Source organism: Segatella copri, assembly GCF_019249795.2.
Taxonomy (GTDB): domain Bacteria; phylum Bacteroidota; class Bacteroidia; order Bacteroidales; family Bacteroidaceae; genus Prevotella; species Prevotella copri_B.
In genome coordinates this window covers 1,008,357-1,066,027 of sequence record NZ_CP156891.1, presented here as the reverse complement: position 1 = coordinate 1,066,027, position 57,671 = coordinate 1,008,357, and the positions used below count along the sequence as shown (strand labels likewise).

General features: G+C 46.2%; 52 protein-coding genes (2 of these 52 cut by a window edge). 19 read left to right on the top strand and 33 right to left on the bottom strand.

Going from position 1 to position 57,671, the window contains the following annotated elements:
• From KUA48_RS04900 to KUA48_RS04890, 3 genes are all read right to left on the bottom strand, one after another.
• Positions 1 to 316, bottom strand: the 5' portion of a protein-coding gene (locus tag KUA48_RS04900) for an IS66 family transposase (RefSeq protein WP_369503212.1). Its footprint begins 1,274 nt before the window's first position; 316 of the gene's 1,590 nt are visible here — the first part of the coding sequence; the start codon lies at positions 314 to 316; the stop codon falls past the left edge of the window.
• A gap of 100 nt (positions 317 to 416) precedes the next feature.
• Positions 417 to 764, bottom strand: a complete 348-nt coding sequence (tnpB, locus tag KUA48_RS04895; RefSeq protein WP_117588063.1) for an IS66 family insertion sequence element accessory protein TnpB — start codon at positions 762 to 764, stop codon at positions 417 to 419.
• Positions 752 to 1,162, bottom strand: a complete 411-nt coding sequence (locus KUA48_RS04890; protein ID WP_144021577.1) for a hypothetical protein — start codon at positions 1,160 to 1,162, stop codon at positions 752 to 754. The genes tnpB and KUA48_RS04890 overlap by 13 nt, the downstream gene beginning before the upstream one ends.
• Before the next feature lie 102 nt (positions 1,163 to 1,264).
• On the opposite strand from KUA48_RS04890, the gene KUA48_RS04885 reads away from it, so the two are divergent.
• The 5 genes from KUA48_RS04885 to KUA48_RS04865 all read left to right on the top strand — a co-directional run bounded on the left by KUA48_RS04885 (position 1,265) and on the right by KUA48_RS04865 (position 5,882).
• The gene (locus KUA48_RS04885; protein ID WP_218433456.1) at positions 1,265 to 3,589 is read left to right on the top strand and encodes a hypothetical protein; all 2,325 of its coding nucleotides are present in this window, start codon (positions 1,265 to 1,267) and stop codon (positions 3,587 to 3,589) included.
• An 18-nt stretch (positions 3,590 to 3,607) separates the two neighbouring features.
• Positions 3,608 to 4,576 (top strand): hypothetical protein, encoded by a 969-nt coding sequence (locus KUA48_RS04880; RefSeq protein WP_218433455.1) that lies wholly within the window; start codon positions 3,608 to 3,610, stop codon positions 4,574 to 4,576.
• Between the two features lie 40 nt (positions 4,577 to 4,616).
• Positions 4,617 to 4,814, top strand: coding sequence for a hypothetical protein (locus KUA48_RS04875; protein WP_153080733.1), 198 nt, complete (start codon positions 4,617 to 4,619; stop codon positions 4,812 to 4,814).
• A gap of 242 nt (positions 4,815 to 5,056) precedes the next feature.
• A complete protein-coding gene (locus KUA48_RS04870; RefSeq protein WP_153080841.1) occupies positions 5,057 to 5,533 on the top strand; it encodes a Panacea domain-containing protein in 477 nt (158 codons plus the stop codon).
• The gene (locus KUA48_RS04865) at positions 5,526 to 5,882 is read left to right on the top strand and encodes a hypothetical protein (RefSeq protein WP_153080840.1); all 357 of its coding nucleotides are present in this window, start codon (positions 5,526 to 5,528) and stop codon (positions 5,880 to 5,882) included. Before KUA48_RS04870 ends, KUA48_RS04865 begins: the two co-directional genes overlap by 8 nt.
• A gap of 93 nt (positions 5,883 to 5,975) precedes the next feature.
• Here the strand turns inward: KUA48_RS04865 and KUA48_RS04860 are convergent, their stop codons facing one another.
• Both KUA48_RS04860 and KUA48_RS04855 read right to left on the bottom strand, forming a co-directional pair.
• A complete protein-coding gene (locus KUA48_RS04860; protein ID WP_153080839.1) occupies positions 5,976 to 6,233 on the bottom strand; it encodes a hypothetical protein in 258 nt (85 codons plus the stop codon).
• Between the two features lie 36 nt (positions 6,234 to 6,269).
• On the bottom strand, positions 6,270 to 6,563 hold the full coding sequence (locus tag KUA48_RS04855; protein ID WP_153080838.1) for a hypothetical protein: 294 nt from the start codon (positions 6,561 to 6,563) through the stop codon (positions 6,270 to 6,272).
• 159 nt (positions 6,564 to 6,722) lie between these two features.
• Between KUA48_RS04855 and KUA48_RS04850 the strand changes: the two genes are divergently transcribed.
• Complete coding sequence (locus tag KUA48_RS04850) at positions 6,723 to 8,498, top strand: S24 family peptidase (RefSeq protein WP_218433453.1); 1,776 nt, start codon at positions 6,723 to 6,725, stop codon at positions 8,496 to 8,498.
• A gap of 166 nt (positions 8,499 to 8,664) precedes the next feature.
• Here the strand turns inward: KUA48_RS04850 and KUA48_RS04845 are convergent, their stop codons facing one another.
• The gene (locus KUA48_RS04845) at positions 8,665 to 10,431 is read right to left on the bottom strand and encodes an ATP-binding protein (protein ID WP_218433451.1); all 1,767 of its coding nucleotides are present in this window, start codon (positions 10,429 to 10,431) and stop codon (positions 8,665 to 8,667) included.
• Between the two features lie 143 nt (positions 10,432 to 10,574).
• On the opposite strand from KUA48_RS04845, the gene KUA48_RS04840 reads away from it, so the two are divergent.
• Positions 10,575 to 11,399: an MBL fold metallo-hydrolase gene (locus tag KUA48_RS04840; protein WP_118255416.1), complete on the top strand. Its 825-nt coding sequence runs from the start codon at positions 10,575 to 10,577 to the stop codon at positions 11,397 to 11,399.
• A 29-nt stretch (positions 11,400 to 11,428) separates the two neighbouring features.
• Here the strand turns inward: KUA48_RS04840 and KUA48_RS04835 are convergent, their stop codons facing one another.
• The 5 genes from KUA48_RS04835 to KUA48_RS04815 form a co-directional block, all read right to left on the bottom strand.
• Positions 11,429 to 12,037, bottom strand: coding sequence for an aminotransferase class IV family protein (locus KUA48_RS04835; protein WP_118255415.1), 609 nt, complete (start codon positions 12,035 to 12,037; stop codon positions 11,429 to 11,431).
• Between the two features lie 35 nt (positions 12,038 to 12,072).
• A complete protein-coding gene (locus tag KUA48_RS04830; protein ID WP_218433449.1) occupies positions 12,073 to 13,266 on the bottom strand; it encodes an aminodeoxychorismate synthase component I in 1,194 nt (397 codons plus the stop codon).
• Positions 13,267 to 13,396: 130 nt separating this feature from the next.
• On the bottom strand, positions 13,397 to 14,533 hold the full coding sequence (gene cydB, locus KUA48_RS04825; RefSeq protein WP_218433447.1) for a cytochrome d ubiquinol oxidase subunit II: 1,137 nt from the start codon (positions 14,531 to 14,533) through the stop codon (positions 13,397 to 13,399).
• A 53-nt stretch (positions 14,534 to 14,586) separates the two neighbouring features.
• Positions 14,587 to 16,122, bottom strand: a complete 1,536-nt coding sequence (locus tag KUA48_RS04820) for a cytochrome ubiquinol oxidase subunit I (protein ID WP_118255430.1) — start codon at positions 16,120 to 16,122, stop codon at positions 14,587 to 14,589.
• An 81-nt stretch (positions 16,123 to 16,203) separates the two neighbouring features.
• Entirely contained in the window at positions 16,204 to 16,464 is a 261-nt protein-coding gene (locus tag KUA48_RS04815; protein ID WP_228112315.1) for a DUF4492 domain-containing protein, read from the bottom strand.
• Between the two features lie 229 nt (positions 16,465 to 16,693).
• Between KUA48_RS04815 and KUA48_RS04810 the strand changes: the two genes are divergently transcribed.
• Both KUA48_RS04810 and KUA48_RS04805 read left to right on the top strand, forming a co-directional pair.
• Positions 16,694 to 17,062, top strand: a complete 369-nt coding sequence (locus KUA48_RS04810) for an MmcQ/YjbR family DNA-binding protein (RefSeq protein WP_118255553.1) — start codon at positions 16,694 to 16,696, stop codon at positions 17,060 to 17,062.
• 96 nt (positions 17,063 to 17,158) lie between these two features.
• Positions 17,159 to 18,949 (top strand): 1-deoxy-D-xylulose-5-phosphate synthase, encoded by a 1,791-nt coding sequence (locus KUA48_RS04805; RefSeq protein ID WP_218433446.1) that lies wholly within the window; start codon positions 17,159 to 17,161, stop codon positions 18,947 to 18,949.
• A gap of 137 nt (positions 18,950 to 19,086) precedes the next feature.
• On the opposite strand, the gene KUA48_RS04800 is transcribed toward KUA48_RS04805, so the two are convergent.
• The gene (locus tag KUA48_RS04800) at positions 19,087 to 19,641 is read right to left on the bottom strand and encodes a hypothetical protein (RefSeq protein WP_218433445.1); all 555 of its coding nucleotides are present in this window, start codon (positions 19,639 to 19,641) and stop codon (positions 19,087 to 19,089) included.
• 299 nt (positions 19,642 to 19,940) lie between these two features.
• On the opposite strand from KUA48_RS04800, the gene KUA48_RS04795 reads away from it, so the two are divergent.
• The 3 genes from KUA48_RS04795 to KUA48_RS04785 are packed head-to-tail and all read left to right on the top strand — an operon-like array spanning position 19,941 to position 25,287.
• Entirely contained in the window at positions 19,941 to 21,014 is a 1,074-nt protein-coding gene (locus tag KUA48_RS04795) for a metallophosphoesterase (RefSeq protein WP_117586003.1), read from the top strand.
• Between the two features lie 51 nt (positions 21,015 to 21,065).
• Entirely contained in the window at positions 21,066 to 23,867 is a 2,802-nt protein-coding gene (locus KUA48_RS04790; RefSeq protein ID WP_218433444.1) for a TonB-dependent receptor, read from the top strand.
• A gap of 25 nt (positions 23,868 to 23,892) precedes the next feature.
• Positions 23,893 to 25,287 (top strand): hypothetical protein, encoded by a 1,395-nt coding sequence (locus KUA48_RS04785; protein ID WP_218433443.1) that lies wholly within the window; start codon positions 23,893 to 23,895, stop codon positions 25,285 to 25,287.
• A 461-nt stretch (positions 25,288 to 25,748) separates the two neighbouring features.
• On the opposite strand, the gene KUA48_RS04780 is transcribed toward KUA48_RS04785, so the two are convergent.
• The 7 genes from KUA48_RS04780 to lysS form a co-directional block, all read right to left on the bottom strand.
• Positions 25,749 to 26,951 (bottom strand): uracil-xanthine permease family protein, encoded by a 1,203-nt coding sequence (locus KUA48_RS04780; RefSeq protein WP_217755475.1) that lies wholly within the window; start codon positions 26,949 to 26,951, stop codon positions 25,749 to 25,751.
• 15 nt (positions 26,952 to 26,966) lie between these two features.
• Complete coding sequence (locus KUA48_RS04775; protein ID WP_118085489.1) at positions 26,967 to 28,175, bottom strand: GDP-L-fucose synthase; 1,209 nt, start codon at positions 28,173 to 28,175, stop codon at positions 26,967 to 26,969.
• A 27-nt stretch (positions 28,176 to 28,202) separates the two neighbouring features.
• Entirely contained in the window at positions 28,203 to 29,312 is a 1,110-nt protein-coding gene (gmd, locus tag KUA48_RS04770; protein WP_022121697.1) for a GDP-mannose 4,6-dehydratase, read from the bottom strand.
• Between the two features lie 65 nt (positions 29,313 to 29,377).
• Positions 29,378 to 30,103: an HAD family phosphatase gene (locus tag KUA48_RS04765; protein WP_217755476.1), complete on the bottom strand. Its 726-nt coding sequence runs from the start codon at positions 30,101 to 30,103 to the stop codon at positions 29,378 to 29,380.
• 84 nt (positions 30,104 to 30,187) lie between these two features.
• Positions 30,188 to 31,543: a glucose-6-phosphate isomerase gene (locus KUA48_RS04760; protein WP_118255544.1), complete on the bottom strand. Its 1,356-nt coding sequence runs from the start codon at positions 31,541 to 31,543 to the stop codon at positions 30,188 to 30,190.
• An 83-nt stretch (positions 31,544 to 31,626) separates the two neighbouring features.
• The gene (locus tag KUA48_RS04755) at positions 31,627 to 32,625 is read right to left on the bottom strand and encodes an NAD(P)H-dependent glycerol-3-phosphate dehydrogenase (protein WP_118255543.1); all 999 of its coding nucleotides are present in this window, start codon (positions 32,623 to 32,625) and stop codon (positions 31,627 to 31,629) included.
• A gap of 35 nt (positions 32,626 to 32,660) precedes the next feature.
• Positions 32,661 to 34,391, bottom strand: a complete 1,731-nt coding sequence (lysS, locus tag KUA48_RS04750; RefSeq protein WP_118255542.1) for a lysine--tRNA ligase — start codon at positions 34,389 to 34,391, stop codon at positions 32,661 to 32,663.
• Between the two features lie 272 nt (positions 34,392 to 34,663).
• Between lysS and KUA48_RS04745 the strand changes: the two genes are divergently transcribed.
• The 4 genes from KUA48_RS04745 (at position 34,664) to menB (ending at position 39,102) form a co-directional block, all read left to right on the top strand.
• Positions 34,664 to 35,110, top strand: coding sequence for a PaaI family thioesterase (locus tag KUA48_RS04745; RefSeq protein WP_118255541.1), 447 nt, complete (start codon positions 34,664 to 34,666; stop codon positions 35,108 to 35,110).
• Positions 35,107 to 36,285, top strand: coding sequence for a chorismate-binding protein (locus tag KUA48_RS04740; RefSeq protein ID WP_153072721.1), 1,179 nt, complete (start codon positions 35,107 to 35,109; stop codon positions 36,283 to 36,285). Before KUA48_RS04745 ends, KUA48_RS04740 begins: the two co-directional genes overlap by 4 nt.
• A gap of 108 nt (positions 36,286 to 36,393) precedes the next feature.
• Positions 36,394 to 38,202: a 2-succinyl-5-enolpyruvyl-6-hydroxy-3-cyclohexene-1-carboxylic-acid synthase gene (gene menD, locus KUA48_RS04735; RefSeq protein ID WP_218433442.1), complete on the top strand. Its 1,809-nt coding sequence runs from the start codon at positions 36,394 to 36,396 to the stop codon at positions 38,200 to 38,202.
• A gap of 78 nt (positions 38,203 to 38,280) precedes the next feature.
• Positions 38,281 to 39,102, top strand: a complete 822-nt coding sequence (gene menB / locus KUA48_RS04730) for a 1,4-dihydroxy-2-naphthoyl-CoA synthase (protein WP_022121706.1) — start codon at positions 38,281 to 38,283, stop codon at positions 39,100 to 39,102.
• A 75-nt stretch (positions 39,103 to 39,177) separates the two neighbouring features.
• On the opposite strand, the gene queF is transcribed toward menB, so the two are convergent.
• The 3 genes from queF to KUA48_RS04715 form a co-directional block, all read right to left on the bottom strand.
• A complete protein-coding gene (queF, locus tag KUA48_RS04725; protein ID WP_006847219.1) occupies positions 39,178 to 39,633 on the bottom strand; it encodes a preQ(1) synthase in 456 nt (151 codons plus the stop codon).
• Positions 39,634 to 39,673: 40 nt separating this feature from the next.
• Positions 39,674 to 40,366 carry a queuosine precursor transporter gene (locus KUA48_RS04720; protein WP_118151086.1) on the bottom strand — a complete coding sequence of 231 codons (693 nt, stop codon included), beginning with the start codon at positions 40,364 to 40,366 and terminating at the stop codon, positions 39,674 to 39,676.
• Positions 40,367 to 40,704: 338 nt separating this feature from the next.
• Entirely contained in the window at positions 40,705 to 42,951 is a 2,247-nt protein-coding gene (locus KUA48_RS04715; RefSeq protein WP_153072723.1) for an inorganic phosphate transporter, read from the bottom strand.
• A gap of 355 nt (positions 42,952 to 43,306) precedes the next feature.
• Between KUA48_RS04715 and KUA48_RS04710 the strand changes: the two genes are divergently transcribed.
• Both KUA48_RS04710 and KUA48_RS04705 read left to right on the top strand, forming a co-directional pair.
• A complete protein-coding gene (locus KUA48_RS04710) occupies positions 43,307 to 44,530 on the top strand; it encodes a transposase (RefSeq protein ID WP_264958551.1) in 1,224 nt (407 codons plus the stop codon).
• 67 nt (positions 44,531 to 44,597) lie between these two features.
• On the top strand, positions 44,598 to 45,308 hold the full coding sequence (locus tag KUA48_RS04705) for an HAD family hydrolase (RefSeq protein ID WP_371833701.1): 711 nt from the start codon (positions 44,598 to 44,600) through the stop codon (positions 45,306 to 45,308).
• A gap of 168 nt (positions 45,309 to 45,476) precedes the next feature.
• Here KUA48_RS04705 and miaA read toward each other — a convergent pair whose 3' ends face one another.
• The 11 genes from miaA to KUA48_RS04650 all read right to left on the bottom strand — a co-directional run bounded on the left by miaA (position 45,477) and on the right by KUA48_RS04650 (position 56,818).
• The gene (gene miaA, locus KUA48_RS04700; RefSeq protein WP_218433467.1) at positions 45,477 to 46,379 is read right to left on the bottom strand and encodes a tRNA (adenosine(37)-N6)-dimethylallyltransferase MiaA; all 903 of its coding nucleotides are present in this window, start codon (positions 46,377 to 46,379) and stop codon (positions 45,477 to 45,479) included.
• Between the two features lie 91 nt (positions 46,380 to 46,470).
• Positions 46,471 to 47,241, bottom strand: coding sequence for an acyl-ACP--UDP-N-acetylglucosamine O-acyltransferase (gene lpxA / locus KUA48_RS04695; protein WP_118253928.1), 771 nt, complete (start codon positions 47,239 to 47,241; stop codon positions 46,471 to 46,473).
• A 15-nt stretch (positions 47,242 to 47,256) separates the two neighbouring features.
• Entirely contained in the window at positions 47,257 to 48,639 is a 1,383-nt protein-coding gene (locus KUA48_RS04690) for a bifunctional UDP-3-O-[3-hydroxymyristoyl] N-acetylglucosamine deacetylase/3-hydroxyacyl-ACP dehydratase (RefSeq protein WP_006847230.1), read from the bottom strand.
• A gap of 113 nt (positions 48,640 to 48,752) precedes the next feature.
• Positions 48,753 to 49,787: a UDP-3-O-(3-hydroxymyristoyl)glucosamine N-acyltransferase gene (gene lpxD, locus KUA48_RS04685; protein WP_153074007.1), complete on the bottom strand. Its 1,035-nt coding sequence runs from the start codon at positions 49,785 to 49,787 to the stop codon at positions 48,753 to 48,755.
• Between the two features lie 202 nt (positions 49,788 to 49,989).
• Entirely contained in the window at positions 49,990 to 50,832 is an 843-nt protein-coding gene (gene pyrF / locus KUA48_RS04680) for an orotidine-5'-phosphate decarboxylase (protein ID WP_118151068.1), read from the bottom strand.
• Between the two features lie 55 nt (positions 50,833 to 50,887).
• Positions 50,888 to 51,997 (bottom strand): peptide chain release factor 1, encoded by a 1,110-nt coding sequence (prfA, locus tag KUA48_RS04675; protein WP_006847233.1) that lies wholly within the window; start codon positions 51,995 to 51,997, stop codon positions 50,888 to 50,890.
• Positions 51,998 to 52,014: 17 nt separating this feature from the next.
• Positions 52,015 to 53,163, bottom strand: coding sequence for an AIR synthase-related protein (locus KUA48_RS04670; protein ID WP_006847235.1), 1,149 nt, complete (start codon positions 53,161 to 53,163; stop codon positions 52,015 to 52,017).
• 59 nt (positions 53,164 to 53,222) lie between these two features.
• Positions 53,223 to 53,969, bottom strand: a complete 747-nt coding sequence (locus tag KUA48_RS04665) for a shikimate dehydrogenase (RefSeq protein WP_153094753.1) — start codon at positions 53,967 to 53,969, stop codon at positions 53,223 to 53,225.
• A gap of 12 nt (positions 53,970 to 53,981) precedes the next feature.
• Positions 53,982 to 54,716: a bifunctional demethylmenaquinone methyltransferase/2-methoxy-6-polyprenyl-1,4-benzoquinol methylase UbiE gene (ubiE, locus tag KUA48_RS04660; RefSeq protein ID WP_006847237.1), complete on the bottom strand. Its 735-nt coding sequence runs from the start codon at positions 54,714 to 54,716 to the stop codon at positions 53,982 to 53,984.
• Positions 54,717 to 54,814: 98 nt separating this feature from the next.
• Complete coding sequence (locus KUA48_RS04655) at positions 54,815 to 55,765, bottom strand: phosphoribosylaminoimidazolesuccinocarboxamide synthase (RefSeq protein ID WP_006847238.1); 951 nt, start codon at positions 55,763 to 55,765, stop codon at positions 54,815 to 54,817.
• An 84-nt stretch (positions 55,766 to 55,849) separates the two neighbouring features.
• A complete protein-coding gene (locus tag KUA48_RS04650) occupies positions 55,850 to 56,818 on the bottom strand; it encodes a PhoH family protein (protein ID WP_117587646.1) in 969 nt (322 codons plus the stop codon).
• 232 nt (positions 56,819 to 57,050) lie between these two features.
• Between KUA48_RS04650 and KUA48_RS04645 the strand changes: the two genes are divergently transcribed.
• On the top strand, positions 57,051 to 57,671 hold the 5' portion of the coding sequence (locus tag KUA48_RS04645; protein WP_215651530.1) for a DUF5715 family protein. 255 nt of this gene lie beyond the right edge of the window; 621 of the gene's 876 nt are visible here — the first part of the coding sequence; the start codon lies at positions 57,051 to 57,053; the stop codon falls past the right edge of the window.

Here is a 57,671-nt window from a genome sequence, read left to right as displayed (position 1 = left end):
TGCGTGCCTTTCTCTTTTCGGCCTGCTCTGTTTTCTTCTTGTCAAATTCCTCCTGGGTCATCGAGTCTTGTGGATTCTTTTCCTGACGTTCGGACTTCTTGCCTGAAACGAGCTTGCCGAGTGCCTTGTTCTGACGATTCGCTTTGTCAATGGCGATTCCTTTCTGGACGAGTAATTCTTCTAATGACTTTATACGTTCAATGAGTTCGTTGACCTGTGTAGTCAATGAACTCACCGTAGCATTAGCTTGCTGAAGCTGTTCGTTTGCAAGCTGAAGCTGTTTCTTTAAAAGTACTATAATTTCGTCCTTTTTCATAGTGCAAAGGTACGAAAAAATATCGAGATATGCAAGGATTTTTAGATATTTATTTTTCTATCTTGTTGATACACAGTTCATTAAATATAATCTTATGCGCCTATAGATTAAGCCGTTTCCTATATCTCATACTTTTCAGGCAAATTCCGCTCATGATGGCAGATAGCGTCTTGTACGGCATTTTGCATTGTTTGCTTTGGGGATCAAAGAATGGTAATTCAAAGGTTCCTCGCTCCAGTCGCTTCTGATACAGCAAGAAACCGTCGCCATCCCATTTTAGCATTTTTACCTGCTGGCGGTTCTTGGAGAAGAAGATGAAGACGGCACCACCGAGTGGCGGCAGCTCCATCTCCGTCCTCACAATCTGGTACAGGCCATTTATGCCCATGTTCATTCGGACATATCGCTGGCAGACGTAATACTGGGTGTTTTCGTTTAATCCAAACATAGCAAGTCCTCCTTCTCGTAAAGTTTCATCAGATGCATGACTGATTTGGCACTACCTTTCTTGATGGTGACTATCGTTCCATTGGGAAAGGTTAAGGTTATGCCGAAAAGATAATTTTCCGGGCAGACGGAATCGGATGGCATTTCCATGGGAAGGAACATCATCCCAGTGTCCTTGGCTGTTGCTTCGGAACATTCCTTACGGGCTTCGGCCTGAAGCAGACGAATCTGTTGTTTGGCTAACCTAACAGAATAACCTTTCTCTGACATCCATCTATGCATCGAGCGATGGTTTACATGCCGTTCCTTTAAAAAAGGAATCAAACTGGCTTTTGGATTATGATTCAAATGAATCTGGAAGGCATTCCATGCCCTCTCATAACGTTCTGTTGCTCTCATAATTTCGTTGCTTTTAAAATTATGGTGCAAAGGTAAGAACTTTTACGATAAAGGGCAAGGTATAAACGCAGAGCCGCTTACATCGAAAATGAGGAGTTTATCATGGCTGTTGTAGATTCAGAGAATAGACTTCTCTTTGGTATCTACAGAGCAACTGGAAAGCCATATTTTCCTCTCAATGAAATGTATCACGTTGAGCAGAATGAAGAGTTCTTCGCTGTTTGGCTTGATGCTGCTAACCATGTACTCTTTGGTATCAGAAGAGACGGAGAAATCATTGGTGAAATCCATGCTGTCAATGCCTTGAAGCAAGTTATCTCTCAGCTTCAATATGACTTTGCATCATTGCAGGAGAAGGTAGGCACAATAGATTCCAACCTCAAAGAACTCCTTGATGTCTTCTCTTTGCAGGAAAATACTGAGTATCTTGCAGTTGAGCAAGATGCAGAAGGAAAGGTTCTTTCTGCAACAAATCCCGATGGTAGTCACTATATTCATAAGGTAAAGTCCGAGACTATCCTGGCACAAATAGAAGAAAAAACAGACATAGAGAATAGGCTAGAGATGACATTGGACGAAGAAGAACATATTCTTAGCTACAGAGACAAGAATGGCGTAAAACATGAAACTGCTCTAGGTGTAGAACATCTAGATGTAGAACATTTTAGTATGAAAGGCGAATCTATTGATTTTTCCAATTATGCAACACAAGACGATGTTAATGGCATTGAACTTAAAAACATCGATGGGGTTTACGACAACTCAAAGCCTAATTTGTATCTTACATCACAAAAGACATACACAACGGCTGATGGAAAGCAATCTTTCACTCCTCCAAATGCAGGTGCAGAAATGAGTAACAAAATACCTTGTAAGCCAGGAGAATGGTTCACTAGGACTGGCACAGCTACAGGTATGGTTGTTGTTTCAGACAAAAATGACAATAACGCAAAAAGATTGATGCCAAACGGAAGTCTGCCTAAGGCAAGTGTTCAAGTTCCAGAATATTGGGATTGGGCTGCATACATACGTTTTGCCGTGGCTACTTACGAAAATAATGTTACCATAAACCGAGGTAAGTATGCTGTAAGTGAATCTAGTGATTCTGTTTCTATTCCAAAACTTAAATTGAATGTTGCCAATTTCACGAAGGAAACCAAATATCTAAAATCTCCAAATGGTACTTTCTTTGAGCTTTCTGTAAGTGATAAAGGGGTATTGTCTGTAAAGGAGATAGACAAAGACCTTGTGGCACCTTTCGATGTACCATCAGATTTAAAGTTCACTATATCCAACCCTTCTGGAGGTGCTGCTGTTTTTTGCGGAAATGCCAATCGGGTATTGCTGCATAACGAGAAATATCTGTATGAGGTCAAGGAAACTGGATTGACAAAGTTTCTTTCCATCGCTGACAGCTCTGCTTATTTCTACAATGTCGAGCATCAGGTAAACAGCAGTGGTAAGTCAAGAATTGTTGCATTGCTAAAGGTTGACCCATTCAAAGGCCTTTGCGTGTTTGATGAGAACTTCATCCTAATCGACCAATTAGCAAGTCCAAATTATGATACTCATGACTTCATCTACATAGATGATTTCCATTACATCGTGTATTATCATAGCAACGTACTAACAATAGATGGACACATGACTTATTCTGATACTTTGGTAGAGTGGAAGAATGGCAAGAAGATTGGTTCATACACCCTCAATGACCAAGATGTTTTAAGAGATATTCTGTTTGATGCAGATGTGCATTCTACTGCACCTATAGCAGAAACCCATACAAATACTATTGGTTTTGATAGGACTGAAGACAGAATAATTGTAAATCCAAGAAACTGTTGCTCTTGGATAATTCTCAAAAGAACTGTTAGCAGTGAAGACAAGGTTACATTTGGTCCAGTACTGGAACAAGTTGGTGGCTTGCCATCGTTTAGTAATTATGGTGCTGTTGCAAGGAGAATCAAGACAGACTCATTGGCTCAGTGGTTCTTGTGTCATGATGTGAAGTATTGGGGAATGAAAGAGATTAGTGGTGTGAGTTATCCTACATATACACTGTTCGATAACAACTTCTTAATGAAAGAGAACCTTCGAAACAATCCTACTTCAAATCCTACTGGCGCAACAGATAATGCAGCTACTTGCTCAAGAATCGTGCAACTAAGCATTGATTGGAGTAAAAGGAAGATTGTAGAGTACAAGGTGTATGTCGTTCCATCTTATTATTCAAATGTTATGAGTAGTGCATGGATGATGGATGAAGGTATGTTCTGCATAGATTATGCTATTATGGGAACAATCATATTTGCAGACTTCACAACGGAAGCAACAACAGTGTCAGAAGACAACCATCTGTACACGAATGCTAAAATTACATGGAAATTAAAGCAGCAGAAACTTTTGTATAGGGCAAATATTTATTAATTAAAATAATATACAATTATGGGGAAATGTTTAATAACAAAGCTTAATGAGAGTGTCAATAATGACAATCTTTTGAAAATTGGTGAGTTTTCTATTTCGTTAAATGAAATTGAATCACCTTCTGAATCTTCTCAGAAGATTCAAGTTGCATTCACTGGAAATAGTGAAGTTAGAAATGTAAATGGAAATTTTACAGATAGCACATTAAGTAATAACACAGGTAAAAACATATCTATCACAAATGGAGATTTGCATGATATATATGTTAAAAATGTAAGTTCCTTAATTTGCTTTGGGAATAAGTATGGTTTAAGACTGCTATTTATTCCAGACAACACTGGAGTTACGATAGACATTTCTGAGTTAAAATTTTGTCCTATTCTTACTATTTTATCGCTTGGTACAGCGACACTACAGAATAGTGTAGACATAGCAAGTATAACGAATCTTAGTATTCTTAAATATTCTGGTAGTAGTGTAATTGACACAAAACATATAAAGAACCTTCCCCTTGTCGAATTTAATGCCTTTAGAGGAAGTGCCGTAACTGGTGATGTTGCAAATATTCCTAGAACTATAAAGTGGTTAACACTAGATTACACAAAAGTATATGGAGAATTTATACCTTCTAACTATCCTTCTCTCATATCTACTGCTGGAGTCTTTAGAGGAAATTCTGTATATGGGGATATTTCAAAAATTGGAAATGAGAATTTCATAACAATGGTTGATAATAATTCTAAGTTTTCCTGGAAGACAGAGAGAAATAGCTCATACAAGATATTAGCCATTGAAGGCATCCCAAACTTTGGAGAAGATTTAGATGCTATGTTGATAAATCAAGCAAAATGTGTTGTTGGATTTACTAGTAGTGATAATTCTTTTAAAAAAGCTATTACGGCTCGTGGAACTAAAACATCAGCATCAGATGCCGCAGTTGCAACATTGCAGCAGAAAGGCTACACGGTATTAGTTATTCCTGCATAGGGTATCATAAGTTTAACATCAAAAAGAAAGGAAACAAGATATGAATAAGTTAACAAAGAAGTATAAGGTAGTACATGAGGGAACCAAGATGGTGTTACCTCTGACAGAGGAAGGTGACAATGCTGAGGTATTCCCATCGGTGAATGCCACCGCAGTAGAGTTTGACTCATACTCAGAAGCCAAGGCTTACGTAGATGGTCATAACTTGGTGTATGAGGAACCAAAGTATAGGGAGTAAGCCATAAAGATAAAAAAAGAAGGGTGAGTCAATAAAGATTCACCCTCTATTTCTTATAATGTTTTTATAATGGTTTAATAATATTCTAAAAATACTATTAGAATGTAAAACATTCGGTAATTCTTTATATATTTATACAAATATAACAATATAAACTTGCTTTATTTATAATTTTGTCGTACCTTTGCAGCAGAAGAAAGAAAATAACGATTATACACATTTATCAACTTCAACTATAAATTATGGCAACTATACAAGATACATACGTTTGCAATAGTGTAGTGTTGGCAAGATATATAGCCTCCTATGCTAATGCCTACAACATCGGCATTAATATGACGAAGTTGCAGAAGTTGTTGTATATATCTTATGGTGTGTATTTGGCAGTAAAAGGAGAGCGTTTAACTAATGAGCATCCACAAGCGTGGCCTTATGGTCCAGTTTTTCCAACAACAAGAAACAAGTTGTTAAAGTTGAATTTAGAGGAAATTGTAAACTTTGAGGATGATTCCATTACTGACGAAGTAAAAGCTTGTATAAATTTAGTGTTTCGCTCATACGGAGCTTATAATGCTTCTTATCTTTCTGCTTGGTCTCATCAAATAGACTCACCATGGGATAAAACGACACATCTACCAGGCTTCAAATGGGGAAATCAAATTCCAGATGAATATATACAACCATATTTTCAAAATCTTTTGATCAAGAAACATGAATAAAACAGGTTTTGATATATACTCAGGAATTAAGGTTGAGAATACCAACGAAAAATCCCCAAAGTTTGATGATATAGATTCAAAATCTTTGGAAGACCAGGAGAAAATAAGGTATTCACAAGATACTAAATTCAGAAGACATCTAACCTTATGGGTAATGATAATTATTCCATTATGGTTATATATGGTCTTCCAATTATTGTGTAAGTGTGCAAATGGTCAATGGCATTTAAGTAATACTGTTTTGTCTACATTGTTAGCCACAACAACTGCTAACATTCTAGGTCTGGCAAACATTGTGTTAAAAGGAATGTTCTTAAAGGAAAACAAAAAGATTAAAGCAGACAATTAAGGGGAGCGGTGCCTAGCATTGCTCCTATTTTATAACATGGAGTGTTGTTTAGCACTCTCTTTTCTTGTATTCACTCTTCAATTTTTTCTGTTTCTATTTTAACTTAGGCAAACTATCATCATCTACTGTACCAGGCAGTTTAATCACCAAGCATTTATTTTCTGGCTTCTCAAAGCATAAACCAACAAAGGCAAGAAACAGAAAATCAACAAGAAGCGCTGATACACCAAAAAAGATATAATCATAAAATGGTCTTGATGCTCCAAAAGCAACTACCATTGCAACAAGTCCCGCATCAATAATGATGCACCCAAGTATGCCTATAATATAAGCTATAATTTTCTTCTTCATAAGTTTGAATGTTTAATTGGTGCAAAGATACAATAATTATTCAAGACTTGCTCCTTTTTTGGTGTTAAAAAATGTAGCCTGCGCCAATCCACCAAGCAGATAGCAAGCCTCCTCTCCATACATATTTATCAAAAACTGTTCAGAAATATGCTGAACCACATGCAGCATTTCGTGACTGAGGCTATTCATGTATTCAGCCTTTGAAGTAGCCCATCCTATAACAGCCACCGTTTTTCTTATATCAACATTAGAATAGGTTATCCCTTTATTGGCTTCACCTTCGAGCACGAGATTACAGGCATCTTTGAGAGGAATGCCGCTGCATCCCAAATCCCGAAGATAAAATACATTTAAACACCCTTCAAATGTCGTTTAAATGCTTTTTTAATTCACATTTCGTTTTTGGAGTCAAAAATCACATTTCGTTTTTGCAAGATAGCTCTTTTCGTTTTGCCGTGATTAGATTGTCCCCGTGCTCAGATTTTAGTTATGTTTCGTGATATAAAATCTGAAATTTTCAGTACTCAGACCATCGGTAGAATTCTCCGTGTTCCAATCATGCACGAAGAAGTGTCTAAGGTTTTCCGTAATGGTTATCTTTATACCAACTTCTCACGCAAAGCTGTAACAGAGGCTGATTATGGCGGAATGGGCAACAAGCCAAAAACGCTTATCTCTTACAACAAAAAGGGGGAAGACTACATCATCGACCCGAATCTGATGACAGATATGCTGTCGCGTGTAGATTATGGAGATTTGGGTAAATCGGGTGAATTCCAACAATGTCTGTTTGATACATTCAATCGCTATTTCGGCATTACTGATGAGGATGTGTTTGATGATGTTGTAAAAAGGAAACTAGAAACTAAAGGACTCAACTTGAAGGGAAATTTGGCGCATGAGATTGTTTCAGATGCTCAATTCTATGATTACGAAAATATTGGAATCAACCTTAAGGAAGCTAAAGGGGTAGAGCGCGAGTGGAGTAGGAGTGATGTGCAGAAACTCTTTACTTTCACTTTGGTGGAAATCCTGCGTTCGCAATCAGATAATGATTGCAAGGTAGGAAACATCGTGCGTTCTGTACCAACTTTGAAAAGTGCCATACGCTTGTGGTTCAAGTATTATGCTCTGAAGAATGAAGACGAAGATAAATGGTATTGTATTTTCTTGCATGATGCATTAAACGGTTCTGCTTCAAGTATATTCAGACGTCTTATCACAGAAACGCTTAAGGCATACCATCCTTTGCTCGAAGAACAATTACGTAAGCGCAGAGAGGAAAACCGAAAGCGGCAGAGTGTTCCTTTTGTATTGAAGAAGATGTATTCTTATACAGAAGAACATGATGAGTTGACGGAGCAGAAATGCCTGTTGCATCCTTTCTTCTTGGGGCAAGACTATACTGGCAGAAAAACCGAAGAGAGCTTTTACAAGTATCTTGAGGGTCAGGATGGTATAGAATGGTGGTTTAAGAATGGAGATAGCGGTAAGGATTGGCTTGCCATTCGTTATTTCAGCGAAGAACGCAACGAAGAAGCACTTTTCTATCCCGACTGGATTTTCAAAAAGAAGGATGCTACTATCGGCATCTTTGACACCAAAGGAGGTCAGACGGCTGCATCTAAAGACACGAAAAACAAGGCTGAGGCTTTGCAGAAGCGTCTTTCTATGTTGAACAACTTGGCTGAAGGCAGAATAAATTACGTTGGCGGTATTGTAATAGCTGCTAATGGTACATGGTATTATAATGATAATGAGGAATATGCCTATCAGCCTGGTAGTACAGATGGTTGGAAATTGATGCAGGATATGTTTGATGTGCTTATGGATGGGGACAGCTTGAATACAGCAATTCTTCATAGCATCTCTCCTTCCGACCGCTTCACCCGTTTCCTCCCTCTATATTCCATCCAAGCTGCCTGTGGCTACTTCGATAAATATGAGGAGCCGGAGACGGAAGGATGGGTGGATGTATCCTCATTACCATTCACTCCAAATAGGGAAATGTTCGTGGTTCATGCCAAGGGCAACTCGATGCTGCCGAAAATTAAGGATGGAGACTTATGCGAGTTTGAACGTTATCATGGAGGTTCAAGGGAGGGAGAAATCGTACTCTCGCAGGTGAATGAATATTACGAGGAATATGGCGGAAAATATACCATCAAAAAGTTTTATAGCGAGAAAACTGTGAACGAAGAAGGGGTGGAAGTTCATTCAAAAATAGAACTGCAGCCACTCAATAAAGATGGCTTCAGATCATAGAAATCCCGGAAGATAATGAAGCCAAGATTGCTACCATCGGCGTTTTGAAATACATTATCTGCTAAAGATAAAAGGGCAAGAGCATTACCTTGTCAATATATGATATGATGCTTTTGCCCTTTCTTTCTGTATGTCTTTTATTCCACTTTCTTTTATTCCGTTTTATTTATTCCACCTCCTCGCACATCGCCATCTCTGCTCCCCGGTAAATCACAACGAGCTGATGAAGCTTCGTGGTTTTCACGGATTTGTGCACGATGTCGCTATTGGCGTAGCGCCTTATCTGGGCTGAGGCTTCCTCGAAGAGATGGTTCAGCTGCTCATCGCTGGTGCCCGGCTTGCAATATTTCAATTCCACGATGTAGGAATCTTCTATGTCCTTATAGATGTCGCAGAGGGGCAGCAGGAAGATGTCGGCATAACCGCCATCGTTGTCAAGTTCAGAAATAGGACGGTAGAACTTGCATTGGCTCGTCATCGCCAGAGTGAAACCATGAACGTAGGCTTCGCCCTTCTGCTTGTCGCGCTGGGAGGAGAAGCGCTTCAGACAATCGGCTATGTAGGCAAAGTAGGGCTTGAATGCGCCTTCGTAAGCCAACTTGCTCTCCAGCTGGGTCTTGTCGTATTGCTCAAAGGTGAGGTCGTCCTCTTTGTAAGTATCCAGCAGATAGGTGTACATCTGGTCGCGCACCACCTCGTTGGGAACCACAAAGCGGGTATTGCCCTGGTAGGTGCCGTCTATCGTTACCATGCCGAAATAGAAGAGCAGACTCAGGAAATTATCTGGGTCGTTGATGCGCTCGGCAGGGAAATTCTCCATCAGGGTTCCCGTGGTGAATCCCCTGGTCACGATATCCTGTATGATGCTGGCATCGTGGGCAAACTCCTTGTCATGGCGGATGAGCATGCGAATCTTGTCGTAGTCGATGCGGATGTTGGTTTCCACCAGTTTCTTCGGAATATCATAATCGTTGCGGATGTAATTATCTACAAAGTAGAGCACCATCACGGAGTTGTACATGGTTGTGTTGCCGTACTTTTCTTCTGAGAAGCAATAATTGTCGTACCATGGCTTCATCACTTCTATCAGCTCATCCACGCTATGGCGGAATGGCAGCACGCTGGCGTAATAAGCCAGCATCTGGCGCACTTCCTCCTCGGTGAATCCCACCATTTCGTTGAACTCCGGAGACAGGGAATAGTTGGTACCGATGTTGAAACCGCTGATCAGATCGTCCATTGTTACGGGACTTACTCCTGTAACGAAAACTCTGCCCAGTGAATCTCCTGCGGCTCCCTTGATTGTGTCGAAGAAATGTCGTAGATATCCCTCACCGTGAGTCTGCTCGCGGTATCGTTTTTCATGCTCCTTGTGGGCAAGAATCTGATTGGTAAAGTGGTCGTATTCGTCGATGAAGAGATAAATCTTCAAGCCTGCTTCAGCACATTTGTCGCATAGAAATCCCAATTGGGCAACGGCATCTTCCTTTTGGTTCATCTCTTCCTTTATGTCCGGTGGCAAAAGGTGGGCGTATCTGCTGCAGAAGGAATTGAACTTGTTGTTGCAATGGGCATCAAGTCCTTTTTTATAATTATCCAATCCTGCTGAGATCATGGCAAAATTCAGGTGAAGGATGAGATAGCTGTTGCGTTCAGGGGTAGGATTCTCTCCGATGTAAAGCTTGCCGAAGAGGCTTTCAAACTTATCCTTCTTATTGATGTCGTAATAGTTTTCGAGCATGGAGAGGGTAAGGCTCTTGCCGAAACGGCGAGGGCGAATGAAGAAGAAATACATGTTAGATTCTTCTATTTTCTCTATGAATGGGGTCTTGTCAACATAGTAACAATCTCTTTCCATTACATCCTCAAAGTTCTGCATTCCGTAAGGGATGCGCTTGCGATAGATTCGCTTTTGTCTTTCTATTTTTGCCATAATCGAAACCTGCTTTTTGTTTTTATGCCGCAAAGTTAAGATTATTATTTGGAATAAGCAAAGTTTTCGGGGCTTTTTCTTGGTGGTTTATCAGAAAATGAGTAGTTTTGTGGGCGTGAATCAAATATATAACGAATAAGACAATGGATAAGACAACGACTCAAATTACGATGCTCGGAACGGGAAATGCTACGGTTTCCCAGATTTATAATACCTGTTTTGTGCTCCAAACTCCCAGCACCCTGATGCTGGTGGATGCGGGCGGAGGAAACGGAATACTGGCGCAGCTGAAGAAGATAAATGTTCAGATTTCTGACATTCATCACCTCTTCGTTACCCATGCGCATACCGACCATGTGCTGGGGGGAATCTGGGTAATCCGAATGGTGGCACAATGTAAGGGATATGAGGGATTGCTGCATGTGTATGGAAACGATAAGGTGATAAAGGTGATCAAGACCATCATCGACATGATTCTTGCCAAGAAGCAACTGGCTAAGGTGGCTGAAAGGGTGGTGTTCCATCAGTTGGAAGATGGCGATTGCTTCGAAGTGGGGGATATGAAGTTGGAATGCTTTGATATTCAGTCTACTAAGGAAAAACAGTTCGGATTCCGAGCAGAGTTGCCTTCTTCTGATGAATCGGATAAGCCTTTGGTCTTGGCGTGCCTGGGTGATGAACCTTATAACGAGCAGAACCGACGCTACATAGTGGGGGCTGACTGGATGATGTGTGAGGCGTTTTGTCTCTATGCCGACCGCGATACGTTCAAGCCTTATGAGAAATGCCACAGTACGGCGCTTGATGCCGGAAAACTGGCGGAGGAACTGGGCGTGAAGAATCTTATCCTGTATCATACGGAGGAGAAAACACTCGCTAATCGTAAAGAAAATTATACTCGTGAAGCTGCCGAGAACTTCAAGGGTAGAATCTTCGTTCCGGATGATTTGGAGGTGATAGAGCTGTAGAATTTCTTTCTTTATAATTGTGGGTTTAATCAGTTTTGATCCGGTAGGAAAATCTTGGTTACTTCCCGCTCTCCGAAATCTATCATGGCGTTGAAGAGACTCACTTTTTCCGCCTTTCTGAGGTTTTCTAGTGTGAGGTCGGCTTCCAGGATGATGCCGGCTTCCAGGAGCTGGGCACGTTTGGTTCCCTGGAGCAGGGGATGCTTGGGGGTGAGCCATCTGTTGCCATCAAAAAGGGCGAGATTGGTGAAGGAGGTATCGGTAATGAGCCCGTTCTTTACAATGATGATTTCATCGCAATCGTCCTTCTGGGCTACCAGGGCGTTGAGCGCACTTCGGTCTGTGCTCTTATAGGTGTAGTCGATATTATTATCCTCTACCACCTTGAGGGAATGAATCTCCTTCATCTTGTAGGGGGCGTACTCGATGGCTTCCACGCCCTGGGTGCCATAAACCACTCGTGCCTTGTAAAGGTTCATTTCCTCTTTTGGGGAAATGAGGGATGAGAGTTTTATTTCTTCAGATGCGAGGGTTGGAAAGAACCTGCGGATGGTTCTCTCCATTCTTGCCTGATGATAGGGTAGGGCTAGAGCCTTGCCGTTTTTGATCTTTATTGTTTCTATAAATTGCTGTTTCATAATCTCTTTTATTTTTTCTAAGATGAAAGGTGGATTTAAAACGGAAGATAGATTTTCTGAATCACTTCCTCGTATTCCCTCCGGCAATCGCTCTTCGAAGTGATGCCGCCGCCTGCCTTGAAATACAATTTTCGGCTTTTCTTCGGCTTCTTTCCTTCGTTTGCCTTGAAATTCTTTTCTCCGTCGGCTTCAAAATCAACCGGCGAAGTTTCTTCTTCTATGAATCTTATCATGACGGCAGAGTTGAGTTCGCCCTGGTCGTAGATTCCCATGATGCCCGTGTAGAAGCCGCGGTCGTAGCCTTCTGCCTCTTGGATAATCTGCATGGTTTTATCTTTCGGGGCACCCGTGATGGAACCGGCTGGGAGCTGGGCATCGAGGATTTCGCCCAGATGGTGCGGGTAATCTTCGGGCAGGCGACCGCTGATTTCTGAACTGGTTTGCAGGATGTCGCCCTTGTTGGTGTGCAGCACGTCGACGTAACGGTATTTATCTACCCTTACATCTTCTGCCACCCGGCTCAGGTCGTTTCTTATCAGATCTACGATGGTGGCGTGTTCTGCCGCCTCTTTCCGGTCTTCCATCAGCAGCTTTTCGGCATTGGGGAGGGATGCATCCAGGGTTCCCTTCATGGGATAGGAGTAGATTCTTCCGCCCTTGATTCTGACGAAGGTTTCGGGCGAAAAGCAGACGAAGGGGGTGAGATTCTCTTCTATGTTCTCTTCTTTCAGATGAGCTTTATCTTCTGCTTGAGTTCTCTTTCTTCTGAGCAGCAGTTTATACTTCCCTTTTGCACGATGGAAAATTTCTTCTAATGAAAGATTGCAGCTTACGGGAACCCGGTTGGTGAGATTCGTAAGATAGCTGTTGCCCGCCATAATGTTGCTCTTCACGATGTTGAAGCTTCGCTCATAATCGTTATAAAGGGGCGGGGTTATCTGCCAAGAAATAGGAGAGTCCAAAGGAGTTTCTTTGAAAACCTTTTTCTCCGAAATCTCCTTTGGAATCTCCCTTGAAATCTCCTCGTAAATTCTTTTAGAATCCCCCATTTCTTTCGAATGGTTTTCTCTCCAGTTACCTCTTCCTTCGAAATCGAAGAGGCATTCTTCGGGATTTATATCTGATAGCTTGCGGATGAAGGCCTCGTCTGCCTGGTAGTTGATGACAAAGAGAAAAGGCTCTTTCTGGCTTGCCAATCGGTTGATTTTATCTATGATTTTCTGTTTCATGTCTGCAAAGATACTGCTTTTATTTAGAAAGACAAAAGATTGGTTACAGATTTTTGTTTGATGGGACGTCTTCTCCACACGCCCTGATCAGGGCGTGTGGAGCATATTTAATAGGCTTTCACTGCCTTTTTTAATACGCTTCTCCCTGCTCTATTTCTTCCTGCGTAATGCGCTTGCGGTCGATAGCGCGCCAGGCAAAGACGATGTAGGCGAGCACGAACGGGATGAGGAGGGAAACTATCGCCATGGTGCGGAGCGTGAACTCGCTGCTGCAACTGTTGGCGAGAGTGAGCGAACTCTGAAGGTCGATGTTAGATGGATAGTAGGCGGTATTGTTCCAGCCGGCTATCAGCAGCAGAACCAGCATGGTAAGCACGGTTCCGATGCCCGTAAACCAGATTCCCTTTCTATACTGCACGCTCCTCGATGACTTGAAAATGCCGAAAAGAACGAGTACTACACCTATTAATAATATTACAAGCAAGATTGGCATCTCCAGGAGATTGTGAAGATACTTCATACTCTCAATCGTAATGCCGGAAGAAGAAGTGCTGAATCCATCTTTTACCAGCAATCTGATGAGGAATGGCAGGAAGAACAATAGGAAGAGGAGGGCATTCCATGGCAACTGGCGGGTGCAGCGCTCCTGAATCTGCTGGTGCTCGATGTTGTTCTTGATGTAGAGCATGCCCAGAATACGGACTAGCATCAGTACGGCAAGTCCCAGCACTACGTTCCATGGGTCGAGCAGGGCATCAAGACCATGGCTGGCATTTGCCCAGCGGCTGATGACGGGTTGCAGACTGTTGGTAATATTGCCCTTGTCTATCAGGAAATTGCTGCCGTTGAAGAAGGTGGCTACGGCTCCGCCAAGAAGCAGCGGACCCACGATGCCGTTGATAATGAGGCAGATCTGAAAGGTCTTCGGTCCAAGAAAATTACCTATCTTGTTCTGGAATTCATAGCTCACGGCTTGAATCACAAACGAGAACAGGATAATCATCCACAGCCAGTAGGCTCCGCCGAAACTGGTGCTGTAGAACAATGGAAACGAGGCGAAGAAGGCTCCGCCGAAGGTGACGAGCGTGGTGAAGGTGAACTCCCATTTTCGTCCCGTAGAGTTGATGATGAGGCGACGCTCTTCTTCCGTTTTTCCCAAACAGAATATCAAGGTGTTGGCTCCCTGTACAAACATGAGAAACACCAGTAGGGCTCCTAATAATGATACGAGGAACCACCAGTATGATTGCAAAAATTCGTATGTCATAATACTAATGTCATAAAGTTAATTCATAATCTTAAGTTTATCATCTTAAGTTTTTATTCATATTCCGGTCCTTTCTTAATCTGCTTCACCAGGATGCTGATTTCTACGGCAAGCATGGTGGTGAAGAGTGCCAGGAAGATGAAGAAGGTGGTGGCCACGCTGCCTGCCTCGATGTCGGAGATGGCGGCACTTACTGGCAGCAGGTCTTGGATGGTCCAAGGCTGGCGACCGATTTCTGCTACTATCCAGCCCGATTCTGAGGCGATGTAAGCCAGCGGAATCATGATGATGGCGGAAATGAGGAACCATCGGTATTGGGCGATTTCCTTCTTATAGACCAGGAATAGGCTGAGGGCGAAGAAGAGAATGAGCAGGCAGCCTACTCCCACCATCAGGCGGAAGGCGTAGAAGCAGATCGGGATGCTCGGTACCAGTTCTTTGGCGTCCTTGATGTAACCATATCCGAAGTATTTCATATTCTCCCTGAGGATAGGGAGCTGGTCTTTCGCCTTCGTTTCGCGATAGGTTTTCAGGGCAACTATCGCCTTCTTGCCCCGGGCTATCTTTTCCTGCACGGATGGTTCCCGGGTGCCATCCTCTTTAGTGTAACCCTTGATAATATCGTTTACGCCAGGCACGTAGCCATCGGCTGTGCGGGTGGCTAAGAACGAGAGCATGTTGGGGATGGCGATGCGCATGGCTGGCTCCTGCTCGTTTTCGTAATCGGGCTGCCGGAAGGGATGAACGGCTGCTATCGCCGTGAGGCTTTCGCCGTTTCCACCATTATATAATGCTTCCATCGCAGCCAGTTTCATCGGCTGCACCTGTGCCACCTGGTAGGCAGAGTTGTCGCCGGTCATCGCAGCCAGCAGGGTGGCGATGAGTCCTACTCCGGCACCCATCTTGATGCTCGCCTTCGCCAGTTGGGTTTCTCTCTTCTTCAGGAGATACCAGCAGCTTACGGCTACAACGAAGGTGGCGCCGATGATCCAGGAGGAAGTAACGGTATGGGTGAACTTGTTGATGGCGAATGGCGAGAGTGCCACATCCATAAACGAAGTCATCTCGAAGCGCATGGTATCGGGATTAAATTCCTGTCCCACCGGATACTGCATCCAGGCGTTGGCTACGAGAATCCACCAGGCAGAAATGGTGGCGCCAAGTCCCGTGAGCCAGGTGGAGGCAAGGTGGAAGCCCCGGCTCACCTTATCCCAGCCGAAGAACATCACGGCCACGAAGGTGCTCTCCATGAAGAATGCCAGGATGCCTTCGATGGCTAGGGGAGCGCCGAATACGTCGCCCACGAACCAGGAGTAGTTGCTCCAGTTGGTGCCGAATTCAAATTCCAGGATGATGCCTGTGGCAACGCCCATGGCGAAGTTGACGCCAAAGAGTTTTTGCCAGAAACGGGTTACGTGCTTCCAGAACGGCTTGTTGGTGCGGTAGTAGCATGTTTCGGAGATGCCCATGATTACTGCCAGTCCCAGGGTGAGCGGCACGAACAGCCAATGGTAGATGGCCGTGAGTGCGAATTGCGCCCTCGACCAGTCGATGGTCGCTGATGTAATGTCTAACAATAGATTTGTCATCATAGTTGAATGGTTTTAGAATTGTTATTATATAATGTTTTTGTATTTCTTTCGATGTGAAGGTTGCGGGGATTCAGAGTCTTATCTGTTCAGAATTTCCTTGGAAACGAAGCCAGCCTTGTCTCCGTTCTTGGCATTCGTATTGATAAAATCTGGAAAGAAAAAGAGCTTGAGCACCAGGAAGATGATGGCAAGCTTGATGAGAATGACAGCCCAGAGCGTCTTGCCCAGCGTCATCGTCCTGAAACCATCGTAATAGAGATGGAAAATCCGGGACAGCAGTCCTTGTTTCATCGGTTTTACATCCGTTTTCATCAGGTTTTTATCCTTTTTCTTCTGCATAAGTACTCCTTCTTTAAAAACTCTGCTGCAAATCTACAATAAAATTATGTAACTACCAAATATTTTCTTGAAAAAGTTACAAAAAGATTGCTTTCAGGTATCCCATAAGGGAGTTATTTTAAAGTTTTTCTTTTTTTTTATGGAATAAGGCTTGCCGTTTCATCAGAATTTATTATCTTTGTCCCCTAAAACATAGAAACATTTTAATCAGAAATAATCAGAAGAAATGATGAATATAGAATCAGTTAGAGAGTATTGCCTCTCGCTTCCCCTCGTAGCCGAGGCTTTTCCTTTTGATGAGCAGACCTTGGTGTTTCGCATTTTGGGCAAGATCTTTGCCTGTGTTGACCTGGAGCGCCCCGAGTGGGTTACGATGAAATGTAATGCCGATTACGCCCTCGAACTCCGGGAAGTGCATCCCGAAATAGAAGGCGCATGGCATTGGAATAAGAAATACTGGAATCAGGTAAACCTTTATGGCACGCTGGAAGATGATTTCATCCAGGCCCTGATTCGCCACAGTTATTCCGAAGTGGTGAAGAAACTCAAGAAAAAGGAGCGGATGGAGCATCCGGAAATGCTGGATGTGAAGGAATAGGGAGAATTATTCATTTTTTCTGTAGTTTGGGTAATGCGTGTTTTCAAGATTCTTCGTATCTTTGCACCCAGAAATCATAATTAAAACTATAAGAAAATGTATATTGAGAAAATAAAGTCGCCAGCCGACTTGAAGAAACTGGATTTGAAGGAGTTGCAGGTGGTGGCTGATGAAACCAGACAGGCTGTGCTGAACCGTGTAAGCAAACATGGCGGTCATGTGGGACCAAACCTGGGATTCGTGGAGGCTACCGTGGCGCTTCACTACGTTTTTAATGCACCAAAGGATAAGCTCGTGTTTGACGTAAGCCACCAATGCTATCCGCATAAGGTGCTCACCGGACGAGCTGCGGGATTCCTCGGCGATGTGGATGACATGAATGCCATTTCGGGCTATTCTTCTCCTGCCGAATGTCCTGAGTATGATAACTTTGAGGTGGGGCATACTTCTACTTCCGTGAGTCTTGCCACCGGTTTGCAGAAGGCGCGCGACGTCAAGGGTACCGATGAGAACATCATCGCCATTATCGGCGACGGATCCCTTTCGGGCGGCGAGGCTTTCGAGGGACTGGATGAGGCTTCGGAACTCGGCACGGGCATCATCATCGTGGTGAACGACAACGAAATGTCTATCGCCGAAAATCATGGCGGAATCTACAAGAACCTGCGTGCCTTGCGCGAGAGCAACGGCACCTGCGAGCACAACTGGTTCAAGGCGTGGGGCTTTGAATACAAGTATCTGGAAGAGGGTAACGACATCGAAAAACTCATCCAGGTTTTCGAGAGCGTGAAGGATACGAATAAGCCTACCGTGGTTCACATTCACACAGAGAAAGGTCATGGATTTGCGCCAGCCGTAGCCAATAAGGAGGCTTGGCATTGGGGAATGCCTTTCAATTTGGAAGACGGTTCGCGACCAAGAAGGAATGCCGATGGAATCCTCCCGGAGGTTGCTCCGACAGAGGATTACGGTACATTATTCTCTGACTGGATGCTCAGCGAGATGAAGCAGGATAAGACCCTCATCGCTGTAACCGCCGGTACTCCTACCGCAGGTGGCTTTACTGCCGATAAGCGCCAACTGGCTGGCAAGCAGCACATCGATATGGGAATCGCCGAAGAGCAGGCGGTGGCCATGATTTCGGGAATGGCGAAGGGTGGATTGCATCCTGTCTGGACCGTTTACAGCACCTTTATCCAACGTACCTACGACCAGATAGCGCAAGACCTCTGCATCAATTCCAACCCAGCCGTAATCAACGTGGTAGGAGGCGGAGTGAACTCGATGAACGACATCACCCACATCTGCCTTTTCGATATTCCGATGCTCTGCAGCATTCCGGGGCTCATCTATCTGGCTCCAACCACCTGCGAGGAGTATTTCGCCATGCTCCGCTGGAGCATTCTGCAGGATAAGAAACCTATCGCCATCCGCGTGCCAAGCAATGGCGTGGTTCATACGTCAGAAGCCGTTGATGCTGAATATGGTTACGAGGCAAAGTACAAGGTAATGCACCAGGGCGAGAAGGTGGCAGTCATCGCCGCCGGTTCGTTCTATCAGAAGGGCGAGAATGTAGTCCGCCTGTTGGCTGATAAGGGCATCGATGCTACGCTCATCAATCCACGTTATCTGAACGAGGTGGATGCCGAGACGCTGGATAGCCTGAAAGCAAACCATCAGTTGGTGGTAACCCTGGAGGATGGTTCGAAGGATGGCGGTTTCGGCGAGCGTATCGCCTCTTACTATGGCACTTCAGAAATGAAGGTGATGGTGGGCGGCATCAGGAAGGGACTCTACGACAGATACGATGTGAAGGAGTTGCTTTCGGATAATCGCCTGCTCGATGAGCAGATTGTGGAAGACATCTTGTTAGTAATTAATGATTAGTTAGACGGCATAGTTAGTTTTTATTTGACGAGAAATCCAAGCCGGAGAATCATCTCTAGCTTGGATTTCTTCTGTTTTATCATCGAATGTTTGTCTTAATCTCAGTCTTAATCTTAGTCATCTTCCCTGTCATTATCTCAATCGTCATCATCATCATCGTCATCATCATCATCATCCCAATCTCTATCGTGCTTCCACTTCTTGTCGTGCTTGTGATACTTGTGATGCTTGCACGGCTTTCCTGGTCCATAAGTTACATGGATTCCGCCTGGCCATCCTGGTCTTCCGTAGCTGCACTCAGGGCGAGGGCGGCGCTTGTCGTGTCCCCAGTTATGCTTTGGATACTTGGTGTAAATATGGTGAACATACACATGATTCTGCCAGCCGATAGGGCGATAGAAATAGTAAGAGTCCTTGAATCTCTTCCATTGTCTGGCGGTCATCATGCGCTTGAGCTGCTTGTTGCGGTAATGCCAGCCGTAGGCATCGATGTCGCGATAGCTTCGGATGCCATTGAGATAATTGAGATTGATGTTCAGGATGCTGTTGCGCTGGGCGCTGCTCAATCCCAGTTCCACCACCATCTTATCTGTGATAAAACGGGCTTCTGCCTGAATATTTGTCAGTCTCTGAGCATTCATAGATGTAATCATCATCCATACTGCTACCAATGTCATAATCATTCTTTTCATAACTATCTTCTCTTTAAAGGTTTATTACTGCATTTATTTATTTCTGGTGCAAAGATAGGGAGAATAGCTGAAAACAACAAGGGGAAAACCATAAACCAGCGTATGATTTTCCCTAAAAGCATCGGGGGAAACTCCCGTAATAAAATTGTAGTATCTTTTATCTGCTAATTAAAATCCTTGTAACCTCATTGACACATAATACCCCTACCTTTGCACCCGAAATTTAACAGGAATTACCCCGAAAGGGGAAATCTTTAATAAAGGTATTATAGAAAGGTATTATAGTTAGATAAAGAAAAATGGAAAAGAAAGTATCGGGTAAGCATAGCAGCATGAATGGCTTTGCTATGATGAAAGGTAGAGTAGCTACTGTAGTTTTGGCTTCGGCTTTATTGTTGGGCGGAGGTTTGACTGCACAGGCGCAAAACGCAGCATTAACAACCTGCTCTCAGAGTGCAGCAACCGCTATTCCGCAGAATCCTAACTGGAAGGCGAATGCTGCCGAATGGCAGAAACTGAAGGGTGAAATCACCCTCTACATGACCAATGATATGGGTCGAAACGGCTACTACGACCAGAAGCCTATCGCCGAACTGATGGGCGAGATGGCGGGTACGGTAGATCCTGAATGCGTACTTGCCGTGGGCGACATCCACCATTTCAATGGCGTGGCTTCCCCCCAGGACCCTCTGTGGCTTACCAATTACGAATATGTTTATTCTCATCCAGACCTGATGCTCGACTGGTTCCCGGTTTGTGGCAACCATGAGTATCGTGGTAATACTCAGGCTTTTATGGACTATGGTAAGGTGAGCCGCCGCTGGATGATGCCAGCCAAATATTACACCAAGGTGTTCGACCACAAGGGAACTACCATCCGTGTCATCTTCCTCGACACCACACCTCTTATCGATTCTTATCGCAAGGCGTCAGAAAAATATCCTGATGCCTGCAAGCAGGATGCAGAGGCTCAGCTCTCCTGGCTCGACGAAACCCTGAAGAATGCCAAGGAAGACTGGGTCATCGTGGTAGGTCATCATCCTATCTACGCCTACACCGAGAAGAAGGAGAGTGAGCGACTCGACATGCAGAAGCGCCTTCTTCCTATCCTCCATAAATATAATAATGTGGCGATTTATGCCTGCGGCCATATCCACAACTTCCAGCACATCCAGAAGAAGGGCGACAACATCGACTACGTAGTCAATTCCTCTTCATCTCTGGCTCGCCCTGTGAAGCCTATCGATGGCACTGTGTTCTGCAGTCCAGCCGATGGTTTCTCTGTATTTACAGCAGATAAGAAGCAGCTGAGAATGTCGATGATTGACAAGGATGGAAAAATCATCCACACGGTTTTAAAGGTAAAAAAGTAAAAGGAGCTTTTTTGCGAAAAGAAACGAATGAAGATTTCAATAGCGATATAGATGAAAAGAATTTTACTGAGTGCGGCGCTTCTAGCCGCTGCGACTACCTCCATCCAGGCACATACGCTGGATGGTATAGTCAAGGATAACAAAACGGGTGAACCCCTCATCGGAACCGTAATCCGAGTAAAGGAGCTGCCCAACGTGAGTACCACCACTGGACTTGATGGTACTTTCACCCTGCATGAATTGCCTGATAAAGGCAAGTTTACCATCATCGTTTCCTACATGTCGTACAAGACCAGGGAGATGGTAGTAGATGTGGCTAAGAAAGACAAGGTGGATATTCCGATGGATGAAGACCTGAAGCAGTTGGGCGAAGTGGTGGTTACCGGTCATCGTGAATACCGCAGCGACCGAAGCGCCATAGAAACCGTGAAGAATGCCGGCAACGTGCTCAACGTGATGAGCCAGCAGAGCATCCAGCTTTCGCCTGATGTCAACGTGGCAAGCGTTCTGCAGCGAGTATCGGGTGTAACCATGGAGCGTGATGCATCGGGCGAGGCTTCCTACGCCATCCTCCGAGGCATGGACAAGCGCTACAACTACACCCTGGTAAACGGCGTGAAGATTCCAAGTCCGGATGATAAAAACCGTTACATTCCGTTGAATATCTTCCCTTCTGATCTGATGGATCGCCTCGTGGTATCCAAGTCTTTGACGGCTGATATGGAAGGCGATGCAGCCGGTGGCGTGGTGGATATGGTGATGAAGGATGCGCCATCCCACTTCCAGATTCTGGCGAATGCAGCCATCGGAGCAAGTGATTATTTCTGGAAGGATGGCAGAGATTATCTTACCAGCAACCGCTCTGATTATACAAAGAAGGCTCCTTACGAGGCTTTCGGAAAAGACTACAAGGCGCAGATGAGTGATTTCAAGAAAGGCCCTGTTCAGCTGAAGAGTCATTCCATGCCATCTCCTAACTTCATCGGAGGTTTGAGCATCGGCAACCGCTTCTGGAACGACCGCCTGGGCGTGATGCTTGCCGGAAGCGTGCAGAATACTTTCCGTGGCACCGAGCGCACCTACAATTCCGTAAAGATGGCTTCGGGCGAGCAGGCAATGTACATTTCCAATCTGCAACATCGCTACTACAGCATCCATGATCTTACCACGGGTGCTCATGCCAAGATAGATTTAACCCTGCCTGGCCACAAGCTGGAATGGTACAACATGTATGTGCGCACCAATTCCAAGGGCATCAGATACAATAACAGTGTCAACACCGAATATATCGGAGCCGACAGCTATACCCAGGACGATGAGGTGCGCTCTCTCTCAACCACCCAGAGCATCTTCGCCACTAACCTGAAGGGTACGCATCATCTTACCAAGGATTTTACCGTAGATTGGTCGGGCGTATTTTCGCAGGCAAAGGAGGAAGATCCGGACAGAACCTACGTAACCCTGACGAATACCGTGAGCAGAAAAGCCGAGAATGGCGGCGATGCCGTTTCGGGTTCCATCTGGGATGCCAATAAGAATATCATTAAGACCCTGCCTAAGGGTGCCGAGCGCCGGTTCCAGCACAACAAGGATACCGACTGGGCAGGCTACATCAACCTTTCTTACGATACCCATTTCGCCAACGATGTGGAGGCTCTCTGGAAGGCGGGTGCGCAGTATCGCAGAAAAGAACGCAGCAATAGATATTATTCTTACATCTTCAATCCTGCCGACATCTCGCAGACGATGGATGGAAACGGATTAGAGCAGTATGCCAATATAGATTGGGTTTGCAAAACTCCTTATTCTCAGGCTTCGCAGCTCAACTACGATTCCAAGGAGCACATCGGAGGCGCCTACGCCATGGTAACCCTGAAGAGCGAGGTAGGTGAACTGAATGCCGGTTTCCGTGCCGAGCATACCAACCAGATTTACACCATGCTCCAGCACTTCCGTAACATGGGACAGGTGGGCGAGCAGAGCTACTGGGATTATCTGCCATCTGCATCCATCAAATGGACGCCAACCAAGAAGATGAACGTGCGTCTCTCTTACTATCGCTCCATCAACCGTCCGGGCTTCTATGAGATTGTGCCTTATCAGATTATGGGCGAGGAGTATCAGGAAAAGGGTAATCCAAACCTGAAGCGTGCCCGCATCGACAACATCGACCTGCGCTGGGAGTGGTTCCCAAGCAAGACAGAGCAGATTCTTGCCGGCGTGTTCTATAAATATCTGAAAGACCCGATAGAGCAGGTGTTCGTAACATCTGATGGCAAGATTGGTGCCGGAACCGATGCTTACTACATGCCGGATAACCTGGGTAATGCCAAGAACATGGGCTTCGAAATCGACGTCATCAAATACATTCGCCACTTCGGAGTAAAGGCAAATTATACTTACACCCATTCTGAAATCACCACCTCGAAGCGTGAGTACAAGGAGGGTAGTGCCGAGTATAAATCGGGCGTAACCCAGACCCGTCCGCTGGTTAACCAGGCTCCTCATACCGCCAATATCTCCTTATTATATAAGGATACGGAGAATGGCTGGAATGCGCAGTTGGCCTCTTCCTTCACGGGTACCAAGCTCGCCCTGGTTTCTCCCTTCAAGGATGCCGATCAGTGGGATAAGGCTATGTTCGGTCTCGACCTGAGTGCCGAGAAGCAATTCAAGAACGGCATCTCCGTCTTCTTCAAGGCAAACAATCTGCTCGATGCCAAGCGCGAGAGATACTTGAAGACCGTGAACAAGAGCAACCTGGAGTATGAGGGCCAGAAGAGCGATAAGACCATCGTGGGAACTTATCAGTATGGCAGAACCTTCCTGCTGGGAGTAAGATACAAGTTATAAAAGGTAAAAAGAAAAAAGGTAAAAAATGAAAAAGATAAATACTTTAGCTTGCATGCTTATGATGGCAGCAGCTGCAATGTTCTCCACATCTTGCGAGAACGATAATATAAATCCATACGATTACGTGAATAATGGCGCTAATGGAAGTGATGGCAACCAGAACCAGGGTTCTAAAGATGTCATTACAACTAAGGTGGCAGAATATCCTAAAGGCTCTCTGGTTTGGAGCAAGGATACTACCCTCAGCGAGAGCGTGGAGATTCCTGTAGGAACATCGCTCTACATCGAGCCGGGCGTAACTGTTACCTGCAAATCAGAGGTTCAGGTACCGGTAGAAATCGTGGTATTGGGCAATCTCTATTGTCTGGGAACCGCCGAGAAGCCAGTTACCATCACTTCTGATACCAAGAAACCAGCCGATTGGGGCGGCATCATCTGTGGCTACAATTCAGAAGAAGTGGTACTCAACCACGTGGATGTGGCCTATGCCGGAGCTACTCCTACCGAGAGTTCTGCTTCTTTCCAGAACAAGCTTTTCAAGACTACCATTGATGGTGGTGTGCCAGCCTTCCACTTCTGTAATGTGAATGGTAAGTTCGTGATGGCAAACAGTTTCTTCCACGATAACTACAACGACCAGACTTACTTTACTGGTGGTAACGGCTTGATTATCAATAATATATTTGCTGATAGCGGAAATGCAGCCGATGGCGGCGAGGCTATCAACGTAAAGGCGGGTTGCAAGCTCGATGTAGCCAACACCATCATCTACAACGCCTGCACCAACGCCTTCAAACTCTCTAATGCCGGCAATAGTGAGGTGATTCCGCTTACCGAGATGACTGCTTACAACAATACTGTAGTTAATTGCGGATGGCGCCGTGCCAAGAACAAGAAGGGTGGTTCTGTATGGGTAGAGAAGGCTGCGAAGCCAATCTTTGTGAACAACCTCATCTATGATTCACGTTTCGGCCTGAAGCAGCCAAAGAAGGATGGTGCTGATATGGAGCACAGCCGTCTTACTCCAAACTACTACTTTGCATCTACAGAGACAGGAGTAGAGCAGATGGCGAAGGATGCAGCTTTGGGCATCTGGTTTGATACTGATATCAAGAGCAGCGTGGCTGGTCAGTTCAACCCTCTCTTCAAGAGTTTCACTCAGAGCGACAAGATGAATATCAACTGCGAGATTGATAAAGTGGAGAATGGTGCTCCATTGGCATTCGATAAGACTTGGAATTTCGAGTATCAGGATAACAGTCCTGCTCTCTCTGGTGGTGTAACCGATTTTACTCCGCTCTTCCCTAGTGGTCTGCCTTTCTTCGGTATGAAGCAGGTGAATTTCCTGGATAAGAATAACGACCAGAACTATTACTTTACCGCTCCATTGCCAAGCGCAAGATTCGGAGCGAGATTGTAAAAAGCTATTATATATCATAGCGCGATTAAATAAAAAGAGGATGCGTGCAGGCGACAGAGATGTAGCTTGCACGCTTTTCTAGTATAATCGGTTTAGTTCAAGATAGAAACAACGTCTTTTCTTCATCTCTCTTATCTCCTTTCTTCCTTCTTTCTGTATTAATAATGTGTTAATCTCAGGAAAAGTCTTGGTTGATTATAGGATAAAATGTTCTTTAACCCTATTGAAATCTCCGTTCATAGACGTTGAATGGCGGTTCAGTGTCTTTGAACGGCGGTTCAACGTCTTTGAACGGACATTCAACGTCTATGAACGGAGATTTTATCTAGGTATAAATGCTTTTTTTTCTTAGTTGAAAGAACTGTTTTAGTAGGTTAAAATCCTTGTTTTACCCCTCTTTTTGTTCTAATAAAAAAGAAAAAGCTTTGAAAACAATCTCGTTTTCAAAGCTTTTTCCTTATTTATGCCTCTTTCTTCTTCGTCTTAGGAAGAACGAGGTTGAGAACTACGCCGATGACGGCGGAAAGACCGATGCCGGAAATGGCGAAGGAACCGGATGAGAGAACGGCGCCACCCAAGCCCATCGTCAGCATCACAGAGATGATGATAACATTGCGGGTTTCATTCATGTCTACCTTGTTCTGCATCAGATTCTGAACGCCCACACTTGCGATGGTTCCAAAAAGCAGCAGCATGATGCCACCTAAAACCGCCTGAGGAATGCTCTGTAACAAAGCACTCAACTTGCCCACGATGGAGAAACAGATAGCGGTGGCTGCGGATATGCGAATCACGGCAGGACTCGTTACCTTGGTGATAGACATCGCACCTGTTACCTCTGAATAAGTGGTCTCAGGAGGTCCGCCCAGAAAGGCTGAACAGAGACATGCCAGTCCATCGCCCAACATCGTGCGATGCAATCCCGGATCTGCCACGAAATCCTTCTTGGCTACGGCACTCACCACATATACATCGCCGATATGCTCCAGCACCGGAGCTATTGCCACGGGCAACATATAGAGGAATGGAGCCCAGGAGAAATGGGTGATGGTATCGAAGGATACAGGACAGGAGAACCATGATGCCGCTGCCACGCCCGAGAAATCTACCTCGCCCATGCAGATGGCGATGACATAGCCCACGATAACCCCCGAAATGATAGGAACCAGCTTCATCAAGCCCTTGCAGAAGGTAAGCACCAGGATAGCGGTGATGAGCGATGCAAAGGAGAGAATCCAGTTGGTCTTTGCCATATCCACAGCGCTGCCCGAAAGGGAGAGACCGATGAGGATGATGGCGGGACCGATGACTACCGGAGGAAAAATCCTGTCCAGCAGTTTCTTGCCCTGCCATTTCACTAGGGCGCTCATGGCGAAATACACCAGAGAAACGCTGGTTAGTCCGGCGATTGTTCCCGGCAGTCCCCATTGCTTGGTTGCAGCGATGATAGGGGCGATAAAGGCGAAGGAACTGCCCAGGAAAATAGGCACCTTGCCCTTGGTGATAAAGTGAAAAAGAAAGGTTCCTACACCAGCGGTGAAGAGAGCCGTTGCCGGATCGATGCCTATTAGAAGAGGCACCAGAACCGTTGCACCGAAAGCCACAAACAGAAACTGTACTCCCACAAGGGTTTTCTTGGTCATAGAAAGTTGTTCTGTATCCATAGTCGATATTCTTTATTAGCCTTTCAGACTCTCCTGATACCAGTCGAAGAGTTTCTTCACACCATCCTCAATCTCTACCTTATGCGTCCAGCCGAGGCTGTGGAGCTTATCTACAGAGATGAGCTTGCGCATGGTTCCATCTGGCTTGCTGGCGTCAAACTCTACCTCGCCTTCGAAACCTACTGCCTTTACTACAAGCTCCGAAAGTTCACGGATGGTGAGCTCCTTGCCGGTACCCACGTTGATGTGGCAGTTGCGAATCTCACCGAGAGAAGGGATAGCGCCACCACGGCCCTCAGAGTTGTTTCTATCCACAGCACCATCTACCTTGGCACCATAGAATACAGAACTGTACTTCTCGATACCGATGATGTCCTTGAAATCTACATTCAGTAGCACGTGAACGCTGGCATCTGCCATATCCTCGCTCCAGAGGAATTCACGCAATGGTTTGCCTGTTCCCCAAAGCACTACCTTGTTGTCGTAGATGCCATAGAACTCCAGCGCCTTCAGAATGCGCTCGTGAGAGTTGCTGCCGTCTACGTTACCCTCGCCGATGATTTCGCGGAGCTTATCAGTAGGGTTGATAGGGCGCTTGTTCATATCCACCTCGATGCTGTGCCAGTCGCCATCGTGGATGAGTTTGGCAAGATAAATCTTGCGCATCATCGCAGGCATTACGTGGCTGTTCTCCAGATGGAAGTTATCGTTAGGGCCATAGAGGTTGGTTGGCATCACAGCGATATAGTTGGTACCATACTGAAGGTTGTAGCTCTCGCACATCTTCAGTCCGGCAATCTTGGCGATGGCATATTCCTCGTTGGTATATTCCAGCGGAGAAGTAAGGAGCACATCTTCGCTCATAGGCTGCGGTGCATTCTTAGGATAGATGCAGGTAGAGCCCAGGAAGAGGAGCTTCTTCACGCCATGAGAATAAGCGTTGCTGATTACGTTGCATTGCATCTTCATGTTCTGCATGATGAAGTCTGCACGATACAATGAATTCGCCATGATACCGCCTACGAAGGCAGCAGCCAATACTACTGCATCAGGCTTTTCCTCATCAAAGAACTTCTCTACTGCATACTGGTCGGTCAAGTCGAGTTCTTTGTGAGAACGACCTACCAGGTTGTTATAACCTCTCTTCTTGAGGTTATTCCAGATAGCAGAACCCACGAGTCCGTGGTGTCCTGCTATATAAATTTTAGAATCTTTTGATAACATTGTTTATTTACTATAAACTATCAATAGTTACTTTACAATACCTTTCTCAAGATATTCTGCAAGATTGCAGCGAACCTTCTGACCGGCATCCTCAGCAGCTACCTTAGCCATATCGCTCTCTACCATGATCTTTACGAGATCCTCGAAAGAGGTGGTGTTAGGATTCCAGTTGAGCTTAGCTTTAGCCTTTGTTGGGTCACCCCAAAGGTTCACCACGTCGGTAGGACGGTAGAAATCAGGAGAAACCTCAACGAGTGTCTTGCCGATGAGTTCCTCAGGACCCTCAACGCAGATACCCTTCTCGTTCTCATCCTTGCCTTCCCATTTCAGTTCGATTCCTACATAGTGGAACGCCAGCTGGGCGAACTCACGAACAGAATGCTGCTTACCTGTTGCAATCACGAAGTCTTCTGGCTTCTCAGCCTGGAGAATCAGCCACATACACTCTACATAATCCTTGGCATAACCCCAGTCGCGGAGCGAATCCAGGTTACCGAGATAGAGCTTGTCTTGCTTGCCCTGCTTGATGCGGGCTGCAGCCAAAGTAATCTTGCGGGTTACGAAAGTCTCACCACGGCGCTCACTTTCATGATTGAAGAGGATACCAGAGCAGCAGAACATATCATAAGCCTCACGATACTCCTTGACAATCCAGAAACCATACTGCTTGGCAACAGCGTATGGAGAATAAGGGTGGAATGGAGTGTTCTCGTTCTGAGGAACCTCTTCTACCTTACCGTAGAGCTCAGATGTTGAAGCCTGATACATGCGGCAGGTCTTCTCCAAACCGCATTGGCGGATAGCCTCCAGAATACGGAGCACACCGGTAGCATCTACATCTGCTGTAAACTCAGGGGAGTCGAAGCTCACCTGTACGTGGCTCTGAGCCGCAAGGTTGTAAACCTCTGTAGGTTTCACCTTGTTCATTACCTGGATGATACTCATAGAGTCACCGAGGTCAGCATAGTGAAGATGGAAGTTAGGTGTACCCTCCAAATGAGCAATTCTTTCGCGGTAGTCGGTAGATGATCGGCGGATAGTTCCGTGAACATCATACCCTTTTTCCAACAATAATTCAGCCAAGTATGAACCATCCTGGCCTGTAATACCTGTAATTAAAGCTACTTTTCTATTCATGTCATTATATGTTTTTAATGATGTCTTTTTATTGAATAAATCAGAATATCTGTGGGTGAACCGGATTAAGCCTTAGCAACCAGGTTTTCAAAGTCATCACAGAATTCAGTCATCTGGTGATAGAGTAGATTGCAACCCTTATTGGATAATTCTTCATCTGGTAGCGGACCGCTGTTAATTGCTACCGTAAAAATGTTGGCTGCCACGCCGGCACGGACGCCCAAAGGAGCATTCTCTACCACGATGCCTTCCCAGGGTTTCAGGTTTCCTGCCTTCTGTAATCCCATGAGATATGGGGCAGGATTTGGTTTGCCGCGCTTTACATCATAGGCGGTTACGATATGTGCTTCATCCAGAAAATCGCCGAAGTCGTTGAGCAGTCGCATGATGAGCGGGCGCTGTCCGCTTCCTGTTACCACTCCTACCTGCATGCCGGCATCTTTAACCTTCTGCATGATTTCCTTTACGCCAGGAAATATTTCGGCAGTAGGCATCGAGTGGAATATTTCGGTCTTCACATCATACATCTTCTGTGCTTCGTCCAGCGTGATGTCGATGCCCTTCTGCTTCTTCACCATCATCTGGATGGTGTCAATGCCTCGGGCTCCTTCGGTGGCATAAGCATCGGCTGCAGTCATGTGGATATCAAACTGTTTCATCGATTCCTGCCATGCCACAGCATGATTTGGCATACTGTTGTACAGCACGCCGTCCATATCAAAAAGCACGGCTTTAGGGTTGAATTCCCCAAAACCGTGTTCTTTCATATATTTAAAAATAATTTCCTTCATCAATTATTTAATGTTTTGTGTTTAATGTTTAGTGTTTAATGCTTTGCATGGCGTATGCCTCAACTAAACATTAAACACTACACATTATTCATTCTTCAAGCGCTCCTGGATAGCTTTGCTCTCTGCCTCATAACCTGGCTTGTTGAGCAATGCGAACATATTCTTCTTGTATGCCTCAACACCAGGCTGGTTGAATGGGTTCACCTCTTCCAAGAGACCGCTGATACCGCAAGCCTTCTCGAAGAAGTAGATCAGCTGACCGAGGTAGTAAGCGTTCAACTCTGGTACGTTAACCAGGATGTTAGGAACACCACCGTCAACGTGAGCCAGACGTGTACCGAGCTCTGCCATCTTATTCACCTCGTCAACACGCTTGCCCTCGAGGAAGTTCAAACCGTCGAGGTTCTCATCATCGTGAGGGAAGAGCAACTTCTCGTTAGGAGTCTCTACGCTGATAACAGTCTCGAAGATAGAGCGCTCGCCCTGCTGAATCCACTGGCCCATAGAGTGAAGGTCGGTAGTGAAGTCGCAAGCTGCTGGGAAGATACCCTTCTGGTCCTTACCCTCGCTCTCACCATAGAGCTGCTTCCACCACTCAGCGAAGTAGTGAAGTTTAGGCTGGAAGTTGCATACAATCTCAATCTTCTTGCCTGCCTGAGTATAGAGAGCCTGACGTGTAGCTGCATAGATAGCTGCAGGATTCTCCTCGAAAGCTACGTCCTTGCCGCAAGCCTTCTCCATGTCAGCCGCACCAGCTACGAGCTGCTTTACATCGAAACCTGCTACTGCGATAGGCAACAAACCTACTGGGGTCAAAACAGAGAAGCGGCCACCTACATTATCAGGGATGATGAAGCTCTTGTAACCTTCCTTGTCAGCACAAGTACGTGCTGCACCCTTCTTGGCGTCGGTTACAGCTACGATAACATCCTTAGCCTCTTCTTTACCGCGCTGATCCTCGCATTGCTTCTTTAAAAGACGGAAAGCGAGAGCAGTCTCAGTAGTGGTACCAGACTTAGAGATATTGATGACACCAAACTTCTTGTCCTTCAAGAAAGAAGTCAACTCGAAGAGGTAGTCCTCACCGATATTGTTACCTGCGAAGAGGATAGTAGGGTTCTTCTTGTCGTTTACGAGCCAAGCGAAAGAGTTGCCGAGGCCTTCGATAACGGCGCGTGCACCGAGGTAGCTACCACCGATACCTGCTACAACAACTACCTCACACTTTTCGCGCAAAGTATTGGCAACAGCCTGAATCTCATTGAGGAACTCAGGAGTGATAGAAGATGGCAAATGCAACCATCCCAAGAAATCGTTACCTTCACAAGTGCCGTTCTCAAGAGCTTCCTGAGCGGCCTTAACCTTAGGCTCGTAAGCCTTTACTGCATCTTCTGCAAGGAATGATGCAGCCTTTGTAATGTTTAAGCTGATACTTTTCATTTTTCTTTTAATATCTAAATGAATGTGTTAATGTTACTACTTGAAGACAAACTCTTCTGCCGAAATCGAAGGATAGGATGTGTCTATCTGAACGAGTCGGTCAAGAGCTTGATTTCGATTTGCGGACTGATGCGCTCGTACAATATATTATATACAGCATCGAGAATCGGCATGTTGACGTGCATGTGGCGATTGATTTCCTTCATACACTTGGTGCCGAAATATCCTTCTGCAATCATCTCCATCTCTATCTGCGCACTCTTCACGCTGTAGCCCTTGCCTATCATGGTTCCGAAGGTGCGGTTGCGGGAAAAGTTGCTGTAACCTGTTACAAGCAAGTCGCCCAGATAAACTGAGTCGTACATGCTTCGGTCGATAGGGTGGACGGCTGTCAGGAAGCGGTGCATCTCCTGAACGGCATTTGACATGAGTACCGCCTGGAAGTTGTCACCATACTTCAGACCGCCACAGATACCTGCTGCGATGGCGTATACGTTCTTCAGAACCGAAGAATATTCGATACCGATGACATCGCTCGAAGTCTTGGTCTTGATGAATTCACTCGCCAGACAATCGTTGGCGAAGGCATGCGCCTTTTCGGTATCGCTACAGCCCACGGTGAGATAGCTCAGTCGCTCCAGTGCCACTTCCTCGGCATGAGAAGGACCTCCGATGCAGGCGAGGTTCTCGTAAGGCACATCGTAAACCTGATGGAAATACTCTGAGCAAACGAGGTTTTCATCAGGCACAATACCTTTGATGGCTGTGATGATGAACTTGTCGCTTAGTCGCGTCTTGAGTTTTTTGAGATGATTCTTCAGATAAGGCGACGGGGTGACGAACACGAGGGTATCGTAATTCTGCACTATCTTGTTGATGTCGGAAGAGAAGAAAATCTCATCTACATTGAATCGTGCCGACATCAGATAGGCAGGGTTGTGCCCCATGCGCTTGAAGTCCTCGATGCGGTCATCGCGACGCATATACCAGCCTATGTGATGAGTATGACCCACCACAATCTTGGCTATTGCCGTAGCCCAGCTACCGCCGCCAATTATCGCTATTTTACCGCAGTTGAACACTTCGAATGAATTTATAATTAATTATGCATTATCAATTAAGCATTTGCTGCATTAATCCAGCCCTGGATATTGTCAACAGAAGGCTTCTCGTAGCCGAGCTTGTACTTCTTGTTGATTTCTCCAATCTTCTGCTGCAAGCCTTGTGCTTTTTCTTCACGGATATCAGAGATGAGGTTGAAGCCTGCCTTGCGGAGCACGTATGCCCAATTCTCTGGCACGCCAATCTCTGCCCATTCCTTGATGGTGCTCTGTGGCATCTTCTTCTCTGGCTTCATCTGTGGGAAGAACAATACCTCTTGGATGAAGGTCTTGCCTGTCATCAACATGACCAAGCGGTCGATACCGATACCGATACCTGATGTTGGAGGCATACCGTACTGGAGGGAACGGAGGAAGTCCTGATCGATAATCATTGCCTCGTCATCACCCTTGTCAGCAAGCTTCATCTGGTCGATGAAACGCTCTTCCTGGTCAATTGGGTCGTTGAGCTCAGAGTATGCATTGGCAAGCTCCTTACCGTTTACCATCAACTCGAAACGCTCGGTCAAGCCTGGCTTAGAACGGTGCATCTTGGTCAATGGAGACATCTCTACAGGATAGTCGGTGATGAAGGTCGGCTGGAGGAAGGTTCCCTCGCAGAACTCACCGAAGAGCTCGTCAATCAACTTACCCTTACCCATGGTCTCATCTACATCCATGCCCTTCTCCTTGCAGAATGCGCGGATCTCTTCCTCGGTCTTGCCGTTGCAGTCGAAACCGGTCTTTTCCTTGATGGCATCGAGGATAGGCAGACGGCGATATGGAGCCTTGAAGCTGATGATGTTGCCATCAATCTCGCGCTCTGGCTTGCCGTTTACTGCGATACAAATCGTTTCGAGCAACTTCTCTGTGAAAGCCATCATCCAGTTGTAGTCCTTGTACTGAACATAAAGCTCCATACAGGTAAACTCAGGGTTGTGGTTGCGGTCCATACCCTCGTTGCGGAAGTTCTTGCCGATTTCATAAACACCCTCGAAACCACCTACAATGAGGCGCTTCAGATAGAGCTCGGTAGCGATACGCATGTACATATCCTGATCGAGCGCATTGAAGTGGGTGATGAATGGGCGGGCAGAAGCACCACCGGCAATGCTCTGCAGGGTAGGAGTCTCTACCTCAGTATAACCTGCGTTGTCGAGTACGCTGCGGAGTGTGCGGAGTACGGTAGCACGCTGCAGGAAAGTATCCTTTACGCCATCATTAACGATGAGGTCAACGTAGCGCTGGCGGTAACGCAACTCTGGATCATCGAACTTGTCGTAAGCCACGCCATCCTTATACTTCACGATAGGGAGTGGCTTCAAGCTCTTAGAGAGCAGGCACAGTTCCTTGGCGTGAACAGAAATCTCGCCAGTCTGTGTGCGGAATACGAAACCCTTTACACCGATGAAGTCACCGATATCGAGGAGTTTCTTGAAAACAGTATTATAAAGGTCCTTGTTCTCGTCTGGACAAATCTCGTCGCGGGCGATATAAACCTGGATTCTTCCCTTTGAGTCCTGCAACTCAGCGAAGCTAGCTTTACCCATTACGCGGCGACCCATCATACGTCCGGCGATAACTACCTGGCGTGGCTCGTCCTCGTCCTTGAATTCAGCTTTGATATCTGTGCTGAATGCATTGGTTGGAAACTCTGCTGCTGGGTATGGGTCGATACCCATCTCGCGCAATGTCTGAAGACTCTGTCTGCGAACGATTTCCTGTTCGCTTAGCTCTAAAATGTTCATATTCTATTCAGATATATCTTTTATTTTCTTATTTTTGGTGCAAAAATACAAAATAAATCTGAACTATATGCCGTTTTTTATGTTTTTTATTATTAAAGAAAGGAAAAGGTATGTAAAGTTTGCCCTTCATCAAATAAAAAGTGCGATAAATTTTGTTTTCTCTAAAGAAAGTCTTACCTTTGCGTTGAGTTTATCAGAAACATACTTTGGAGCGAAGAGAAAACGAATAGCTCTGAATCAATAACAAAATACGAAAAATAGGAGATAATAAGATGAACATAGATGAATTAGTAAAAAGAATCAGCAAGACTGATGGATTATCCAAGACGCTCGGAATGCATTTCATTTCTACCCCTGAGCCTGATACGCTTCAGGCAACGATGAAGGTAGATGAGCGTAATCGCCAACCTTTCGGTTTCTTGAGTGGAGGTGCTTCTCTGGCTCTTGCCGAGAATGTGGCGGGTATTGGTTCCCTGGCGCTCTGTCCGGGACAGATTGCCGTGGGCATCAACGTGAGCGGTACTCATGTCCAGGCGGTCAGCGAGGGCGATACGGTTACTGCCTTTGCCAAGATTGTGCACAAGGGCAGAACCTTGCATACCTGGCAGGTGGATATCAAGAATACGGCTGGTGAGGTAATCTGTACCGTACAGGTAACCAACTATGTGTTCACCCCAAAGAAAGATAATCAGAAAAAGGGGGCAGAAACAAAGGTATGATAGCTTTTGCGTATTATCGTCTGCCTTATCTGCACCATGCTATCTATGTGGCTCAGCATGAGGGCGAACCTGAGGTACTCTCTTCTGTGGCAGAACTGAATGGCAAGGAAGGTTTCGTGATAGCTCCTTTCGCGCCATCCAGCGAATGTCCCGTGGTGTTGATGCATCCGGATGAAAGCAAACTGATTTCTGCCGAGGGGGCTGAAAATGCATCGCGATGCGGCACTTCCTACGTCGTGACGCTGCAGGATTTACGTCGTGACGTAGCAGAATCTACGTCGGGACGTAATTTTGAAGCCTATACAAGGGAGTTTGAATGCTTTCACCGGCAGCTCTCTGAAGGTAAATTCAGCAAGATTGTTCTGGCAAGAAAACTGCGTATTCAGAGCAATCGGCAGCCTTTAGAATCAGTCCATACTTCAGCAGCGCAAGATGCCGGCAAGACTTCAGATGTGCAGAATACAGCCAATGCTTCAGTTGTGCAGGATGCAGACTCTTTAAAGGCTCTGTTTCTGAAGACCTGCCGGATGTATCCCCGTCTTTTTGTAGCCTTGGTTTATACACCCCAATCGGGTTTATGGCTGATGGCTACACCTGAAATTCTGCTCAAAGGTGAACAGAATCAGATGGCAACCATGTCGCTGGCAGGCACCCAAAAGGCTGAACCTTCCAAGACCATAGCCGATTATCCGGTAGAAGGGATAGAATGGTCGGAGAAGAACAGAGAGGAACAGCAGTATGTAACCGATTATATCGAGGATTGTATCAAGGCCTTTTCGGATGAATATCAGAAGAAGGGACCTTATACCACGATGGCTGCCAATCTCTATCATCTCCGTACCGACATCGCTTTCCGTCTGCATGATACGGGGCGTTTGGGCGATGTGCTCGATGCCTTATATCCTACGCCTGCCGTCTGCGGAATACCGAAGGATGAAGCTCGCCGGTTTATCTTGCAGCATGAACATCAGTCGCGCAAATACTACAGTGGTTTTGTGGGACCGATTTCGCCGAAAGGAAAGACGCATCTCTATGTTTCCCTGCGCTGCATGAACATCCTGGATGATGGTTCCTGCGAACTCTATGCCGGAGGCGGATTGCTGAAGGAAAGCGAGATGGAGAAGGAGTGGAAGGAAACTGAAGCTAAGATGCAGACCATCCTGTCGGTCCTGTAAAGGTCTTGCAGAGAAAATGATAGGGATTCATTCTGATTTTATAATGCTAAAAGACAAAGGCTCTTCAAGAATCTGAAAACATAAAAATAACCTGAAAAATAAGGTGAAATGTATAGCAATAAAGAAAACGTCAATATTTTGACAAGTTTACTGGTAGCGCATGGTGTTCGCCATGCTGTGGTGTGTCCGGGCAGCAGAGATGCAGCCATAGTTCATAATCTCAATGAGTGTGAAGACATCACTTGCTATCCTGTAACCGACGAACGTAGCGCCGGCTTCCAAGCTCTTGGACTTTCTATGGCTGAAGGTTATCAGCCTGTTGTAGTGTGTGTGACTTCGGGTTCTGCATTGCTCAATCTTTATCCGGCAGTAGCTGAGGCTTATTATCAGCAAATCCCGCTCATAGTGATTTCTGCCGACAGACCGGCACAGTGGATCAACCAGCTGGATGGTCAGACGCTTCCTCAGCCTGATGCTTTGGGGCAGATGGTAAGAAAATCGGTATCTCTGCCAGAAGTGTTCGCAGGTGAGCAGCAGGAAGAGATGCATTGGTATTGCAACCGGCTGGTCAACGAAGCGCTGTTAAAAAGCATGGGGCGGGTAAAGGGACCTGTACACATCAATGTACCTATCTCTGAGCCTTTCTATTCGTTTACGAAAGAAATTTTGCCCGTAGAGCGCAAGATAGAGGTTGCTTACTGCAGGGCAAATATTGACACATTTGATGGGACCCCTTTTGAATGTGTGTTAAAAGCCAAACGTCCATTGGTGGTAATAGGCCAGTTGGACAATACCGAAAAATATGTAGACTTGTTGGCTTATATTGACCGGATGCCTATATTATGGGAATCTCTGGCAATGCCACCTTATCTATATAAGGTTCAGGAAGAACTGGGAGAAGATTGGAATAAGACCACCTTGTATGGCGCTTTCGAGAATTTGCTGGATGAAATAAAGGATGATGAAAGATTCCGTCCTGACCTGGTGGTTTATATTGGTGGGCATATTGTAAGCAAGAAGCTGAAATCTTATCTGCGTTCGCTTAAAGGAGTTGAGCAGATAAGAATCTCGCAAGAGGCTGATATCGAAGATACGTTCATGCATCTTACTAAAGTGATGGATTTGCCAAACAGTGATGCTATGTCATGGTTGGATAATTTTGGCTGGCACAACCAGTGGGAGGATTATCGCAAATTGTGGATGGATGCGTTGGCTAAAAGCTATGAACGCAAAGAGAACTTCAAGCCTGAGTTCAGCAGTCTGGCTACCGTAAAGGAATTCTTCAGCCAGCTTCAGAAGGTTGAGCCTCAGGATTTCAAAGCGTTCACCTTAGGCGGTAAAGATGCTCAGGACGATGGTATCTATGACCGCAAATTCGATACATTCCTTCCTGGTCTGATGAGCAGCGTCATCTCCGGCAACAGTTCTGCCATCCGGTTGATGAATCTGTATGCCGACCGCCATGTTTACTGCAATCGTGGAGTGAACGGCATAGAAGGTTCTCTTTCTACGGCTGTAGGTTTCTCTATGTGCAAGAACAAGTCTGATAAGCATGTATACTGCGTTCTCGGCGACCTGAGTTTCTTTTATGACCAGAATGCGCTCTGGAATAGAAATCTGAACGGCAAGCTCCGTATCATCGTGCTCAATAATGGTGGCGGTGCCATCTTTGGCAAGTTCCAGGGGTTAAAGGAGAGTCAGGCTCGTGAAGAAATGATAATGGCAAAGCATCATGCAACGGCTGAAGGAATCTGTAGTCAGAATGAGGTAAAATATCTCGCAGCTCATACGATGGAAGAGATGGAACAGGGCATCAGCCAATTGATTCATGCCGAGAGCGAGCGCCCGATGCTCCTGGAGGTTTTCACCGATATGGATGTAGATAACGAGATGCTGGAAGCTATCCAGAAGTGCTGATAGAGGACCTGTAAGGAACTTGCCTGATAGTTCTTTCAAAAGAATAAGATAAATAGTAATCATAAAGTTCAAAGTAAAATGAGAGAATGGAAAAAGATAGAAGGTTTTGATTTCAAGGAAATCATCTTCGAGGAGTATAATCATATCGCTAAGATTACCATCAACCGTGAGCGCTACCGTAATGCCTTCACGCCGTTGACCACTTGGGAGATGGCACAGGCATTCAACTATTGCCGCGACTGTTTGGATATCCGTGTGGTCATTCTGACGGGTGCCGGCGATAAAGCGTTCTGTGCAGGAGGTGACATGCATGTGAAGGGCCGAGGCGGTTATGTAGGTAATGACGGTGTACCTCGTCTGAATGTGCTCGATGTACAGATGCAGATTCGCCGTCTGCCAAAGCCGGTCATCGCTATGGTGAATGGTTATGCCATCGGTGGCGGACATGTGCTTCATGTGATGTGCGACCTGACCATCGCTTCAGAGAATGCCATCTTTGGACAGACTGGTCCTAAGGTAGGAAGCTTCGATGCCGGTTTCGGTTCTTCTTATCTGGCAAGAATGGTGGGTCAGAAGAAGGCTCGCGAAATTTGGTTCCTCTGCAAGCAGTATTCTGCCAAGGAGGCTGAAGAGATGGGAATGGTGAACAAGGTGGTGCCTCTCGAAAAGTTGGAAGATACCTGTGTAGAGTGGGCTGAAATCATGATGGAGCGTTCGCCTCTGGCACTCCGTATGATCAAGGCTGGCTTGAATGCCGAACTGGATGGTCAGGCTGGTATTCAGGAGTTGGCTGGCGATGCCACGATGCTCTATTATACGATGGATGAGGCTCAGGAAGGTGGCAAGGCGTTCCTTGAGAAGCGCAAGCCTCGCTTCGAGGATTATCCTCAGTTCCCATAATTTCATCAGCAATAAACAATAAAAAACCTCGGAAGAAAAGCAATCTGCCAATCTTCCGAGGTTTCTTGTTTTTTTTTATTCGTGAGTAGCGAATCTCTGCTCTGCCAGTTTCTCGTATTTGGTGCCTGGCTTGCCATAGTTGGCATACGGCCAGATGCTGATGCCGCCACGAGGAGTAAAGATGCCTGTTACCTCTATATATTTAGGGTCCATCAGTTTGATGAGATCCTTCATGATGATGTTTACGCAGTCTTCATGGAAATCGCCATGGTTGCGGAAACTGAAGAGATAAAGTTTCAGACTCTTGCTCTCTACCATCTTTACGTCAGGAATATAGCTGATGCGAATCTCTGCGAAATCTGGCTGTCCCGTAATAGGGCAGAGCGATGTAAACTCAGGGCAGTTGAAACGTACCCAGTAATCGTTGCCAGGATGCTTGTTCACGAAAGTTTCGAGCACCTCTGGCGCATAATCCATTCTATATGTAGTCTTGGCACCTAATGCCTGAAGACCGTCTTCTTTTCTATCCACGCTTGGTAATGTTTTAATGTTTGATATTTACTGATGTCTTTTAGCCGAGGCTGAAGATCTTGAATACATTGTAGGAGATGTTATTGTCGTATGCATCTTCACCTTCATGCTTCTTCACGTATTTCACTACACGGATGGTCAGAGGCAGTACCACAATCTCGTAGGCAGTCTTCAGTATCACCTGCCAGAGCATGAGCCAAGGCAATTCTGATGCAGGCACCACACCGCCCAGGGCAAGTGGGAAGAAGATAAGACTGTCGCAACTCTCACCTGCAATGGTACTGAGGATGGCACGGGCAGAGAAATGCTTGCCGCCATCGCGGATTTTCATCACGCTCATTACATAAGCATTGGCAAACGAACCGATGATGAAGGCTACGAAAGAGGCTGCTGCAATGCGGGGTGCCAGACCGAAGATGGCATGAAAACCGGCATCGTTGGTCCAATAAGGCGCTGCTGGAATTACATCGCAGATAGCACCCAGTGCCACAAAGAAGAAGTTCATCGCAAAGCCGGTCCAGATCAACAGACGCGCTTTCTGATAGCCCCATACTTCACATATCACATCGTTGATAATGTAGCTTACAGGGAATACGATGAGTCCACCGGTAAGGGAAATTGGCCCGAAGGCGATTTGCTTTGTTTCGAGTACGTTTGCTGCAATCAGGCAAACGCAGAAGAGGATGCTGAAAAGCATAAACAGCACGCTCACTTGAGTTTTTTTCTTGTCCATTTTCTTGTTTTTTACGAGGTTTACCAAGCACTCGGGTTATTGAATATGATGATTCTTTTCAGAAATCGGCTGCAAAATTACAACATTTCTTCTTAATAGCCAAATATTTGGGCAAAAAAATGGCTCCAAATACTAATCACTAGCACTTGGAGCCCTTATCTAACTAAAAACCTAAAACTTTTTTCTAAAAACTAAACCTAACAATCTTAACCTATGAGAAACTAACCTTTTCAGATTATATTGTGATAGCGAAATAACACTCTTGTTATCCGCTGTCATCTGTCAACAAGCAACAGATATACCAAAAAGTAGTTTCATGACAAGATGTCAGAGAAAATTTACTTTTCCATAAACTTCTTTGCAGCTCTTAACTGATGCCTCATCACACTCAGGAATTCCTGACTCTCCTGCAGTACGTTGAGATAAACCAGAGAAATCTGCATCAGCGTATTGTCTGTCATGTGCTGGATGCGGTCGATATGCTTCTTGCGGAGAACTGAAAGCTCGTCTTTGCAGGCATCTGCCTCGGCAAGTATCTCGCGATAGCTGTCATATCTGCCAGTTTCAATCAGTTCGCAGCTCATGCGCATCAGGTCGTTGATCTTCTGGCGTACAGGAGCAAACTCCTTGATGTATTCAGCAGGAAGCGGATTGAAGTTGTTGTCAACATGTTCCTTGATTGGGTCGAGCATACGGCGCAGAGAGTAGATAAACTGCTGGTTGCTGTTGGCACCCAGATGGAACCAGGTGTTGCGCTCGATGGCAATCTCGATAGGCGATTTCTTCAAACCGAGCATCTCCTGACGGCGGAACTTCTTTAGCATATCCTGTTCCTTCTTCAGATCCTTGTTGGCATGACGAAGGTTGCGGGTATTCTCGTTAGCAAGACCATCCATAATCTGGTTGAACTCGTTCAGGGCGAAGTGGCAGACGTAAGACTGGGTGCGTGAAACCTGACGGCGAAGCAAATCCCATACAATCTCTGGGTCGCGGGAACGCATCATCAGCTGGAAGGTACTACTCTTGCCCTCTTCCTTAGCCTTCTTGTTATACTTGATGTTGCTGCGGATGAGCAGGTAGATAACCAAGCCCATGAAGCAAGCCTGGATGCCCACACCACCGAAGTGCATGATGATACAAACAATGGCGCAGGCTGCGAAAGCTACACCGGCTGTGATGAACCAACCACCGATTACACTCAATACACCTGTTACACGGAATACGGCACTTTCACGGCTCCATGCTCTATCAGCAAGTGAAGAACCCATAGCTACCATGAAGGTAACGTAGGTGGTAGAGAGAGGCAACTTCAGGTTGGTACCGATGGTGATCAGCATAGAAGCAAGTACCAGGTTTACGGCTGCACGAACCACGTCGAAAGCAGCACTCTCCTCGAGTTCAACATCATTCTTGTCGAAACGGCTGTTGATCCAGTTCATCAGCGCCTTTGGCATAAACTGCTTCAACCAAGAATCTGTAGCCTGGCAGTTGCGTACAATCACGCGGGCTGCAGAAGAACTGCCGAACATCTCATCGCCCTCGTCCTGACGGCTCAAGTCAACAGAAGTCTTGATTACGTTCTGTGCTTTCTTGGATGTCGCCATGGCGATAATCATCACGGCACCGGCAGCAAGCAGGAAGCCTGGAGTAGTCTTGGCACTCTCCATCAATGAAGTCATCATAAACTGGTCTGGCGCTGCACCGTTGGCATTTGCCATATAGTCCTGATAAGAAGAGAGACCAGCCAGAGGTACACCGATGAAGTTTACCAGGTCATTACCAGCGAAAGCCATAGCCAGGGCGAAAGTACCCATCAGTACCGTAAACTTAAAGATGTTGACACGGCAGAGGTGCAGGAATTCCATTACAACAGCAGATACCACGAAGGTGATGCAGATGAGGAAACCGAGATTCTGGTCGATGTAATCGCGCACCTCAGCAGGCAGGTAAGGACTCTTGCCCAAACCCTTCATGAAGATGAAGTAAGAGAGGGCTGTAAAGGCGATACCGCCGAAGATAGCGATGCTGTAGCGGCTGTGCTTGCGGTAGTTGAAGGTGAAAATGATACGGGAAAGCCACATCACAAAGGCACCAAACACGAAGGCGATGATGACAGATGAGAAGATACCCATAATTACCTCCAACGCCTTGTTGCTATTGAGCAATACGCCATAGTTGAGGCTGTCATCGCCATACATCTTCAATGTAGCGAGGATGAAAGCACCACCCAGCAACTCGAATACCAGAGAGACGGTAGTAGAGGTCGGCATACCTAAGGTGTTGAACACATCCAGGATGATGACATCAGTCACCATGACCGCCAGGAAGAGCGTCATTACCTCTTCGAATGTAAAGTGGTCAGGACTCATGATACCATGGCGGGCGATATCCATCATTCCCGATGACATGATGGCTCCGAGAACTACACCGCAGGATGCGATAATCAGCACCGTGCGAAACTTAGCCACCTTAGCTCCGATGGCAGATTGCAGGAAGTTGACAGCATCGTTGCTGACTCCTACGAAGAGATCGAACACTGCTAAACAGAGCAGGAAGATCACAATACATAAATAAATTGTACCCATTATTATCTTAATGTTTATTGTTATTATTTACTTTGTGGGGGATATTTCTTTCCCTTATTTGCGGGAGTTATCCATTTTCTCCTTCTTTTCGGCTGCAAAAGTACGTAGGAAATGTTACAGGCTATTTAAACAGATGTTACATTCTTGTTAAAAACGATTTTTCTTCTGTTTTTCTGAAAGAAAGTAGTTATCTTTGCAGTCAGAACTCCTATATCAATACTGCGTTAAATTAATATTTAATCGTCTGTAAATCAATAACTTATATTAAGAAATTCTTATGAAAACTTAACTATAAAAAGTTGGTCAAGTCGCTGATTTTCAGTAACTTTGCAAATCACGACAAACGCAAAATTATATGAATACAGGACTTGACCAATATATGGATATCTTTAAAGATGCAGTTGAAGATTCGGCTGCAAAGTTAACAAAAAGTTTCGAGAAAATACTCATCGAGGTGATAATTTTGTTCATGGTAATACCAAGAAAGATAAATTTCACCCAAATGGGGAGGTATGGCTCGCATGTTGAGCAAACCTATCGCAACGCATTCGGCTTAAAAAAGTCGAAAAGCATTGACTGGCTCAAACTTAATGTCTCACTTGCCAAGCGCTTCTTTGGTAAACAGGGAAGATGGGCTATTGCCATTGATCCCAGCTACATCAGCAAAGCTGGCAAGAAGACTCCACATATCGGTCGTTTTTGGTCGGGATGTGCACAGTCTGTTAAACATGGTCTCGAAATCATGGGTATTGGCCTCATTGATATTGATGCCAAAGACTGCATGATGTTAAAAGCACACCAGTCGCTAAGTAATAAAGAACTGAGTCTTAGAAACAAGACTATGGTAGATTTCTATATCAGCGTCATTAAGCGTTACCGCAAGGAACTTCTTAAACTCTCAACCCTCATAGTTGCAGATGCTTACTTCTCTACAAGTACATTTGTTAATGGGATAAAGAAAGAAGGGTTCTCTTTGATAAGCCGCTTTCGTGACAATGCTTGTCTCTTTTATGTCTATGCTGGTCCACGTACTGGAAAACGTGGTCGCCCAAAGACCAAGGATGGCAAGATTGATATGAAGAATCTTGACCTCACTCGAATGGAGAAGATGGAGATGAAAGATATAGAAGGAACAGCTTATACTTTGATAGCCTATTCCAAGGCACTCAGGTGTAAAGTTAGACTTGTCATCTGGCAGATGCCGAATGGCAAGAAGAAACTATTCTTCTCTACAGACACCTCACTTTCGGGTGAAGAAGTACTTCTTTATTATAGAACCAGGTTCCAGATCGAATTTTGCTTTCGTGACGCCAAAGGCTATACTGGTCTTATGGACTGCCAGGCTCGCGATAAGTGGAAACTCGATTTTGCTTTCAATGCTTCGTTCACATCACTAAATGTTGCCAAGGTAACTATGAAGGAGATGGGAATGAAATATTCTATGTCTTCATTCAAGTCACTGATGACCAACATTTATCTGGTGAAACGAATTTTTAAAGCAAGCGGGTACACCCCGAACCGAACTTTAATTAGCAAGATTTTCAAAGATCTCTCGTGCTTACAGCGTATAGCTGCTTAGCACATTATTGAATTATTAACGAACTATTGCTATATTTAATAAGGTGTAAAACATAACAAACATGAAAATGGATAGATTTAAAGATATCAGGGCGATAGCCTTCGATGCCGATGATACGCTCTGGGCATTACAGGAATATTTCGAAGAGGTGGAGCATGAATATTGCGAACTTCTTTCTGAGTACGGAAAAGAGAAAGAAATTTCTGCCGCTCTTCTGGAGACGGAAAGTGGTAATATGGCTGACTTGGGGTATGGCTGCAAGGCTTTCATCATTTCGCTGGTAGAGAATGCCGTGAAGGTGAGTAAGGGCAAGGTTTCTGCCTATGTGATTGCTCAGATTATAGGGCTGGGAAAGAGTCTGCTGCATCTTGATGCCAAACCGCTGGAGGGGGTAGAGGAGACGCTGGCTCTGCTGCATGAAAAGAAGAAAGAGGGCAGGGGATTGAAACTTGCCGTCTTTACGAAGGGAGAGTTGCAGGATCAGGAGAATAAATTATGGCGCTCGGGTTTGCAGCGTTATTTTGATGTGGTAAGTATCGTGAGCGATAAAAAGCCTGAAGCTTACCGCCGCCTCTGCAGGGAACTGGATGTCCAGCCTTCAGAACTCGTCATGGTGGGTAACAGTTTCAAGAGTGATATTGCTCCTGCGCTGAGCATCGGCTGTTCTGCCATCCATATTCCTGCCCAATCTATTTGGGCGCATGAGAAGACTGAAGAGTATGAACACCCGAAACTCCGCCGCATCTCATATTTCAAGGAAATTCTTGATTGGATATAAAGGGAGAGAATATAGATCTTTCCTCTTTTTCTGCTGGTCCCATCTACGGTGTTTTTTTTCTGTATTGTGTATGTAAGTGCTTGAAAATCAATAAGTTTGTTCGCTTGTCCCTAAAATAAGGGGGCAAGCCTTACTTTAGGATAACTCTTAGTAAAAAGCGACTAAGAGTTATCCTATTTCTTTATCAATGTACGCAAGGATTTCTTCTTGCTGGTCTGGATGGAACCATTGGATAGTGGTATCCCGCTTAAACCAGGTAAGTTGCTTGCGCATGTATTCACGGCTGTGCGATTGGATTTGTCTGATAGCTTCATCGCGGTCTATCTCGCCGTCAAAGTAGGAGAACATTTCTTTGTAGCCTACGGTTCTCAACGAGGTGAGTCCCTTCTGCGGATATACGCTGCGTGCTTCTGCCTCCAGACCTTCGCCCATCATCATCAATACACGCTGGTTGATGCGGTCGTAGAGTTCTGTTCTGTCGCGGTTCAGACCTATCTTGATGATGCGGAAAGGGCGCTGCTTCTTTTCGGCTGTGCGGAAAGAAGTATAAGTCTTGCCGGTCTGATGACAGATTTCAAGTGCATGAACCACGCGGCGTGGATTCTTCCTGTCTACTATCGACCAGTGCTCCGGATCCATCTTGTGGAGTTCTTCTACCAGCGCCTCCAGCCCTTCCTCTTCCAGCCGCTGTTTCATCCAAGTGCGTATGTCGTCACGAACAGTAGGGATGTCGTCGATTCCTTTGCATACAGCATCGATATACATCATGCTGCCGCCTGTAAGCAGAGCCACATCATGATTCTTGAAGATGTCTTCCTGCAGGAGATTCATCACATCAGCCTCATATTGGGCAGCGCTGTAATAATCTTCGATGTGGTAGTTTCCTACGAAATAATGCTTTACCCGTTGCTGCTGTTCGGCAGTAGGGGCTGCAGTTCCGATAGGAAGTTCGGCGAAGATCTGGCGGGAGTCGGCATTGATGATAGGTATAGCGAGATGCTCTGCCAGTGAAAGGCAAAGCTCCGTTTTACCTACACCGGTAGGACCTAAGACCACAATCAATGTTTTCATATATCATTTTTTATATTCAAGAAAAAAGCATCCTTGCTCGTTTCATAAACCTATGCAAGGATGCTCTTTTTACCTTTTTACCCTTTTACTTTTATCGGATAATGCCTCGCTGAGAACTCTCTACGAAGTCGATAATATACTGAATCTCCTTGGTAACCTCAAGATTCTTCTTGATTTCCTCAATACCTTCCTTCAATATACCCTTGCTGTAGAGCAGGCGGTAAGCCTCGTGGATGTTCTGGATGGTCTCATTGCTGAAACCGCGACGGCGCAGACCGATGAGGTTGATGCTGCAGTAGCGGGTTGGCTCCTTGCCGGCAATGATGTATGGAGGAATATCCTGAGAGAAACGGCAACCGCCCTGGATCATTACGTAGCCTGCGATATGGCAGAACTGGTGAACGAGAACGTTGGCGCTGACGATGGCGTTGTCGTCTATTACCACCTCACCGGCAAATTTGGTAGAGTTGCCGATAATCAAGCCGCTGCCGAGCACGCAGTCGTGAGCCACGTGAACGGTCTCCATCAGGAGGTTGTTGCTGCCTACTACGGTCTTGCCCTTAGAGGCTGTACCACGAGAGATAGTAACGTTCTCACGGATGCTGTTGTTATCGCCAACCTCGCAGGTTGTCTGCTCGCCCTTGAACTTCAAGTCCTGAGGCTTGGTAGAGATGCTGGCGCCTGGGAAAAATTCATTATTGTTGCCGATGCGAGCGCCCACGTGGATGGTAACGCTGTTCTGCAATACGTTGTTATCGCCCAAAACGGTGTCCTTGTCGATATAGCAGAAAGGACCGATAATGTTGTTGTCACCGAGTTTTGCCTCTGGGTGAACGAACGCTAATGGACTAATCTGATTCATATTTCTATTTTATTATTACTTGTTCTTAACAATCTGTGCTGTGAAAGTAGCCTCTGCCACCACCTGGTCGCCTACGAACATATAGCCTTTCATAGAGCTGATGCCATGACGCACGGGTGCGAGGAGTTCTACACGGAAGAGGAGAGTATCGCCCGGAACCACCTTCTTGCGGAACTTCACATCATCGAGCTTCATGAAGTAAGTACTCCAGCGCTCAGGCTCCTCCAGCTGGTTCAATACGAGCAGACCGCCACACTGTGCCATCGCCTCTACCTGGAGAACGCCTGGCATCACTGGCTCTTCAGGGAAGTGACCGGTGAAGAAAGGCTCGTTGCTGGTTACATTCTTTACGCCCACGATGCTGTTAGGACCCATAGCAATGACCTTATCGACCAGCTGCATAGGGTAGCGGTGAGGCAGGAGCTGACGGATGCGGATATTATCCATGATTGGCTCCTCGTTAGGATCGTAGATAGGAGCCTGAATCTCGTGCTTGCGAATCTCCTTGCGCATGAGGCGGGCGAACTTGTTGTTTACGGTATGACCTGGACGCGTAGCGATGATGCGACCCTTGATAGGCTTGCCGATGAGTGCCATATCGCCGATGATATCGAGCAGTTTATGACGTGTACATTCGTTCTCCCACTGCAATGGGCGGTGCTGGATGTAACCCAACTTGTTTGCATCCATGTGAGGCACCTTGAGATGGTCGGCGAGCTGGTCGAGCTGAGCCTGTTCTACCTGGCGCTCGTAGATAACGATGGCATTGTCCAGGTCACCACCCTTAATGAGGTTAGCCTGAAGCAGAGGCATGATGTCGCGTACGAAAACGAAGGTACGGGCTGATGCAATCTCCTCTGCGTATGTCTCCATCTTTTCGAGGGTAGCAAACTGGCTGTTGATGAATTTGCTCTCGAAAGAACACATGGCTGTGATGCTGAAGTCCTCGTCAGGAAGGATGGTGATGACAGACCCATTATCATCTTTCACCTCAATCTTATGACGGATGATGTAGTAGTCTTTCTCAGCATTCTGCTCCTGGATGCCTATGCTCTGGATCTTCTCTACATACGGAGCAGCAGAACCGTCGAGGATAGGGAACTCAGGACCGTTTACCTGGATGAGACAGTTGTCGATGCCGAGGGCATAGAGTGCTGACATACCATGCTCGATGGTAGAAACACGGATATCGCCCTTACCGAGTACGGTACCGCGCTGTGTTTCAACAACGTTCTCAGCTACAGCCTGGATAACAGGCTCGCCTTCGAGGTCGATGCGCTGTATTTTATAACCGGTGTTCTCTGGTGCAGGATTGAAAGTTACGGTGAGGCTCAAGCCTGTATGCAAACCCTTTCCGCAAAGAGAGAAACTACCTTTCAGTGTCTTCTGTTTTGACATAATTATATTCATTTTTTAGGCACGGATAACACGGATTTTTTCTCTGCGTTTTCTTCGGATTCCTTAGTGGCGTTAGCCTCCGCGTCATCCGTGTCATCCGTGCCTTATTATTTTTAATTGTTTTTCTTTAATTCTTCAATCTGCTTCTTCAGGTCGTTGAGTTCCTTGTACATGTCAGGCAAACGACGGAAGATGGCCTGAGACTTGAAGTAAGCGCGCTGCTCCATAGGAGGAGTTCCGATGAGCTGCTGGCCGCTCTTGAGGCTGCCCGGAACACCGCTCTGGGCACCGAGGAACACCTTATCGCCGATAGTGATGTGGCCGGCAAGACCCACCTGACCGCCAAACATACACCATTCGCCTACCTTTGTACTGCCTGCTATACCTACCTGAGAAGACATCACGGTGTTGGCACCGATATCGGTATTGTGGGCAATCTGTACGAGGTTGTCGAGCTTTACGCCCTTGCGAACATAGGTAGAACCCATTGTAGAACGGTCTACACAAGTGTTGGCACCAATCTCTACATCGTCTTCGATGGTAACTATACCAATCTGAGGAATCTTGTCGTAACCTTCAGGACCTGGAGCGAATCCAAATCCGTCGGCACCGATTACACAACCGGCATGAAGCGTAACGTTATTGCCTAATTTACAGCCGTGATATACGGTAACGTTCGGATAGATGAGTGCATTCTTACCAATCTTCACACCCTCTCCGATGTAGGCATGAGGATAAATCTGGCTACCTTCGCCTACCTCTGCACCATCGCTGATATACGCGAAAGCACCTACATATACACCTTCAGCCACCTTAGCCTTTGGAGATACGAAAGCCAGCGGATCGATGCCGGTCTTCTTAGGCTTCATGGATTCGTACATCTGCAGGAGCTTAGCCACACACTCGTATGCATTCTTCACACGGATGAGGGTTGTGCTGACAGGGTGTTCCAATTCTACGTTCTCATCAATGAGTACGATGCTTGACTTGGTTTCGTAAACATAATGAGTGTATTTAGGGTTAGAAAGGAACGAGATGGCGCCTTCCTTACCTTCTTCGATTTTTGCGAAGGTGTTGACTGTTGCGTTCTCATCACCTTCCACACGGCCCTGAACGAACTGGGCTATTTGTTGAGCGGTAAATTCCATAATTTATCTGACTTCTAGTTTGTTTTATTTAGGTTCCCAAGGCATCATTACCTTTAGGTAACCGCAATTTGTTTGCAAAAATAGCAAAAAAGATTTAGATTCTCGACTTTATTTTGTAATATTTTGCTTTTTCGCCCCATAAAAGGGTATTTTTTAGGCGCAAAGCCTCTTTTTAAAGATACTTTGCGCCTAAATTGAGTTTTTATAACTTAGCAAGTTCTGCTGCCATTTCAGCCTGCAACTCCTTAGCTTTCTGACCTGCTACCTCAGCAAAGTCATCGCCGTTGCTGGCATAGATGATGCCGCGGGAAGAGTTGACGAGCAAGCCGCAATCCTTGATGATGCCATACTTGCAAACTTCCTGCAGGCTGCCACCCTGTGCACCTACGCCCGGTACGAGGAGGAAGTGGTTAGGAGCCACCTTGCGGATGTCTTCGAACATCTTGCCCTGTGTAGCGCCTACTACATACATCATGTTCTCATCGTTGCCCCATTCCTGGCTCTTCTTGAGAACCTTCTCGAAGAGGCGCTCGCCCTCCTTATCCTCGGTGAGCTGGAAGTCGTGGCTACCCTTGTTGCTGGTAAGTGCCAGGAGGATAACCCACTTGCCGTCATACTCGAGGAATGGCTTGACTGAATCCTCGCCCATATAAGGTGCTACGGTTACAGAGTCGATATTGTACTCCTCGAAGAATGTCTGGGCATACATTTTGCTGGTGTTGCCGATATCACCGCGCTTGGCATCTGCGATGATGAAGTGGTTTGGATAGTGGCTGTGGAGATACTTGATGGTGTTTTCAAAGGCAATCATGCCATCGATGCCACGGCTCTCATAGAAAGCCAGGTTTGGCTTGTAAGCCACACAGTATGGGGCTGTTGCATCGATGATAGCCTGGTTGAATCTGAATATCATTTCGGCTTCTGCGCCCTGGATGTCTTCACTCTCGGTGATGCACTTAGGCAACTTGTTGATATCTGTGTCAAGACCTACGCACAAGAAACTCTTCTTGGCGAAAATCTGCTCTACGAGTTCTTTTCTGTTCATAATGGATTGATATGATGATTCATCGCCCCGATGTACGGAACGATGAATCGGGGTTTTACAATTCTGTTTCTTTCAGCTTCTCTGCGTTCTCGGCTACAGTCAGGGCATCAATCATGTCCTGAATATCACCTGCCAGGAAACCGTTGAGATCGTGAGTGGTGTAACCGATACGATGGTCGGTAACACGGCCTTGCGGGAAGTTGTAGGTACGGATCTTCGCACTGCGGTCGCCGGTAGAAACGAGGCTCTTGCGGCGGCTGGCGATATCGTCAACATACTTCTGGTGCTCACGGTCGTGGATGAATGTATAGAGGCGGCTCAAGGCACGCTCCTTGTTCTTTGGCTGGTCACGGGTTTCGGTACACTCGATGAGGATTTCCTCTACCTCGCCTGTGTTAGGGTTTTTCCAAGGGTAGCGGAGACGTACACCAGACTCCACCTTGTTCACGTTCTGACCACCGGCACCTGAACTTCGGAAGGTATCCCACTTGATATCGCCTTCGTTGATGTTCACTTCAAACTTGTCTGCCTCTGGCAATACGGCCACGGTAGCAGCTGAGGTGTGCATACGGCCCTGTGTTTCAGTAGCAGGCACACGCTGAACACGGTGAACACCTGATTCGTACTTCAATGTACCGTAAACGTCAGTACCGCTTACTGCGAAGTCGATTTCCTTGTATCCACCTACTGCGCCTTCAGAAACAGAAGTCACGCTGACGGTCCATCCCTTCGATTCGCAGTATTTCTTATACATATTAAATAGGTCGCCTGCAAAGAGGGCTGCCTCGTCGCCTCCGGCACCGCCTCGGATTTCCATCTGTACGTTCTTGGCGTCTTCTGGGTCCTTAGGTACCAGCGCAATCTTGATTTCTTCTTCAAGTTTAGGCTGCAGCGCCTCGTTCTCGTTAAGTTCTTCGCGAGCCATCTCCTTCATTTCCGGATCGCTCTCGTTGGCAAGGATGTCCTTTGCCTCCTTGATGCTATTCAGACAGTTGATGTATCGCTTGCGTGCGTCCATGATGTCACCCAGGTCTTTCCATTCCTTGGTGAGCTTCACGTAGCGTGGCTGGTCGGCGATGACATCTGGGTCGGTAATGAGGGTGCTTACTTCCTCGTATCGGCTCTCTAAGCCTTCTAGCTTCTGTAATATGTTGTTATTATCCATTAATCTTAATTCTATTTTTAGTATTCGAATGTTCCGAATTCGCTCTTGATGGTCAGGCTGCGCTTGCCTTCTTCGATGTGACCCACAATCTGGGCATCGATGTTGAAGCTCTTGCTGATGGCGATAACCTTCTCGGCAACCTCAGGACGTACGTAGATCTCCATGCGGTGACCCATGTTGAATACCTGATACATTTCCTTCCAGTCGGTCTCTGAGCAGTCGTGGATCGCCTTGAAGAGTGGAGGTACTGGGAACATGTTGTCCTTCACTACCTTGCAGTTCTCGCCTACGAAGTGAAGAACCTTGGTCTGGGCACCACCGGTGCAGTGAACCATACCGTGAACCTCTGGGCGGAGTTCGTCGAGAATCTTCTTGATGACAGGAGCGTAGGTGCGGGTAGGAGAGAGAACCAACTCGCCGGCATTGATAGGTGAACCCTCTACCTCATCAGTCAACTTATACTTACCGCTGTAAACCAACTCGTCTGGCACGGCGTGGTCGTAGCTCTCAGGATAGTTCTCTGCGAGATACTTGGCGAATACATCGTGGCGGGCAGAAGTAAGTCCGTTGCTGCCCATACCGCCGTTGTACTTCTTCTCGTAAGTAGCCTGACCTGTAGAAGAAAGACCTACGATGACATCGCCTGGACGGATGTTGGCGTTGTTGATGACATCGCTGCGCTTCATGCGGCAGGTAACGGTAGAGTCAACGATGATAGTACGAACCAGGTCGCCTACGTCAGCAGTCTCACCGCCGGTAGGATAGATGCCGATACCCATCTCACGCATCTCGTGGAGCAGGTCGTCAGTACCGTTGATGATAGCTGAGATTACCTCGCCTGGGATGAGCATCTTGTTGCGTCCGATGGTAGAGCTTACGAGGATGTTGTCTACGGCGCCTACGCAGAGCAGGTCGTCGGTATTCATCACGATAGCATCTTGAGCGATACCTTTCCATACAGAGAGGTCGCCCGTCTCCTTCCAGTACATGTAAGCCAAGCTCGATTTGGTACCTGCACCGTCGGCATGCATAATGTTACAATACTCTGGGTCGCCGCCCAAGATATCAGGTATGATCTTGCAGAAAGCCTGTGGGAAGATACCCTTGTCGATGTTCTTGATAGCGTTGTGAACATCTTCCTTTGCTGCGCTAACACCGCGCATCATATATCTATTGTTACTCATATTCTTACTTTGAACTTTGATCTTTGAACTTTATGATATGCTTATTTTTCCTGGTGCCAGAAATCCCATGATGCAAAGGCTTGCAACAAGAGCATTTCCAAGCCATTCTTTACTGTGGCTCCGTGTTCTTTGCCCTTCTTCATGAAGAGGGTTTCGTCGGGATTGTAGATGAGGTCGTAGAGCAGGGTGTGGCTGTCCATTGCCTCGTAAGGCAGCGCAGGACACTCGTCTACGTGTGGGTACATGCCCACTGGGGTACAGTTTACGATGACGTTATACTCCTTGATAACCTCAGGGGTGATTTTTTCGTACTGGATAGTATCCGGACGCTCGTATCGACTCACGAAGGTTGTTTCCAGTCCGAGCGATTTCAGACCGAAGTTGATAGCCTTTGAAGCTCCGCCTGTACCCAGGATGAGAGCCTTCTTGTGATAAGGCTCGATATAAGGTTCGATGCTCTTGGTAAAACCGATTACATCGCTGTTATATCCTTTCAGATAAACATCTTCGCCTCTGTGCTCCACCTTGATCACGTTGACGGCTCCGATAGCATTCGCCTCAGGGCTTACCACGTCGAGATAGCTGATCACTTTCTCCTTATAAGGTATTGTGACGTTGAGCCCCTTTAGTTCAGGATTTGAGTCGAGAATCTCGGTAAGATTTTCGATAGAAGGTATCTCGAAGTTGATGTATTGGGCATCGATGCCCTCGTTCTCAAACTTTTCGTTGAAATAGTTCTTTGAGAACGAATGCCCCAGAGGGTAACCTATGAGTCCATACTTGTCCATAATATTTTTGTTTTATTTGGTTGCGAAATAGAGTGTGCAGATGCCGAAGGTGAGTCGCTTGAACTCTGCCTTTGCGAATCCTGCCTTTTTGAACACCTCCATCATGACCTCGCCCTGAGGGAATGCCTCGATGGTCTTGTTGAGATAACTGTAGGCGCTCTGGTCTTTGCTGATGAGTTTGCCATACATCGGCAAGACAGTGTTGCTGTAGATACTGAACAGCTGCTTCATCGGGAAACTGACCGGCGTGGTGAGTTCTACGATGCAGAGATGTCCGCCTTTTTTCAGTACCCGGCACATTTCCTTCAGTCCCTGGTCCAGGTTCTGGAAGTTCCTGATACCGAAGGCTGCGGTTACTGCGTCGAAGCTCTCGTCCTGGAACGAGAGGTTGAGGCAGTCTTCCTTGGCAAAGGAGATGGTGTTTTCCAGTCCCAGCTGCTTTACCTTCTGTCTGCCTATCTCCATCATGCCTTCCGAGATGTCTGCTCCGATTAGCTGGTCGGGATGTAGCATCTGTGCGGCTAGGATGGCGAAATCGCCGGTACCGGTAGCGATGTCGAGCATCTTTTTAGGAGAGAAGGGCGCAAGACGCCTGATTGCCTTCTTGCGCCATCCCTTATCGATATCCCACGAGAGACGGTGGTTCAGGGTATCGTAGGTAGGGGCGATGTTGTCGAACATCTCCTCTACCAGCTTGCCCTTGTCTCCTGTGCCCTCGTAGGGCTTTATCTGTTCTTGCTTATACATTTATATATAGTTTATAATTTATAGCGGCTTCGCCGTTTAGCAAGATTGCCAAAGTGGTTCATGCTATAAACTTTTAACTATTAACTATTAACTAAAAACTACTTGTGTGCAGCAAGCCACTCGCTTACGTTCTTCTCGATGCGGGCAGCGATGTCGCCTTCCTCAGCAGCCTTGTCAAACTTCTCGCCGGTGATGTGCTCGTAGAGTTCGATGTAGCGGTCGGATACGCTCTCTGCATACTCGTCGGTAATCTCTGGCATGGTCTGGCCTGGCTCGTTCATGAAGTTGTGCTCGATGAGCCACTGGCGAACGAACTCCTTAGAGAGCTGGCGCTGTGGTTCACCCTTCTCAAACTTCTCCTCGTAACCGTCAGCATAGAAGTAGCGGCTAGAGTCTGGAGTGTGGATCTCGTCGATGAGGTAAACCTTGCCGTCGCGCTTGCCGAACTCGTACTTGGTATCTACGAGGATCAAGCCCTGCTTGGCAGCGATTTCCTGACCGCGGGCGAAGATGCGGCGTGTGTAGTCCTCCATCACAGCATAATCCTCTGCACTAACAATACCCTGGGCGATGATCTCTTCCTTAGAGATATTCATGTCGTGACCCTCGTCGGCCTTTGTAGTAGGGGTGATGATAGGCTCTGGGAAACGCTGGTTCTCGCGCATACCGTCTGGCAACTTCACACCGCAGATCTCGCGGCAGCCCTTCTGATACTCGCGCCATGCACTACCGGTGAGGATAGAACGGATGATCATCTCCACGCGGAAACCTTCGCACTTCAAACCTACGGTAACCATTGGGTCTGGAGTAGCCAACTTCCAGTTTGGACAGATGTCTGTAGTTGTGTCCAGGAACTTAGCTGCAATCTGATTGAGCACCTGTCCTTTGAAAGGGATACCCTTAGGCAGAACAACGTCGAACGCTGAGATTCTGTCGGTAGCGACCATCACGAGGAGGTCGTCGTTAATGTCATACACATCACGTACTTTACCGTGGTAAACACTCTTCTGTCCATCAAAATGGAAATCTGTCTTTGTTAATGCTTTCATTTTATTTAATTTATAATTTATAATTTACAATTTATAATTGAGCCTGCCCCTAGAGCAGTACTGTTAATTATTAATTATCAATTATTAATTTTTAATTGTTTTCTTTTCTTCCGCTCTCTCCTTGTCATACTTGTCGTATGCGTTAACGATGCGGGTTACGAGTTTGTGGCGCACGATATCCTTCTGTCCCAGCTTCACCACTCCGATGCCTTCCACTCCGTCCAGAATCTTGAGCGCCTCCTTCAGTCCGCTTCGCTGTTCGCGTGGCAGGTCAATCTGTGTCAGGTCGCCGGTGATAATCATCTTGGTGTTCATGCCCATACGGGTTAGGAACATGCGAATCTGTTGGGAGGTAGTGTTCTGCGCCTCGTCGAGGATGACGACGGCATCGCTGAGTGTGCGTCCGCGCATAAAGGCGAGCGGAGCAATCTGGATAATGTGCTTTTCCATCATATCCTGCAGCTTTACGGCAGGTATCATGTCTTCCAGCGCATCGTAGAGCGGCTGGAGGTATGGGTCAATTTTGTCTTTCATATCGCCAGGCAGGAAACCGAGCTTTTCGCCGGCTTCTACGGCTGGTCGTGAGAGGATGATTTTCTTGATGGCTTTCTCCTTGAGGGCCTTTACGGCAAGGGCGATGCTGAGATAGGTCTTACCGGTACCGGCTGGTCCCACGGCAAATACCATGTCGTTCTTCTCGTAAGCATCTATCAGCTGCTGCTGGTTTTCGCTGCGGCTCTTGATAGGTCGGCCACTGATACTGTATACCAGCACGCCTTTCACGCTGTCCGCCTTGGTCTGTTTTCCTTTCACGATGTCCAGGATGTCTTCATCATTGAGCATGTTGTATTTAAGCAAGTGCTTGCGCATCTGCTCAATATCCTCTTCCACCTTTGCCATTTCCTCTTCGTCGCCGAGCACACGAATCACGTTGTCGCGTGCTACGATACGCAACTTAGGATACAGCGATTTAATCATCTGCAGGTGGGCATTGTTCACACCGTAGAACATCACTGGATCGATATCTTCAAGTACAATATGTTTCTCTATCAAAATGTCTTAATTCTATAAAGTTTAAACTATCCTATCTAATATTTTGTTATATAACGCTGCAAAATTACTACTTTTCCATGAAATGAGCAAATTTCGGCGAATAAAACATTCTTTAAATATTAAAAAAGCTATTTTTTCGAGAGATTTTGTTACCTTTGCAGCTAAATTTGGCGATGCGGTTCCCGTTTTGCCTGAAGAATATAGAATATTATTTCGTGAAAATAAGATAATTATGAAGATTAGTAAGAACAGATATTTACAGGGTTTTGGTATTGTGGTTTTGCTTCTGGCGCTGGTAAGAGTCATCTTTCCGGGAGTAGCAAAACCGAAGGTTGCGGCTGCTGGGGCGGCTGATTCTACGCTCGTGGCAGCGAAGGATTCGGCTGCTTCTGATGCTTCTTCTGCTGAGATTTCTGATGCATCGGCTGATGCTGAAGGGAATGTGGCTGAGGACCTGAAGGAGGATGAACTCTCTGTTATGCCTGATACGGCACAGAGCGGCAAGCCTTCTATCTTCTTCGACAAGGATGGCAAGGAGGTGAAGCATCGCATCTTCTCGGTGCCTCATTTCGGCAATACTTTCCCCGACCAGCAGGATGTGCAGATTCTGGCGGCTACTAAGCATGGTGTGAAACCGGTACAGAACCGTCTGGAGGCGGAGAACAGCAAGGGCAAGCTGGTGTATGTGGGCAGCAACCCTTTCTTTTATGTTGACAAGCTGAACAACAGTATTCCTTACCTGGTGCCTCGTGCCTCTGTGCTGCTCCAGGATATCGGCCGTGCCTATTTCGATTCGCTGCAGATTAAGGGCATTCCGCTGCATAAGATTATCGTGACGAGCATTCTGCGCACC

What these genes read in the sequence shown, in the direction of transcription:
- lpxA (WP_118253928.1), bottom strand. Translation starts at nt 47,241, where the DNA reads ATGAATCAGATTAGTCCATTAGCGTTCGTTCACCCAGAGGCAAAACTC.
- KUA48_RS04655 (WP_006847238.1), bottom strand. Translation starts at nt 55,765, where the DNA reads ATGAAAGCATTAACAAAGACAGATTTCCATTTTGATGGACAGAAGAGT.
- KUA48_RS04740 (WP_153072721.1), top strand. Translation starts at nt 35,107, where the DNA reads ATGATAGCTTTTGCGTATTATCGTCTGCCTTATCTGCACCATGCTATC.
- KUA48_RS04670 (WP_006847235.1), bottom strand. Translation starts at nt 53,163, where the DNA reads ATGATGCGCGGTGTTAGCGCAGCAAAGGAAGATGTTCACAACGCTATC.
- KUA48_RS04875 (WP_153080733.1), top strand. Translation starts at nt 4,617, where the DNA reads ATGAATAAGTTAACAAAGAAGTATAAGGTAGTACATGAGGGAACCAAG.
- KUA48_RS04865 (WP_153080840.1), top strand. Translation starts at nt 5,526, where the DNA reads ATGAATAAAACAGGTTTTGATATATACTCAGGAATTAAGGTTGAGAAT.
- KUA48_RS04800 (WP_218433445.1), bottom strand. Translation starts at nt 19,641, where the DNA reads ATGAAAAGAATGATTATGACATTGGTAGCAGTATGGATGATGATTACA.
- KUA48_RS04710 (WP_264958551.1), top strand. Translation starts at nt 43,307, where the DNA reads ATGAATACAGGACTTGACCAATATATGGATATCTTTAAAGATGCAGTT.
- KUA48_RS04805 (WP_218433446.1), top strand. Translation starts at nt 17,159, where the DNA reads ATGTATATTGAGAAAATAAAGTCGCCAGCCGACTTGAAGAAACTGGAT.
- KUA48_RS04765 (WP_217755476.1), bottom strand. Translation starts at nt 30,103, where the DNA reads ATGAAGGAAATTATTTTTAAATATATGAAAGAACACGGTTTTGGGGAA.
- KUA48_RS04880 (WP_218433455.1), top strand. Translation starts at nt 3,608, where the DNA reads ATGGGGAAATGTTTAATAACAAAGCTTAATGAGAGTGTCAATAATGAC.
- miaA (WP_218433467.1), bottom strand. Translation starts at nt 46,379, where the DNA reads ATGAAAACATTGATTGTGGTCTTAGGTCCTACCGGTGTAGGTAAAACG.
- KUA48_RS04790 (WP_218433444.1), top strand. Translation starts at nt 21,066, where the DNA reads ATGAAAAGAATTTTACTGAGTGCGGCGCTTCTAGCCGCTGCGACTACC.
- KUA48_RS04870 (WP_153080841.1), top strand. Translation starts at nt 5,057, where the DNA reads ATGGCAACTATACAAGATACATACGTTTGCAATAGTGTAGTGTTGGCA.
- ubiE (WP_006847237.1), bottom strand. Translation starts at nt 54,716, where the DNA reads ATGTATAAGCAAGAACAGATAAAGCCCTACGAGGGCACAGGAGACAAG.
- KUA48_RS04830 (WP_218433449.1), bottom strand. Translation starts at nt 13,266, where the DNA reads ATGAAACAGAAAATCATAGATAAAATCAACCGATTGGCAAGCCAGAAA.
- KUA48_RS04795 (WP_117586003.1), top strand. Translation starts at nt 19,941, where the DNA reads ATGGAAAAGAAAGTATCGGGTAAGCATAGCAGCATGAATGGCTTTGCT.
- pyrF (WP_118151068.1), bottom strand. Translation starts at nt 50,832, where the DNA reads ATGAACAGAAAAGAACTCGTAGAGCAGATTTTCGCCAAGAAGAGTTTC.
- cydB (WP_218433447.1), bottom strand. Translation starts at nt 14,533, where the DNA reads ATGACATACGAATTTTTGCAATCATACTGGTGGTTCCTCGTATCATTA.
- KUA48_RS04835 (WP_118255415.1), bottom strand. Translation starts at nt 12,037, where the DNA reads ATGAAACAGCAATTTATAGAAACAATAAAGATCAAAAACGGCAAGGCT.
- KUA48_RS04845 (WP_218433451.1), bottom strand. Translation starts at nt 10,431, where the DNA reads ATGGCAAAAATAGAAAGACAAAAGCGAATCTATCGCAAGCGCATCCCT.
- lysS (WP_118255542.1), bottom strand. Translation starts at nt 34,391, where the DNA reads ATGAACATTTTAGAGCTAAGCGAACAGGAAATCGTTCGCAGACAGAGT.
- prfA (WP_006847233.1), bottom strand. Translation starts at nt 51,997, where the DNA reads ATGGATAATAACAACATATTACAGAAGCTAGAAGGCTTAGAGAGCCGA.
- KUA48_RS04690 (WP_006847230.1), bottom strand. Translation starts at nt 48,639, where the DNA reads ATGTCAAAACAGAAGACACTGAAAGGTAGTTTCTCTCTTTGCGGAAAG.
- KUA48_RS04760 (WP_118255544.1), bottom strand. Translation starts at nt 31,543, where the DNA reads ATGAAAAGTATCAGCTTAAACATTACAAAGGCTGCATCATTCCTTGCA.
- KUA48_RS04850 (WP_218433453.1), top strand. Translation starts at nt 6,723, where the DNA reads ATGTTTCGTGATATAAAATCTGAAATTTTCAGTACTCAGACCATCGGT.
- KUA48_RS04890 (WP_144021577.1), bottom strand. Translation starts at nt 1,162, where the DNA reads ATGAGAGCAACAGAACGTTATGAGAGGGCATGGAATGCCTTCCAGATT.
- tnpB (WP_117588063.1), bottom strand. Translation starts at nt 764, where the DNA reads ATGTTTGGATTAAACGAAAACACCCAGTATTACGTCTGCCAGCGATAT.
- KUA48_RS04705 (WP_371833701.1), top strand. Translation starts at nt 44,598, where the DNA reads ATGGATAGATTTAAAGATATCAGGGCGATAGCCTTCGATGCCGATGAT.
- KUA48_RS04785 (WP_218433443.1), top strand. Translation starts at nt 23,893, where the DNA reads ATGAAAAAGATAAATACTTTAGCTTGCATGCTTATGATGGCAGCAGCT.
- KUA48_RS04820 (WP_118255430.1), bottom strand. Translation starts at nt 16,122, where the DNA reads ATGACAAATCTATTGTTAGACATTACATCAGCGACCATCGACTGGTCG.
- KUA48_RS04720 (WP_118151086.1), bottom strand. Translation starts at nt 40,366, where the DNA reads ATGGACAAGAAAAAAACTCAAGTGAGCGTGCTGTTTATGCTTTTCAGC.
- menD (WP_218433442.1), top strand. Translation starts at nt 36,394, where the DNA reads ATGTATAGCAATAAAGAAAACGTCAATATTTTGACAAGTTTACTGGTA.
- KUA48_RS04665 (WP_153094753.1), bottom strand. Translation starts at nt 53,969, where the DNA reads ATGGACAAGTATGGACTCATAGGTTACCCTCTGGGGCATTCGTTCTCA.
- KUA48_RS04745 (WP_118255541.1), top strand. Translation starts at nt 34,664, where the DNA reads ATGAACATAGATGAATTAGTAAAAAGAATCAGCAAGACTGATGGATTA.
- KUA48_RS04815 (WP_228112315.1), bottom strand. Translation starts at nt 16,464, where the DNA reads ATGCAGAAGAAAAAGGATAAAAACCTGATGAAAACGGATGTAAAACCG.
- KUA48_RS04780 (WP_217755475.1), bottom strand. Translation starts at nt 26,951, where the DNA reads ATGGATACAGAACAACTTTCTATGACCAAGAAAACCCTTGTGGGAGTA.
- menB (WP_022121706.1), top strand. Translation starts at nt 38,281, where the DNA reads ATGAGAGAATGGAAAAAGATAGAAGGTTTTGATTTCAAGGAAATCATC.
- KUA48_RS04715 (WP_153072723.1), bottom strand. Translation starts at nt 42,951, where the DNA reads ATGGGTACAATTTATTTATGTATTGTGATCTTCCTGCTCTGTTTAGCA.
- KUA48_RS04775 (WP_118085489.1), bottom strand. Translation starts at nt 28,175, where the DNA reads ATGTTATCAAAAGATTCTAAAATTTATATAGCAGGACACCACGGACTC.
- KUA48_RS04840 (WP_118255416.1), top strand. Translation starts at nt 10,575, where the DNA reads ATGGATAAGACAACGACTCAAATTACGATGCTCGGAACGGGAAATGCT.
- lpxD (WP_153074007.1), bottom strand. Translation starts at nt 49,787, where the DNA reads ATGGAATTTACCGCTCAACAAATAGCCCAGTTCGTTCAGGGCCGTGTG.
- KUA48_RS04885 (WP_218433456.1), top strand. Translation starts at nt 1,265, where the DNA reads ATGGCTGTTGTAGATTCAGAGAATAGACTTCTCTTTGGTATCTACAGA.
- KUA48_RS04860 (WP_153080839.1), bottom strand. Translation starts at nt 6,233, where the DNA reads ATGAAGAAGAAAATTATAGCTTATATTATAGGCATACTTGGGTGCATC.
- gmd (WP_022121697.1), bottom strand. Translation starts at nt 29,312, where the DNA reads ATGAATAGAAAAGTAGCTTTAATTACAGGTATTACAGGCCAGGATGGT.
- KUA48_RS04810 (WP_118255553.1), top strand. Translation starts at nt 16,694, where the DNA reads ATGAATATAGAATCAGTTAGAGAGTATTGCCTCTCGCTTCCCCTCGTA.